The sequence below is a fragment of the Mesorhizobium sp. P2_A8 genome, from assembly GCF_056404935.1.
This window is the reverse complement of the sequence record NZ_JBFUDB010000001.1, coordinates 56186-112511: the sequence shown is the minus strand read 5'-3', so window position 1 is coordinate 112511 and position 56326 is coordinate 56186. Positions and strand designations below refer to the sequence as shown.

The window sequence follows — 56326 nt, the reverse complement described above, 5'->3', positions numbered from 1 at the left end:
GGTGGATCTGGCTCTCGGTCGTGCGCGCACCGATCGCGCCCCAGGCGACGAGGTCGGCAATGTATTGCGGGGTGGTCATGTCGAGGAATTCGGTCGCCGCCGGCAGGCCGAGATTGTTGACGGCGGAGAGCACGTTGCGCGCCATCCGCAGTCCCTTGTCGATGTTGAAGCTGCCGTCGAGGTCGGGATCGTTGATCAGCCCCTTCCATCCCACCGTCGTGCGCGGCTTCTCGAAATAGACCCGCATCACGATCTCGAGCCGGTCGGACAGGGCCTCGCGCAGCGCCGCCAGACGGCTGGCATAGTCCACCGCAGCGACCGGGTCGTGGATCGAACACGGGCCGACGATGACGAGCAGTCGATCGTCGGTACCGTTCAAGATGGCGTGGATCGCATTGCGTGACGCGCTAACGGTGCGCGTCGCCGTCAGCGTGCGCGGGATCTCCCGCATCACCTGGTCCGGCGTACTCAATTCCCTGATTTCCTTGACCCGGAGGTCATCTGTGGTGGTCAACACGGCTTTCTGCTCCTGTTAGGAGACCTGCCGGCTGAAACAAAAAAGCCGCCAGGTCTGGCGGCTGTTCGGATATTGATGCTGCAATCTTCAGATCGAGCGCAATCCTCCCGCCGCCAGCGAGCTCCTAAAGTACCAATACGTGGCGGTCAGGTTGATCATGAGGCTCATATAGTCGAAGCCGATGCGTTTGTCACGTACCTGATGAGACTACTCTGGCGATGAGCCTGCGATGCTCTGATCGTAGTCGACCAGCGACCCAGTCATCACGCCCGACTGCGGGCTGACCATGTAGCTGATCAGCCGGGCGAGTTGCGCCGGCTTCACCAACTGGCCCATCGGCTGCGCGGCCTCGGCCTTAGCCAGCCAGTCGTCAGGCGCATCGTGCCATTTCTTCTGCACGATGTCCTCGCCCTCGGTGTCCATCCAGCCGGGCAGCACGGCGTTGCAGCGGATGCGGTTGCCTCGATGAGCATTGGCGACATTCTTGGTCAGCGTCATCAGCGCGCCCTTGCTGGTCGAATAGGCGGTCAGGAACGACTGGCCGCAATGCGCCGACATCGACAGCACATTGACGATCGAGCCCGGCTTCTTTTTCTCGAGCAGATGCGCCACCACGCCCTGCATCAGGAAAAACGGGCCACGCACATTGGTGTCGAAAATAGTGTCGAAAAGCTCTTCTGAAGTCTCGACCAACGAACCGCGCGCCGACGTCGCGGCGGCGTTGACCAGCGCGTTGATGGTGCCGAAATGCGAGATCGCGGTCGCCACCGTACGCTTGCAGTCGGCCACCTTTGAAACATCGGCGCTGATGAAGATGGCGTCGACGCCGGCTTTCTTGAAATGGGCGACGGCTTTGTCGCCCTTCTCCTGCGAGCGCCCGACCAGAGCCAGGGCCCGGCAGCCCTCGTCTGCCAATGCCTCGGCGACGGCGAAGCCGATGCCTTGCGCGCCGCCGGTGACGATGGCGCGCGTTTCATGATTGCGACCGGCGGATGTGCTCATCGCTTTGCTCCTGTGCCCTTGGGTACGAATTCCAGCTCTTACTTGTCGAGGCGGACGGTCTTGCCTGATGTCGCCGACTTCAGCGCCGCATCGGCCAGCTTCAGCGCCACAAGGCCGTCCGCGCCGCTCGGTGCCGCCTTCTTGCCTGACGTCGCGGCTGTGATGAAGGCGGCGATCTCGTTGGCATAGGCGTCGAGGTAGCGGGTCATGAAGAAGTCGTGCAGCGGCGGGCGCGTATAGCCCTTCTCGTTGGCGAGTTCGATCGACACCGGGCGCTGGTTCTCGGCCGCGATCATGCCTTTCGAGCCATGCACCTCGATGCGCTGGTCGTAGCCATAGGTGGCGCGGCGCGAGTTGGAGATGACGGCCTGCTTGCCGGAGGCGGTCTCGAGGATGACGCTGACGCTGTCGAAATCGCCGGCCGCGCCGATCTTCTTGTCGACCAGCACCGAGGCATGGGCGCTGACCGCCACCGGCTCCTCGCCGAGCAGGAAGCGCGCCATGTCGAAATCATGGATGGTCATATCGCGAAAAATGCCGCCGGAGCGCTTGATGTAATCGATCGGCGGTGCGCCCGGATCGCGCGAGGTGATGGTGACCATTTCAACGGTGCCGATGGCGCCGTCATCGATCGCCTTGCGCACGGCGGCGAAATGCGGATCGAAGCGCCTGTTGAAGCCGACCATCAGCGTTGCCTTGGTCTTCTCGACCACGGCCAGGCACTTCTCGACGCGCTTGACGTTGAGGTCGATTGGCTTCTCGCAGAAGATCGCCTTGCCGGCCTTGGCGAAACGTTCGATCAGGTCGGCATGGGTGTCGGTCGGCGTGCAGATGACGACGGCATCGATATCCTTGGACTTTTCAATGGCTTCGATGCTGCGCACCTCGGCGCCATAGGCCGTCGCCAGCTCGGTCGCCGCTTTCTCGAACGCATCGGCAACGGCAACCAGTTTGGCCTGCGGATTGGAGCCGACGGCGCGGGCGTGAACCTTGCCGATGCGGCCGGCACCGAGGAGGGCGAAGCGGAGAGTCATGGAATGTCCTTTGAGGGTGGTTCGAAGCAGGGCGCCGGTCATGGGCGCGGGTGATTTTCCGGTCAAGACACAAGATCGACAGGGAAGCGGTGACCACCGCCTCCGCGCCCGGCCTAAGCCGCGAGTTCCGCCTCCCCGGTCTTGGCGCCGGTGATGTAGGAGACGATATCGTTGCCGTCGGTGTCCTGCTTGCGCAGGTTGGCGACGATGCGGCCGCGCCGGAAAACGACGATGCGGTCGCAAAGATCGAACACCTGGCGCATGTTGTGGCTGATCAGGACCAGCGGCTCGCCATTGTCCTTCAGCGTGCGGATGATGTTTTCGACCTGTGCGGTCTCCTGCACGCCAAGGGCGGCCGTCGGTTCGTCCATGATGATGAGCTTGGAGGCGAAGGTCGCGGTCCTGGCGATCGCCACGCACTGTCGCTGGCCGCCCGACATGTGGCGGATGGTGTTGGAGAGGTTGGGGATCTTCACCGCCGTGCGGATCAGCGCCGCTTCGGTCGCCTTGCGCATGTATTTGCGGTCGAGGATCGAGAACGGTCCGAGATTGAACAGCACCTTTTCGCGGCCGAGGAACAGGTTCGACGGTACGTCGAGGTCGTCGGCCAGCGCCAGGTTCTGGAACACCGTCTCGATACCCGCCTCGCGGGCCTCGATCGGCCCGGTGAAGTTCACCTCCTTGCCGTCGAACCAGATCTTGCCATCCGTGCGTTGCTCGACAGCGGTGATCTGGCGTACGAAGGTCGACTTGCCAGCGCCGTTGTCGCCCATGATGGCGACATGCTCGCCCTTGCGCAGCTCGAAGTTCGCTCCCTCCAGCGCATGCACGCCGCCATAGCGCTTGGTCAGGTTTTCGGTCTTCAGGACGATGTCTGCCATGATCAAGCCCTCATTGCCCTAAGGCGTTGACGCCACTGGTCGAGAACGACTGCGCCGACGATGATCACGCCCTTGACCATCTCCTGGTAATAGGCGTCGAGGCGCAGGAAGGTGAAGCCGGAGATGATGACGCCGAAGATCAGCGAGCCGATCACCGTACCGACGATCGAGCCGCGGCCGCCCGACAAAGAGACGCCACCGATGACCGCCATGGCGATCGCGTCGAGTTCGTACATCACGCCCATGCCCGATTGCGCGGTGAGGTTTTTCGAACTCAGCACCACGGCGGCCAGTGCTGCGAGCACGCCGGCGATTACGTAGACGAGGATCTTGTGGTTGGCGATCTTGATGCCGGACATGCGCGCGGCGTCCTCGTTGGAGCCGATCGCGTAGCAGTGCTTGCCGTACCGTGTGTAGGTCATGATCAGCTGGAACAGCACCGCCAGCGACAGGAAGATGATGACCGGCATCAGGCCTTTGCCGATTGCCGCGAAACCTTCGGTAGGAAACGAGATAGGCTGCCCCTTTGACCACCATTTGGCGATGCCGCGCGCGGTGACCATCATGCCGAGCGTGGCGATGAATGGCGGAATGCGCGTGTAGGCAATCAAGGCGCCGTTGACCAGGCCGGCGAACAGCCCGCAGCCGATCGCCACCAGCACCGGCACGATGACGGGCAGGTCGGTCCAGCCTTGCGCCAGGAACATCGCCTTGGGGTTGGGGTTGCCGTTGACGGTCGCCACCTGGGCAAAACTCATCGCGATCATCGCGGTCGCGCCGACGATGGAACCCGAGGACAGGTCGATGCCGCCGGTGATGATCACTTGCGTGACGCCGATGGCGATGATGCCCACGATCGACACCTGCAGGATGATGATCTGCAGGCGCGCCTCGTTGAAGATCGCGCTGACGTCGCTGCGGGTGTTGAACAGGAAGCTGTCGCCGAGAAAGATCCGGCCGATCAGTTCGAAGACGACGACGAGGATGACAAGCGCCAGGAAGACGTTGATTTCGGCAGGCCATGCGCGCTTCTTCGCGTCATAGCCGACCCCGCCGACGCCATGAGATGTCTGTGCCAAATCTTCTCTCCTCCGTCAGCCGCGGTCGCCCCTCGCTGCCTTGCCGGCGCTGAGGGAAAGGGGAGCGGCGCTCTTGGCGCCGCTCCGTATGTCCGCCGCTCAGTTCTTCTTCAGGAACTTGTCGATGTTCGCCGGCGTCACCAGCTGGAAGGGCACGTAGACCTTGTGTTCGACCTTCTCGCCCTTGGACAGTTTCAGTGCCGCATCCAGCGCGCCCGCACCCTGGCCGGCCGCGTCCTGGAACACGGTTGCGTCAAGGTCGCCGGCCTGCATCGCGGCAAGCGCGTCCTGCGTGGCGTCGACGCCGCCGACCACGACCGACTTCATGTCGATGTTGGCGGCCTTCATCGCCTGGATGGCGCCGATGGCGCTTTCGTCATTGTTGGCAATGACGCCGTCGAACGGCTTGCCGGTCGACAGCCAGTTGGTCATCAGGTTCTGCGCCTCGTCGCGGTTCCAGTTCGACGTCTGCTTGTCGATGATCTTGATGAAGCTGCAATCCGGCGTGGCGATCACCTCTTCAATATCCTTGGTGCGCTGCACGGCCGCCTGGTTGGAAAGTTCGCCCATGATCACATAGACGTTGGCTTCCTTCTTGCCGGCTTCCTTGAACAGTCGGCAGACTTCCTTGGTTTCGAGCGTGCCGGAATCGGCCTCGTTCGAGGCGACGAAGGCCTGGTTGTCCGGGAGTGTGTCGACATTGACCGGTTCGCGATTGACGTAGACGAGCGGGATCTTGGCGGCCGCCGCGGCGTCCGACATTGCCTGCGTGGCCGAGGTATCGACCGGATTGACGATGATCGCATCGACGCCCGAGGCGGCGAAGTTCTTGATCTGGTCGAGCTGCTTGGCGACGTCGTTCTGCGCGTCCTCGACCTGCAGCTCCACGCCGCTCATGCCTTTGGCCTGCTCGATCATGCCGTTGCGCAGCACGGTCAGGAAGTTGTCGTCGAACTTGGCCATCGACACACCGACCTTGGCGGCCATGGCGGATGAACTCATCAGCGCCGCGAAAGCGACGCCCAAAATCAGTTTCTTCATTGTGTTTCTCCTCCACATATTGGTGTCCGGTTGCACCGATCTATCCGGAATCCCCGATCTCCCCGGGGAATCTCTCCCGATTGTCATTTCTGTTCCGGGTGGCGTGTCCCGTCTGCTGGAACGCCAAACCCTCTGTTTGAAACAGATGTTCCGGAACGAAAGAACCAAAATACACAGTTGGTGAAATATTTATTCCATTTTGCCTCGGGGCGTCAAGGGAGATTCCAAAACCGGATGAGCGATTTTCGGATGATGGGCGCCTGCCGTCTGTCTCAGGCGCTGACGATCAGCCGGGGCCTTCGCGGCATCGGCGAAGGCGCTTCGGCCGACGCGAAGGTCGAGAGCCTAGATGTTCTCGGGCAGATAGATGTCGAACGGCAGGAACGTCTGGCCGGGCGCGTTTGCGGCACCGGTTTCGATGGCATGTGCCATCAGGTCGACCAGTTCGCGGCAAAGTGCTGCCAGCGGCGTCGAGATCACCATCGTCAGGACACCATCCGCCAGGGCCGAGCGCGATACCGCCGTGATCTCGTTGCAGATGACCGCGGGCATTTCGGCCGGCTTTGCTTGCCTGAGCGCCGCGACCGCACCCTCCATGCCGCCCCCGGCGACATAGCAGCCGACGAGATCAGGGTGGTGGCCGAGGAGGTCGAGCAGCGTGTCCTGCGTGATCTGGTTGGCTTCCAGGTTGACCAGTGTCTCCAGCAAGGTGAATTCCGGCGCCTGCTCGCGAAAGAAGGAGCGAAACCCGATCTCGCGCAGCTCATGGCCGTGAAAGCGGTGGCTGCCGACGAACAGCGCGACCTTGCCCGGCCGTCTGGCGGCCTTCGAAATCATCCAGGCCGCGGTGCGGCCGACCTTGCGGTTGTCGAGGCCGACATAGCCTTCGCGAATGCCGGCGGCGAAGTCGGACAGCAGGGAAAACACCGGCAGCCCTTTCGCCTTCATCTCCTCGACGGCGACCGTCAGTGTCGGGTGATCCGGCCCGACCAGGGCGACGGCCCTGCATTTGGCCGCCAGCCTGCCCGCGCGCTCGACGATTTCATCCGGGGCCAGCGAGTCCGCGAAGTCGATGATGGCGACACCGCGGAAGCGCGGTGATCGCGACATGGCGAGCTCAAGCTCGCGGGCGAATTCGCTGTAGAAGACATAGTTGCCCTTGAGCAGCAGGAAACCAAGCCGGTACTCGGGCAATTCGTGGCGCATCCGCTGCTTGATCAGCCCGGCGGCGTGATAGCCGATCTCGGTCGCTGCCTCGTAGACGCGGCGCGCGGTGTCTTCGCGCACCGGCAGGCGGCTGTTGAGGACGCGGTCCACCGTGGCAACACTGACCCCGGAGATGCGCGCCAGGTCGGTGATGGTCGGCCGTTTCGCCATGCTCGCCTCACTGGATTGTTCGGCCTTCTTACATCATTATGATAGGAAATGATAGAAACTATCTTTGTGATGTTGAGTCTATCAGGTGTCGGCGTTATTTTCAGGTTCGAAGCCAAGGGATATCGGGCATTCGCCTGGCGAATGCCTTTGCCAAGGGAGGCAATCATGTCCACAACGCCGTCCCGGCGTGACTACAGCCTGATCGGCCGCGACGCCAAGCTCGCCGTCGAGACCGGCCTGTCGGCGGCCGAGTGGTATCATACCGACATCCCGCGCAAGCAGATGAAGGAGCTGATGCAGCGCTCCGACGCGCCGGCGATCCGCGACACCATCATCTGGCTCGCCGCCCTGATCGTCAGTGGCGCGGGCGGCGCTTGGTTCTGGGGCACATGGTGGTGCGTGCCGTTCTTCTTCGTCTATGGCGTCCTCTACGGCTCATCCACCGATTCACGCTGGCATGAATGCGGCCACGGCACTGCCTTCCGGACGCAATGGATGAATGATGTGATCTATCAGATCGCCTGCTTCATGATCATGCGCAATCCGGTGACCTGGCGCTGGAGCCACACGCGCCATCACACCGACACCATCATTGTTGGCCGCGACCCGGAAATCTCCGTCATGCGGCCGCCGGATCTGCTGCGCGTCGTCCTTGCCTTTGTCGGCGTGCTCGACGCCTGGCATGCGATGAGCGACATGCTGCGCAACGCCGCCGGCAACATCAGCGCGGCGGAAAAGACCTTCATCCCCGAGCAGGAGCAGCCGAAGGCGATCCGCTTTGCCCGCGTCTGGACAGCGATCTATGCCGCAACCATCGCGCTGGCGGTCTATACCGGCTCGTTCCTGCCTTTGATGCTGGTCGGCCTGCCCAGGCTCTATGGCGCTTGGCATCACGTCATGGTCGGGCTGCTGCAACATGGCGGCCTGGCCGACAACGTCACCGATCATCGCCTCAACAGCCGCACCGTCTACATGAACCCGATCAGCCGTTTCATCTATTGGAACATGAACTACCACGTGGAGCATCACATGTTTCCGATGGTGCCCTATCATGCGCTGCCGAGGCTGCATGCGCTGATCAAGCACGACCTGCCGGCGCCGACCGCGTCGATCCTGGCCGGCTATCGCGAAATGATCCCTGCCTTCCTGCGCCAGTTGCGCAACGAGGACTATTTCCTCAAGCGTGAGCTGCCGCCGACCGCCAGGCCATACCGCGACGAATTCCACACCGATGCCGTCGCCGCTGCCGCGGAATGACCGCGCTGGCTATCCGATTTCCAGGGGAGGACTGAATGAGCGACTGGGTCGAGGCGTGTGCCGCCGGCGATATCGATGAAGAGGATGTGATGCGCTTCGACCATGGCGGCCGCACCTTCGCCATCTATCGCAGCCCCGATGATGACTATTTCGCCACCGATGGTCTCTGCACCCACGAAAAGGTGCATCTTGCAGACGGGTTGGTGATGGACGACATCATCGAATGCCCCAAGCACAATGGCCGCTTCAACTACAAGACGGGGGACGCCCGCGGCGCGCCGGTCTGCGTCAACCTCAGGACCTATCCGGTCAAGGTCGACGCCGGCAAAGTCCTGATACAGATCGGATGACGGATATGACGCGAGGGATGGTCATCATCGGGGCCGGCGAATGCGGTGGCCGTGCGGCATTGGCGTTGCGCGATCTCGGCTATGAAGGGCCGGTGACGCTGGTCGGCGACGAACCGCATCTGCCCTATGAACGGCCACCTCTGTCCAAGGAGGCGATGACCAGCGATGCGCCCGAAATCAAGGCGATCGCCAGCGACGAGATGCTGGCCGGGAGCTCGATCCGGCATATCCATTCCGTTCAGGCCGTTGCGATCGATCGCGCGGCGCATACAGTGCGTCTGTCGGACGGTTCGGTCTTGCCCTACGACAAGCTTCTGCTGGCCACCGGCTCGACCCCGCGCAAGCTGCCGATGCCGGGATTGGGTTCGCGCTGCGTCTATCTCCGCACTTTCGCGGATGCGCTGGCCATTCGCGCCCATCTGCGCACCGGCAACCGCATTGCCATTGTCGGCGGCGGTTTCATCGGCCTCGAACTTGCCGCCGCGGCCCGCAAACTTGGTGCTGCGGTCACGGTCATCGAGGCGCTGCCGCGCATTTTGATGCGTGGCGTACCGGCCGAGATCGCCCAAATCATCCATGCTGCGCACATTGCCGAGGGCGTGAATATCCTGTGCGGCGACGGCATTGCGTCCATCGCCGATGACGGCAAGGAGGTGCGCATCGCGCTTGCCGGCGGACAGGAGATATCAGCCGATCTCGCCGTCATCGGCATCGGCGCCGTGCCGGTGACCGGACTGGCGGCCGAAGCCGGGCTGACGATCGACAACGGCATCGCTGTCGATGCCGAGCTGCGCAGCAGCGATCCCGACATCTTCGCCGCCGGCGATTGCTGCTCGTTTCCGCTCGCAGTCTATGATGGCCGCCGCGTGCGGCTGGAGGCCTGGCGCAACGCCCAGGACCAGGGCGCGCTGGCGGCGAAAAACATGCTCGGCGCCTGCGAGGCGCATGCGGCGGTGCCGTGGTTCTGGTCGGATCAATATGGTCTGTCCCTGCAGATCGCTGGGCTTTCCGACGAGGGCCGCAGTGTCGTGCGCCGCGACCTCGGCGACGGCGCTTTCATTCTCTTCCATCTGGCCGAAGACGGCAGGCTGGTGGCGGCCAGCGGCATCGGTCCCGGCAATGCGGTCGCCCGCGACATCCGACTGGCCGAAATGCTGATCGGCAAGCGGGCGAAGCCGGCGCCGGAAGCGCTGGGATCGCAGGCCGTCAAGCTGAAGTCGCTGCTGGCGGCCTGAGCCGTCATGCAGATTGTCGAAGTCGGCGGTGACGAATTCAATATCGGCGCTGCCCGGCTCTCAACGTGCCCTAGAAAAGTGCCTTCAGCTCCGTCAGCTTGTCGTTGACCAGCCAACCGTAATAGTTCTCCTCGGGCAGCTTCTCCGGCTCGCCGGCAGCGCTGCGCCTGTCGTTCTCCGCCTTCAGCGCCTCGGCGCGTTGCTCCGGATTGCCGACATTGTAGAGCGTGGCGGTCAGCCCCGGATTGTCCGAAATGTCGAAGCCGGCAATGTTCTTGTAGGCGTCGATCGATTTCCGGATCGTCGCGGCGACGTAAGGCAGCGTCAGGTCCGGATCCATGATGGTCTTGTAGACCGAATTGGGATCGGCGACGTCGAGCTTCGGCAGGCCCGAAACCTCGTGCACGAGATCGCTCATCTGCAAGGCCGTCAGCGGGTTGAGCTGGCCGAGGCCGAAGGTCTGGCCGGCATAATAGGGCTGGAAGAAGGTGGCGCCGAACCGGTCGTCGGGGAAACTCTCGCCACCGACGCTTTTGCCGCGAAACGAATGGTTCCACACCTGCTCGCGGCACTCCCACAGATCATAGCTGTCCGACACCCCAGCGCATTTCTTGAACTCCGGCCGCTGCACGAAATCGGTGATGTCCTCGCCGTCATAGGCGAAGGACAGCTTGCTGGAGAGATAGGAGATCGCCTTGACGTAGTAGGTCTGCAGCCGGTCATAGGCGTCGACATTGTAGGTGTGCTCGCCGACGATGGCGCCGACGATGTGCAGGGGATCGATGCCGTAGGCGGCGGCCGCCTTCTTGATCTTGCCGCGCAGGTCGGCGTCGTTCTGCAGCAGGGCGTAGACCTTGCGATACTTCGCCTGGAAGGTGGTGTTGGTGGCTTGTGTGCGCCGGCTCGAGGCGCCGGGAATGTCGGGCTGCTCGGCGTTGCGGTTTCCCGGCGGCACCAATGCCGCCGCATCGGCGGCGAACAGCGTCGCCGCCAGCGTCAAGCCGAGAATGACCAGGATCAGTTTTTTCATGCGCCGCCGCCTGCAGATGTTGCCGCGCAAACTAGGTAGTGCTCTTGGTCGAGTCGAGAGCGCCCAATCCGCCGGCAAGACGAAAGGTGGCCGGATGGTGCCATCTGGCCACACATGATTTTGTTTGCCGGACTGTGTTGCAACGCATCGGCCCAAAAATCGGAATCGATTTTTGGAAAGCACGATGCGTCACTCTAAAAGTCTTAGAGCGTCCGTTGCGTGTCCGAGAGGACGCGCAACACTCTAAACCGGCGCCGGAATGACCCGGCGCCGTCGTTTAAAGGATGAATCGCGACAAATCTGTGTTTCGCGAGAGATCACCGACATGCTTTTCCACATAAGCGGCGTCGATGGTGACCGCCGTACCGTTGCGATCCGGCGCGTCGTAGGAGATCTCGTCCAGCACCCGCTCCATCACTGTCTGCAGCCGCCGGGCGCCGATGTTCTCGACGCTGTCGTTGAGGTCGACGGCGATGCCGGCCAGCGAATCGATAGCGTCGTCGGTGAAGGTCAGGTCGACGCCTTCGGTCTTCATCAGCGCGATATACTGCTTGATCAGGCTGGCTTCGGTCTCGGTCAGGATACGGACGAAATCGTCCTTCTCCAGCGCCCGCAGTTCGACACGGATCGGCAGGCGGCCCTGCAATTCCGGCAACAGGTCTGACGGTTTCGAGACATGGAAGGCGCCCGATGCAATGAACAATATATGGTCGGTCTTCACCGGCCCATACTTGGTCGCCACCGTGGTGCCTTCGATCAGCGGCAGCAGGTCGCGCTGCACGCCTTCACGGGAAACGCCGGCGCCCATGCCGCCTTCACGCGACGCGATCTTGTCAATCTCGTCGAGGAAGACGATGCCGTCATTTTCCGTCGCATCGAGCGCCTGGCGCACCACCTCGTCCTGGTCGAGCAGCTTGTCTGACTCGTCGTTGACCAGCAGAGCGTAGGATTCCTTCACCGTCGTCTTGCGCGACTTGGTCTTCTTGCCGCCCATCGCCTTCGACAGCATGTCGTTGATGTTCAGCACGCCGATATTGGCGCCCGGCATGCCGGGAATCTCGAAGCCGGGCATGCCGCCGGTGCCGGTGTCGGCCACTTCGATCTCGATCTCCTTGTCGTCGAGTTCGCCGTCGCGCAGTTTCTTGCGGAAACTGTCGCGCGTCGCCGGGCTCGCCGTCTTGCCGACCAGCGCTTCCAGCACGCGTTCCTCGGCGTTGATGTGGGCGCGCGCCTTGACGTCCTCGCGCAGCTTGTCGCGCACCAGGCCGATGGCGATCTCGACCAGGTCGCGGATGATCTGTTCGACATCGCGGCCGACATAGCCGACTTCGGTGAACTTGGTCGCCTCGACCTTGACGAAAGGCGCGCCGGCAAGGCGCGCCAGGCGGCGCGAGATCTCGGTCTTGCCGACGCCCGTCGGCCCGATCATCAGGATGTTCTTCGGCATCACCTCTTCGCGCATCTGGCCTTGCAGTTGCTGCCGGCGCCAGCGGTTGCGCAAGGCGATGGCCACGGCGCGCTTGGCGTCCTTCTGGCCGATGATGAAGCGGTCGAGTTCCGAAACGATTTCGCGGGGAGAAAATGTGCTCATATCACTAAATTCCACTTTGCCACTGCTTGATGGCCTCGAACGGATGCAGCAGCATGATCACGTTGAGTGTCAGATTGTCCCGGATGAGATAGCCGGTACCCAGTTCGAAGATGATGGCGAGGCTGACGATCACCCATATAGGTAGCCTTCGCGCCATCACAAATCCCAGCACCATGGCCAGTGTGTCGGACACCGAATTGATGATGCTGTCGCCGTAGTAATCGAGCGAGATGGTGCCGGCGCGGTAGCGTTCGATGATGAACGGGCTGTTTTCCAGCAGCTCCCAGCCCCCTTCGATGAGAACGGCGAATGCCAGCCTCAGTCCGATCGGCGAACGCGGGAACAGGAACCTTGCCAGCGCGTAGAACAGGAAACCGTGGATGATGTGTGAGAACGTGTACCAATCGGAGATGTGCTGGGAGTTCTCGGAACTGTTCACCACGCCGTGCCAGAGCTTCACATAACCGCAGGTGCAGATCGGCGTCCGGCCCATGCCGTAAAGGGCTCCCGCCTGGAAGATGAGCAGGGCCAGGACAAGCAGCAGCCCCATCCTCCAGCTGTCTTCATAGGCCGAATAGCTGCTGTCCTTGACCGGTGTCGTCATCAGATCATTCCCCCTCTTCCGCGTCGCCCGCTTCGGCATCGACGGCCATCAGCACGACGTCGCCATATTCCGATTGCCTGCGGTCGATAGGTCTGAATCCAGCTTTTTCATAGGCGCGGATGGCGCGTCCGTTCGCAGGGTCGGGATCGATGATGACGCGCGGAACACCCTCCTCGAACAGTTGTTCGACGAACTGGCGCACGATCGCCGAACCGTGGCCGATACCGACCAGCTCCGGCCGGCCGATCGACAGGTCGATGCCCAGCGTGCCGAACGGCTGGTCGGCATAGGGGTGGCCATCTTCCAGATGCGGGTCGTAGCTCTGCAGATAGGCGATCGGCTTGCCGTCGAGCTCGACGATCAAGGGCTCGACGGAAATGCTGTCGATGTGGCCGCGAATCTCGGCGATTTCCGTCTCGGGGTCGTCCCACCACTCCGCGACATGCGGTTCGGCGAGCCAGCCGGCGATCATCGGCAGGTCTTTCTCGGTCACCGGCCGGAAATCATACAGCACCGCCGGATCAACCGGCATCGAGCGTTTCGATGACGAAGTTGTTGTTGGTGTAGACGCAGATGTCGGACGCGATCTGCATCGCCTTGCGGGCGATCTCCTCGGCATCCTTGTCGGTGTCCATCAGCGCGCGTGCCGCGGCCAGTGCGTAATTGCCGCCGGAACCGATGGCCATCACGCCATGTTCGGGTTCGAGCACGTCGCCGGTGCCTGTCAGCGCCAGCGAGATCGACTTGTCGGCAACCAGCATCATCGCTTCCAGCCGGCGCAGATAGCGGTCGGTGCGCCAGTCCTTGGCGAGTTCTACGCAGGCGCGCGTCAACTGGTCGGGATATTGTTCGAGCTTGGCTTCGAGCCGTTCCAGCAGCGTGAAAGCATCGGCGGTGGCGCCGGCGAAACCGGCAATCACATTGCCGCCCTTGCCGATGCGGCGCACTTTCCTGGCGTTGCCCTTCATGATGGTCTGGCCAAGGCTGACCTGGCCGTCGCCGGCAATGACCACCTTGTTGCCCTTGCGCACCGTCACGATGGTCGTGGCGTGCATGGTCAGTTCATTAGACATTTCCTGGCTCCGATTCGCGCGATCCCTTCAAAAGGCGATTGGCGCGGTACGAGTGACGTGATCGGCCATATGTATGCACAGGCCCGGTGATTGCAAACGGCTCGATACCGATCGGGATGGCAACTGGCAATCGCTGGATCATGCTGCTAGAAGGCTCTCGTTTTCAAGCCGGTGAAGGCTTGGAACGCGTGAAACCCTGGGACAAGGACAAGGTCATGTCGCCCCGTTCCGCCGAAGCAAGCCGCAAGACCAAGGAAACCGATATCGCCGTATCGGTCCATGTCGACGGCTCGGGCAAGTCAGACATTTCGACGGGCGTCGGGTTCTTCGACCATATGCTGGATCAGCTGTCGCGCCATTCTTTGATCGACATGACGGTCAGGGCCAAGGGCGATCTGCACATCGACGACCACCACACCGTCGAGGACACCGGCATCGCGCTCGGCCAGGCGCTGGCCAAGGCACTCGGCGAACGGCGCGGCATCTTGCGCTATGCTTCGATCGACCTCGCCATGGACGAGACGCTGACGCGCGCGGCGATCGACGTATCCGGCCGGCCGTTCCTGGTCTGGAACGTTTCCTTCTCGTCGCCGAAGATCGGCACATTCGACACCGAACTGGTGCGTGAATTCTTCCAGGCGCTGGCACAGAACGCCGGCATCACGCTGCATGTCACCAATCACTATGGCGCCAACAACCACCATATCGCCGAGACCTGTTTCAAGGCGGTGGCGCGTGCGCTGCGCGCGGCGCTCGAACGCGACCCGCGCCAGCCGGACGCGGTTCCCTCCACCAAGGGATCGTTGAAGGGGTAAGTTATGGCCATCTATGTCGTGATGGAGCCACCCGGCCGCGGCGAGAAGGTCGACGCAACGCGCTTTGTCCGCGATGGCTTCGCCTGGCTGGGTTTTCTGGTGCCGCCACTATGGTTCGCCTGGCATCGGCTGTGGATCGAGGCGGGGCTCGCCTTCGTCATTATGGGCCTGCTTTCGATGCTTGGCGAAAAGCTCGGCCTTGGGCTGGCCGGCTCGCTGTTGTCGCTGCTCGTCTCACTTTATGTTGGGTTGGAGGGGCAGGGGTTGCGAATCGCGGCGCTCCGCCGGCGCGGTTGGCATGAATGGGGCGTGGTCGAGGCCGGCAGCCTCGACGAGGCCGACATACGCTATGCGTTGGAAGCCGAGGCGCTTCCCGATCATGCCGCACCGGCGCCGCGGATCGTCCCGGATGCGGCCCTCGCACGGCCCTCGCAGCCGGGCATGGCGCTGGGGCTGACCCACATTCCGGGAAGACCCTGACATGCGGGTTGCGATCATCGATTACGGTTCGGGCAATCTACGCTCGGCCACCAAGGCCTTCGAGCGCGCCGCGCGCGAAGCCGGCATATCCGCTGAAATCGACCTGACCGCCGACGCGGAACGGGTCCGCAGCGCCGACCGCATCGTCCTGCCGGGTGTCGGCGCCTATGCCGACTGCGCGGCCGGCTTGCATGCCGTCGACGGCATGTGGGAAGCGGTGGAAGAAGTCGCCAACGTCAAGGGTCGGCCTTTCCTGGGCATCTGTGTCGGCATGCAACTGATGTCCGAGCGCGGCCTAGAAAAGACCGTTACCGACGGCTTTGGCTGGATCGCCGGCGACGTCAAGGAGATCACGCCCGCAGATCCGGCGCTCAAGATCCCGCAGATCGGCTGGAACACGATAGAACTCAAGCGTGAGCATCCACTGTTTTCCGGCATCCCGACCGGGCCGGACGGGTTGCATGCCTATTTCGTCCACTCCTACCATCTCGATGCGCGCAAGCCCGACGAGGTTCTGGCGGTCGCCGACTATGGCGGCCCGGTGACGGCCACCGTCGCCCGCGACAATCTCGTCGGCACGCAGTTCCATCCCGAAAAGAGCCAGGCGCTGGGCCTGGCGTTGATCACCAATTTCCTGCGCTGGAGGCCTTGAGGCATCATGAGCAAGAAGGGCTACTGGATGGCGATGATCGATGTCCGCGATGCCGATGTGTACAAGCAATACATCGAGGCGAATGCCGTTGCCTTCACGAAGTACGGCGCGAAATTCCCCGTCCGGGCCGGTCGCTACGAGAATCCGGAAGGACCGACCGGAAACCGCCACGTGCTGGTCGAGTTCGAATCCTACGACAAGGCGGTCGAATGCTATCATTCGCCCGAGTATCAGCATGCCTCGAAGTTTCGGCTTGCCGCCTCTACCGTTGAAGGCGCCTGAACGAATGATCCTGTTTCCAGCCATCGATCTCAAGGACGGCCAATGCGTGCGCCTGAAGCACGGCGACATGGCGACCGCGACCATTTACAATGACGACCCGGCCGCCCAGGCAAAAGCCTTCGAGCAACAGGGTTTCGAATGGCTCCATGTCGTCGACCTCAATGGCGCCTTCAAGGGCCAGAGCGTCAACAGCGCGGCGGTTGGCGCCATCCTCAAGGCGACGAAGAACCCGGTTCAGCTTGGCGGCGGTATCCGTACGCTGGAGCAGATCGAAGACTGGCTCGATCGCGGGTTGGCCCGCGTCATCCTCGGCACGGTTGCGGTGCGCGACCCCGATCTGGTCAAGCAGGCCTGCAAGGCGTTCCCGGGCAAAGTGGCCGTCGGCATCGATGCCAAGGGCGGCAAGGTCGCCGTCGAGGGCTGGGCCGAGGCATCAAGCCTCGGTGTCATCGAACTGGCTAAGAAATTCGAGGGCGCCGGCGTCGCCGCCATCATCTACACCGACATCGACCGCGACGGCGTGCTGACAGGCATCAACTGGGACGCCACCATCGACCTCGCCGAGGCCGTGTCCATCCCCGTCATCGCCTCCGGCGGGCTCGCTTCGATCGCCGACATCGTGCGCATGACCATGCCCGATGCGCAAAAGCTCGAAGGCGCGATCTCCGGCCGGGCGCTCTATGACGGCCGCATCGATCCGGCCGAGGCTCTGGCGATCCTGCAAGGCAGGCCGGAGACGCGGCCGTGAAGATCTCCATCATCCTGGCCTCCTATGACAGTGGCCACTACCATGGCGGCATGGGCCAAGGCCCGGACGCGCTGATATCGGGCGGTCTCGTCGATGCCTTGACCATGGCCGGTCACGACGTCGCGGTCGAGGATATCGGCAGGGTCGGAGATGCCCAGGAGCGCGAGATCGCCACCGGCTTTGCCGTCTGCAACGCGGTCGCGGCGGAGGTTCGCCTTGCCCGTGACAGCGGTCGCTTTCCCATCGTTCTCGCCGGAAATTGTCTCACCAGCGCCGGCGCCGTCGCCGGCGAGGGTGCCGATGCGATCATCTGGGCCGACCAGCATGGCGACCTCAACACGCCCGAGACATCCATATATGGCTTTCTCGACGGCATGGCGCTGGCGACTGTGCTCGGCCTTTGCTGGCGTCCGATGGCGGCGGCCATTCCCGGCTTCCACCCGATCGATCCGTCGCGTTGCGTGCTCCTCAACGCACGCGATCTCGATCCGGCGGAAAAACAGCTTCTCAAGACATTGCCGATCGTTCGAACGGAGTGTCCCGGGATGGCCCAGGCGACCGAGAGACTGAAGGCCGCCGGCGCCAAACGCGCGCACATGCATCTCGATCTGGACGTGCATGATCCGGAGGACCTGCAGGCGAACCGCTACATCAGTTCCGGCGGGCCGAGCCCGGAACAGTTGCGCGATGCGGCTTGTGCCATGGCGCTTGCGGTGCCGGTGGTCGGCATAACTGTTTCCGCCTACGATCCGGCTTTCGATGCGCGGGCCGATGTTCCGCCGCTGGTCGGCCTGTTGCTCAACGATCTCATCGCAACGATAGAGGGAAGGTGATGCTGAAAGCCCGTGTCATCCCCTGCCTCGACGTCAAGAACGGCCGTGTCGTCAAGGGCGTCAATTTCGTCGATCTCATCGACGCCGGCGATCCGGTCGAGGCGGCCAAGGCCTATGACGCAGCCGGCGCCGACGAGCTCTGCTTCCTCGACATTACGGCTTCATCGGACAATCGCGAGACCATCTTCGACGTCGTCGCCCGCACCGCCGAACAATGTTTCATGCCGCTGACCGTCGGCGGCGGCGTGCGCCAGGTCGCCGACATCAGGAAGCTGCTGCTGGCCGGTGCCGACAAGGTGTCTATCAACACGGCGGCGGTGAAGAACCCTGATTTCGTCGCCGAGGCGGCCGACAAGTTCGGCAACCAGTGCATCGTCGTCGCCATCGACGCCAAGAAAGTGTCCGGCCCGGGCGAAGCCGATCGCTGGGAGATCTTCACCCATGGCGGGCGCGAGAAGACCGGCATCGACGCGGTCGAATTCGCTCGGCTGATGGTCGATCGCGGTGCCGGCGAGATCCTGCTGACCTCGATGGACCGTGACGGCACCAAGGCCGGTTACGACATTGCGCTGACCCGCGCGATATCGGACGCGGTGCGCGCGCCGGTCATCGCTTCCGGCGGTGTCGGCACGCTCGATCACATGGTCGAAGGCATCCGAGACGGCCATGCCGGCGCGGTGCTGGCGGCTTCCATCTTCCATTTCGGCACCTACACGATAGCGCAGGCCAAGGCGCATATGGCCCAGGCCGGTCTGCCGATGCGGCTGGACTCCGCGAATAATCGGACCTAAAGCATGATCTCGAAAAGTGGGAACCGGTTTTCGGGAAAGATCATGCTTAAACAAGCAGATAGATGACGGCATGACCGAGTTTTCACTCTCCGATCTGGAAAAAATCGTCCGGGAACGCGCCCATTCCGATGATCCGGACTCGTGGACGGCGAAGCTGTTCGCGCGCGGCATCGACAAGGCGGCGCAGAAGCTCGGCGAAGAGGCGGTCGAGACGGTGATTGCCGCCGTCAAGGGCGACAAACAGGCCCTCGTTTCGGAAAGTGCCGATCTTATGTATCATTGGCTCGTCGTTCTCGGCCTTTCAGAGGTCCCGCTGAGCGATGTGTTCAAGGAACTCGAAAGCCGCACCGGGCGTTCGGGCATTGCCGAGAAGGCGTCACGGCCCAAGGGCTGACCGCGAGGAGGGCAGATATCTCGATGGATCAGCTCGCGCCAACCGAGAAATATTCCCCCTTTCGTTTCTTCTCCGCCGAGCAATGGTCGCAGTTCCGCGCCGATACGCCGCTGACGCTGAGCGAGGATGAATTCCGCCGCCTGCGTTCGCTCAACGACCCGGTCGACCTCGAAGAGGTCAAGCGCATCTATCTGTCGCTGTCGCGGCTTTTGTCCGCGCATGTCGAAGCAAGCCAGCTGCTGTTCAGGCAACGCCAGGCCTTCTTCAACGCGGTGGATGTGGTCAAGACGCCGTTCATCATCGGCATTGCCGGCTCGGTCGCGGTCGGCAAGTCGACCACCGCTCGCGTGCTGAAAGAGTTGCTGGCGCGCTGGCCGTCGAGCCCCAAGGTCGATCTCATCACCACCGACGGCTTCCTGCTTCCCAACGAGGTCCTGCGCCGCGAAAAACTGATGGAGCGCAAGGGCTTTCCCGACAGCTATGATGTCGGCGCACTGCTGCGCTTCCTGTCGGGCATCAAGTCGGCGCAGCGCAATGTCCGCGCGCCGGTCTATTCGCACCTGACCTATGACGTCATTCCCGGCGAGTTCGTCACCATCGACCGGCCGGACATCCTGATCTTCGAAGGCATCAATGTCCTGCAGCCGGGCAAGCTGCCGCAGGACGGCAAGATCGTGCCGTTCCTGTCGGACTTCTTCGACTTCGCCATCTATATCGATGCCGACGAGAAGTTGATCCACCAGTGGTACACCGCGCGCTTCATGCGGCTGCGTGAGACCGCCTTCCGCAATCCGGATTCCTTCTTCCACCGCTATTCGCAGCTCTCGGAGGATTCGGCCCGCGCCATCGCCGAAGGCCTGTGGACCAACATCAATCTGAAGAATTTGCGCGAGAACATCCTGCCGACGCGGGCTCGCGCCGACCTCATCCTGCGCAAGGGCGCCGACCACCTGATTGAGGAAGTGGCGCTCAGGAAGCTGTGAGGGAGGTCTATCGGCCTTCTTCCGAGACTTCGTTGGTCGCGGCGGGGATTGGTTTCGTCACCCGCCGCAGCGTCAGATTGATGCGCCCTCCGTTCTTCAGCAGCGCCGAGGTCGAGGGGTAGATGCGGTCGACGCCGTGAAAGCTGAGGCGCCCTTCGCCGCCGAGCACCACGACGTCGCCGCTTTTCAGCCTGAACGACTTCGTGCCGCCCTCACGCGTCGTCTGGCCGACCCTGAACAGGCAGTCGTCGCCCAGCGAAACGGAAACCACCGGTGCCGAAAAATCGGCCTCGTCGCGATCCTGATGCAGGCCCATTTTTGCTTCCGGTGTATAGAAATTGACCAGGCAGGCCTCGGGCGGGTGCGGGTAGCCCGACACCTGCCGCCACAGGTCGAGCAGCCCGTCCGGAATCGGCGGCCATGGCGATCCGGTCACCGGGTGTGTCGGCTGATAGCGGTAGCCGCCTTCCTTGTCGGTGACCCAGCCGAGCGGCCCGCAATTGGTCATGCGCACGCTCATCTCCTTGCCGGTGCGCGGCATGGCCGGTACGAACAGCGGCGCCTGCTGCACGATGCTTCTGACATCCTCGACCAGCGCTTCCTGTACGGTGCGTGACAGGTAGGCCGGCATGTGGCGGACGCCTTTGGGCAGGACGAGCATGGGGTCGGTCGACAATCCGGATTGATGCTTTGATCGCGAAGACTGCCATACAGGAGCGCTGATAACGACCCGAAAACGTTTGGGCGGGCGGCTTCAGTCGTCGCCGACGCGGCCGCGCAGTTTCTTGATCGTGCCACGTCCGGCCTTGCTTTTCAGCCGCCGTTCCACCGCGCCTTTCGACGGCCGCGTCTTCTTGCGCGGCGGCGGTGGCGGCACGGCGGCCTTGGCGACCAGTGCCGTGAGCCTTGCCCGGGCGTCCGCCCGGTTCTGTTCCTGGGTGCGGAAGCGGCCAGCCTCGATGACGATGACGCCGTCCTTGGTGGCACGCTGGCCGGCAAGCTTGATCGTCCGCTCGCGCACGCGCTCCGACAGGCCCGTTGCGTTGGCCGCGTCGAAGCGCAGCTGCACCGCCGTCGCCACCTTGTTGACGTTCTGGCCACCGGGACCGGACGAGCGGATGAAGTCCTCGTGCAGGTCGCCCGGGTGGATCACCGCATCGTCGGCAATGATAATGTTGTCGTCGCTCGCCATGCCGCAGTCATGGCGCGGCGGACTGAAAAAGAAAAGGCCCGATCGAGACCGGGCCCTTCAACGACAGGCTGAGCGCAACGGCGTGATTACTCCGCCGCTTCCTGCATGCGCGGCGCCGCACCCAGCACCACGGCGTCGACATGGCTTTCGAATTTTTCGAAGTTGACGGCGAACATGCCGACCAGCTTCGCTGCCTGCCGATCATAACCGGCCTTGTCGGCCCAGGTCGACCGCGGGTCGAGAATGGCGCTATCGACGCCCGGGACAGCCACCGGCACCTCGAAGCCGAAATTGGCGTCGGTGCGGAACGCGGTTGCGTTCAGCGAGCCGTCGAGTGCAGCGGCAAGCAATGCCCGCGTCGCCTTGATCGGCATCCGCTTGCCGGTGCCGTAGGCGCCGCCGGTCCAGCCGGTGTTGACCAGCCAGCAATCGGCGTCATGGCGGGCGATCAACTCGCGCAGCAAATTGCCGTATTCCGATGGATGGCGCGGCATGAATGGCGCGCCGAAACAGGTCGAAAACGTCGCTTCGGGTTCGGTCACGCCCTTTTCGGTTCCGGCCACCTTGGCGGTGTAGCCGGACAGGAAATGATACATCGCCTGCGCCGGGGTCAGGCGCGCGATCGGCGGCATCACGCCGAAGGCATCCGCGGTCAGCATAATGATGTTGTTCGGATGATTGGCGCGTCCCGTCTTGCTGGCATTGGGGATGAAGTGCAGCGGGTAGGCGCAACGCGTGTTTTCGGTGAGCCTTGCGTCGTTGAAATCCGGCACGCGGTTCGTGTCCAGCACGACATTCTCCAGCACCGTGCCGAAGCGTTGCGTGGTGGCGAAGATTTCCGGTTCGGCTTCAGCCGACAGCTTGATCGTCTTGGCGTAGCAACCGCCTTCGAAATTGAAGATGCCGTGCGGTCCCCAGCCATGCTCGTCGTCGCCGATCAGCGTGCGCGACGGATCGGCCGAAAGTGTCGTCTTGCCGGTTCCCGACAGTCCGAAGAAGACGGCTGCGTCCCCGGTCGGCCCTTCATTGGCCGAGCAATGCATCGGCATGACGCCCTTCGCCGGCAACAGATAGTTGAGCATGGTGAACACCGACTTCTTCATCTCGCCGGCATAGGAGGTGCCGCCGATCAACACGATCTTGCGCGTTAGGTCGACGGCGATCACCGTTTCGGTGCGGCTGCCGTGACGGACGGGATCGGCGCGGAACGACGGCAGGTCGATGATCGTCATCTCGGGCACGAACTGCTCGAGTTCCGCGACGTCCGGGCGGATAAGCAGATTGCGGATGAACAGCGAGTGCCAAGCAAACTCGGTGATCACCCTGGTGGGCAGCTTCAACTCCTCATCGGCGCCGCCAACCAGATCCTGCACGTAAAGATCCTTGTCCGCGGCATGGGCGCGGAAATCGGCTAGCAGCGTATCGAACTGGCCAGGCGAGATCGCCTTGTTGTTGTCCCACCAGACATGCGGCTCGGTGGCGCCGTCGCGGACGACGAATTTGTCCTTGGGCGAGCGGCCGGTGTGTTGGCCGGTCTCGGCGACCAGCGCGCCATGCGCGGTGAGCCGGGCTTCGCCGCGCCGGATCGATTCCTCATAAAGGGAAGCCGCACCGAAATTATAGCGCACCACGCCGGTGGTTTTCAGGCCGATATGATCGATCGCGCAGGCAGAATTGCGTTTGCCGACTTCCGACATCAGGTGTCCCTCTTCGATTTTCCGCATCTTTGCCGGCAGGTTTCCGGCATGCCTACAACGCAGGCTGAGATTGTCAGAACCAGAAAAGGCAAATGATATCAAATCATTAATCGATTTAAATATTTTGAAAGTTGTTTAAATCGTTTATATGTGCAAAAAGTTTCGCGGTTGCCCAAAGGATTGGCGGTGTTCGTTCGTCCAATCCATATCGAGGTAGGATTGTGGCCGCCGGCATGCCGCGCGTGACAGCGGACAAGGCCTATGCCACATTTTGTACCTAATTTGTCCTGCAAAAGCCCCTTCTCTACGAAAGAAGGGACAGCTCATGAGGGAGCCGCTTGAAATGGCAACAATCGCGCTTGTCGATGACGACCGCAACATTCTGACGTCGGTCTCGATCGCCCTCGAATCCGAGGGTTATCGCGTCGAGACCTACACGGATGGTGCGTCTGCGCTGGAAGGGCTGGCGGCACGCCCGCCGAATCTTGCCATCCTCGACATCAAGATGCCGCGCATGGATGGTATGGAGCTGCTGCGCCGCATGCGCCAGAAGTCCGACCTTCCGGTCATCTTCCTGACCTCCAAGGATGACGAGATCGACGAATTGTTCGGCCTCAAGATGGGCGCCGACGATTTCATCCGCAAACCGTTCTCGCAGCGTTTGCTGGTCGAGCGCGTGCGCGCGGTACTGCGCCGGGCCAGTGCCCGCGAGGCCGCGGCCAAGACGCCCAGCCAGCAGGCCCGTTCGCTCGAACGCGGCCAGCTTGTCATGGACCAGGAGCGCCATACCTGCACCTGGAAGGGCGAGCCGGTGACGCTGACTGTCACCGAGTTCCTGATCCTGCATTCGCTGGCGCAGCGTCCCGGTGTCGTAAAAAGCCGTGATGCGCTGATGGATTCGGCCTATGATGAACAGGTCTATGTCGACGACCGCACCATCGACAGCCACATCAAGCGGCTGCGCAAGAAGTTCAAGGCCGTCGACGACGACTTCGAGATGATCGAAACTCTTTACGGAGTCGGATATCGGTTCCGCGAAGCGTAAGCTGGTGCATGTCGCCCAAAAGTGGTCCCGGTTTTGGGACAACGACATGCATCAAGGCAAAGACTAGGCGGGAGCTGCTATTCGATGGCAGTGGAAGCACAGCGAAGCAGACCGGCGGGCGCTGCCAGGCGGCCGTCGCGCATCATGCCGTCATTCGTGTCGAAAATCACGGTGCCGATGCGCCGCTTCCTCGGCCATCATATCTTTTCCAGCCTGACGCGGCGCATCCTCTTCCTCAACCTCGCCGGGTTGGCCGTCCTGGTCACCGGCATCCTCTATCTCAACACCTTCCGCGACGGGCTGATCGACGCCCGTGTCGAAAGCCTGATGACCCAGGGCGAGATCATCGCCGGCGCCATCGCCGCGTCGGCGACGGTCGAGACGGATTCGATCAGCATCGACCCGGAAAAGCTGCTCGAGCTGCAGGCTGGCGAAAGTCTCGGGCCGGGCTCGGACCAGCTCGATAATCTCGACTTCCCGATCAACCCGGAGCGTGTCGCGCCGGTGCTGAGAAGGCTGATCTCGCCGACCCGGACCCGCGCCCGCATCTATGACCGCGACGCCAATCTGCTGCTCGATTCGCGCCATCTCTATTCGCGCGGCCAGATCCTGCGCTACGACCTGCCGCCGGTCGAAGAGGAAGAGCCCGATCTGGTCGAGCGCATCCAGAAGTTCGTCTTCGATTTCTTCCGCAACACCGAGCTGCCGGTCTATCACGAACAGCCGGGCGGCAATGGCGCCGCTTTCCCGGAAGTCGTCAAGGCGCTCACCGGCAGCCCGTCGACCATCGTGCGCGTCTCGGAACAGGGCGAGCAGATCGTTTCGGTGGCGGTGCCGATCCAGCGCTTCCGTGCCGTTCTCGGCGTGCTGATGCTGTCGACGGAAGGTGGCGACATCGACAAGATCGTCGCCGCCGAGCGCAAGGCGATCCTGCGCGTCTTCGGCATCGCGGCCCTCGTCACCGCCATCCTGTCGATGCTGCTCGCGTCCACCATCGCCAATCCGCTGCGCCGGCTGTCGGCGGCGGCGGTGCGGGTGCGGCGCGGCGTCAAGAGCCGCGAGGAAATCCCCGACTTTTCCGACCGCCAGGATGAGATCGGCAATCTGTCGATCGCCATACGCGACATGACCAACGCGCTCTACGCCCGCATCGAGGCGATCGAAAGCTTTGCCGCTGACGTCTCGCACGAATTGAAGAACCCGCTGACGTCGCTGCGCAGCGCGGTGGAAACCTTGCCGCTGGCCAAGAACGACAATTCGCGCGGCCGGCTGATGGACATCATCCAGCACGATGTCAGGCGGCTGGACCGGCTCATCACCGATATTTCCGACGCCTCCCGTCTTGATGCCGAGCTGGCGCGTGAAGATGCCGGCACCGTCGACCTGAAGAAATTCATCACCGATCTCGTCGCCGTTTCGCGTGAAGCCACGCGCAACAAGAAGGCCGTCGAGATCGAATTCAAGGTCGCCAAGCTGCCGCAGGGCGTCAAAGGCTATGTGGTCGTCGGCCATGATCTGCGCATCGGCCAGGTCATCACCAACCTGATCGAGAACGCCCGTTCCTTCGTTCCCGAAGACCATGGCCATATCAGCCTGTCGCTGGCGCGCGCCGGTAAGTTCAACATCGTCACCGTCGACGACAACGGTCCCGGCATCCGCGCCGACAACATCGACCGCATCTTCGAACGCTTCTACACCGATCGGCCGGCCGGCGAGGCGTTCGGCCAGAATTCGGGCCTTGGCCTGTCGATATCCAGGCAGATCGTCGAGGCCCATGGCGGCACCTTGACCGCCGAAAACATCCCCGGCACCAAGCCCGGCGAAATCAAGGGTGCGCGCTTCGTCGTGACACTGCCGGCCGAAGCATGATCCCGAAAAGTGGAAGCCGGTTTTCGGACAGGATCACGCTTCATCCAAAAAGCATGATCGGCAAGCCTGATCCAGTTGCGCAGCCTGAAAACATTCACGGAACCGCGATCCTGATCGGCGAGCGTGGCGTCCTTATCACCGGGTCGTCCGGCGCCGGCAAGACGACGCTGGCACTGACACTCTTGGACCATTGCCGCGCGCGCGGGCTGTTCTCGCGGCTGATCGGTGACGACAGGCTGCTTGCCGCGGCCCGCACCGGGCGGCTGGTCTGTCGCGTGCCGGCGACCATCGCCGGTCTCGCCGAAATACCTGGGTTCATGCCGCGCCCGCTGCCGTTCGAGCCGGGCGGAGTGATCGACCTGCATGTGAGGCTGGTGCCAAAGGCAGACATGGCCCGTTTCCAGGAGGAAATCAGCGACCCGGTCGCAGGCTGCCCGGTGCCGCGTATCGACCTTGCCGAGCGCAACGCCGCCACAGCCTTGCCCGCCGTGATGGCGCGGCTGTCGATCGCGCCTTTTCTATGATCCGCTCGGGATTTTTTGCTGCAATGCGTCAAAATGGCATGGGCCGGCGCAATTTTGGGCTTGTCAACGGGCCGCGCGTCGACAAGATAGCGCTCCCGCCGCCTGGAATGGCTGGCGAGCATAAAATGCGCCTGTGAAGCGGCGATGACGGGAGCCACCAAAGAATGATCGGACTCGTGCTTGTAACGCACGGTCAACTGGCCGCCGAGTTCCGACATGCCGTGGAACATGTCGTCGGGCCACAAGACAATTTCGAAACCGTGGCGATCGGCGCCGATGACGATATGGAGCAGCGTCGCCGTGACATCGTCGACGCCGTTGCCCGTGTCGACACCGGAACGGGCGTCATCGTGCTGACCGACATGTTCGGCGGCACGCCCTCCAATCTTGCGATTTCGGTGATGGAGTCCGGCCGCACCGAGGTGATCGCCGGTATGAACCTGCCGATGCTGATCAAGCTCTCCTCGATCCGCAAGGGCGACAACATGGCGGCCGCGCTTGACGAGGCGCAGGCGGCCGGCCGCAAGTACATCAACGTCGCCAGTCAGCTTTTGAGCAGCAAATGAACGCGCTGTCCCCGGAACAAGACCAGATCGTCCGGGACTTCCCCATCATCAACCAGCGCGGCCTGCATGCGCGCGCCTCGGCGAAATTCGTCCAGCTGGCCAGCGGCTTCGACGCCTCGGTGCATGTCGAGAAGGACGGCGTCAAGGTCGGCGGCACCTCGATCATGGGCCTGATGATGCTGGCGGCAAGCCCCGGCTACTCGATCCGTGTCACCGCCAGCGGGCCGGAGGCACTGCAGGTCATCGACGCGCTGGAGCAGCTGGTGGCATCCCGTTTCGGCGAGGAAAGCTGATCCTCTACATCGCCAAAGCATGTCCGATGGACATGCAGGGATAAAGATTTCTTTATATCCCATTGTCGTCCAAGCGGCGATCTGCTAGTCAGGCCGGCAATTCGCGCCCTTCGACGCGCCGACCGGCGTGGGCGCATCCGCAACCAATTCGCAGCACAACCATTCGCATCGGAGCACTGCCATGACGGGTAGCAAGGACTATGTGGTCGCCGACATCTCGCTTGCCGGCTGGGGCCGCAAGGAAATCGAGATCGCCGAAACCGAAATGCCGGGCCTGATGGCCAGCCGCGAGGAATTCGGCGACAAGAAGCCGCTGAAGGGCGCGCGCATCACCGGCTCGCTGCACATGACCATCCAGACGGCGGTGCTGATCGAGACGCTGAAGGCGCTCGGCGCCGACATCCGCTGGGCTTCCTGCAACATCTTCTCGACCCAGGACCATGCGGCCGCGGCCATCGCCGAGTCCGGTATCCCGGTGTTCGCCGTCAAGGGCGAGTCGCTCGAGGAGTACTGGGACTACACCGACAAGATCTTCCAGTGGGCCGACGGCGGCACCTCCAACATGATCCTCGATGATGGCGGCGACGCCACCATGTACATCCTGATCGGCGCCCGCGCCGAGGCCGGCGAGGACGTGCTGTCCAACCCGCAGAGCGAGGAGGAGGAATACTTCTACGCTCAGGTCAAGAAGCGCCTGAAGGCCTCGCCCGGCTTCTTCACCAAGCAGAAGGCGGCGATCCGCGGTGTCACCGAAGAGACGACCACCGGCGTCAACCGGCTTTACCAGCTGCAGAAGAAGGGCCTGCTGCCCTTCCCCGCCATCAACGTCAACGACTCGGTCACCAAGTCGAAGTTCGACAACAAATATGGCTGCAAGGAATCGCTGGTCGACGGCATCCGTCGTGGCACCGACACCATGATGGCCGGCAAGGTAGCGGTCGTCTGCGGCTATGGCGACGTCGGCAAGGGCTCGTCGGCCTCGCTCAAGGGCGCCGGCGCCCGCGTCAAGGTCACCGAGGTCGATCCGATCTGCGCCCTGCAGGCGGCGATGGACGGTTTTGAAGTCGTCACCCTGGAAGATGCGGCGCCCACCGCCGACATCGTCATCACCACCACCGGCAACAAGGATGTCGTCACCCTCGACCACATGCGCTCGATGAAGGACATGGTGATCGTCGGCAACATCGGTCACTTCGACAACGAGATCCAGGTGGCCTCGCTGCGCAATCTGAAATGGACCAACGTCAAGCCGCAGGTCGACATGATCACCTTCCCGGATGGCAAGCGGATGATCCTCCTGTCGGAAGGCCGGCTGCTCAATCTCGGCAACGCAACCGGCCACCCGAGCTTCGTCATGTCGGCCTCCTTCACCAACCAGGTGCTGGCCCAGATCGAGCTGTACACCAAGCCCGGCCAGTACGAGAACCAAGTCTATGTGCTGCCCAAGCATCTCGATGAAAAGGTCGCGCGCCTGCATCTCGACAAGCTTGGCGCCCGTCTGACCGAACTATCGGGCGAACAGGCCGCTTATATTGGCGTGACCCAGCAGGGGCCCTTCAAGCCGGAACACTACCGCTATTAACCAAAGCTAAAATTACTACCAGATATTGATGCCGGGCGATTGACTTTTCGCCCGGCTTTATTTTTGCGCGCCATCGCCTTCACGGCGATTCGGCGAGGGTTTATTGTCAGGTGATTCGCGGCGCTTCCGGCCCGAGAGGGGATCAGAGAGGCACGCATCAGGGCGGTCTTGCATTCAGGCGGCGGAGAGGACCAAGACATGCCGGGGCAACACCCGCACAGAGCGGGACGGGCCGTTTCCGGCGGCCAAGACGATTCGGGGGTCACTGGCTCCGCCCTGCAAGGCGGAGGCCTGTCATTGCGCGCCCGCGCGGGGCTGTTCCTTGCTACGTCCGCGTTTACCGGTCCCTTGGCCAATGCGGTCGCGCATGCCGAAGCCGCTGGCGTGACCACGGCCGGGTTGTCGATCAGCACGATCGAGGTCATGCAGCTTGCGGTGTTTGTCGGCGTGACCGGCGCCGCACTTCTGTCGGCCATCGTTCTCATCCGTGAAAGAGCCCGCACCTCGGCGGAAAATGTCGAACTCAGGAGCCGCCTCGCCGACATCAACGCGGCCCTGCGCCGCTCGGAGGCGCTGCTCAATCTGCGCGACCAGCGCGTGGTTGTCTGGGCCGCGGAAAACAAGAAGCCCGAACTCATCGGCACATTGCCCGTCGAAAGCGGCGCTCCCGAGGACCGGGCCGCTTTCCTCGCTTTCGGTCGTTGGCTGATGCCGCGTTCGGCTGCGGCGCTCGAACATGCCGTCGCGGGATTGCGCGAAAAGGCAAAACACTTCGACCTCGTCATCGAATCGCAGGCCGGCGCGCCGCTCGAAGTGCACGGCCGCAAGAGCGCGGCACATGTGCTCGTGCGTTTCGTCTCGCTCTCGGAGACGCAGCGCAGCCAGGCAAGGTTGAAGATCGAGAACCAGCGGTTGGCGGCCGACCATGACACGATGATCGGCCTGCTCGACGCGCTGAACATGCCGACATGGCTTCGCAGCGAGGATGGGCGGCTGAAGTGGGTCAACCGGGCCTATGCCGATGCGGTCGAAGCCGAAAATGCCGAAGCCGCGGTTCGGGAGGCAAAGGAGTTCCTCGGCGGCCAGGCACGCGATGCGATTGCCGCCCAGCACAAGACGCATCCGGTCTTCGAGCAGTCGCTTTCCACCGTGATCGAAGGCGACCGCCGTGTGTTCGCGGTCACCGATTTCGCCGGCGCGGATGGCTCGGCCGGCCTTGCCTGCGACACCAGCGCCATCGAGACCGTCCGCGGCGAGTACGAACGAACCGTCAGGAGCCACGCCGACACGCTCGACCAGCTCAATACGGCGGTCGCCATTTTCGACACCGACGAGAAGTTGCGGTTCTTCAACCAGGCTTTCCAGAAACTCTGGGGTCTCGACAGCGGTTTCCTGCACAGCGCTCCCGACAATGCCCTGCTGCTCGACCGGCTGCGCAGCTCGGGCAAGATCGCCGAGCAGCCTGAATGGCGCCGCTGGAAGGAAGGCCTGCTCGGCGCCTACCGCGCCGTCGAATCGCAGGAACATTGGTGGCATCTGCCGGACGGCAAGACCATCCGCGTCGTCGCCAACCCGCAGCCCAAGGGCGGCGTCACCTGGGTGTTCGAGAACCTGACCGAGAAGATGGACCTCGAAAGCCGCTACCAGACAGCGGTGCGGGTGCAGGGCGAGACACTCGACAATCTTGCCGAAGGCGTGGCGGTGTTCGGCCCCGATGGCAGGCTTCGGCTGTCGAACCCTGCTTTTGCCAAGCTCTGGGGCTTGAGCGGCGAAGCGGCCAAGTCCAATGTGCACGTTTCCGCGATCCGCGACCTTTGCGATGGGCAGGCGGCGAACAGTCCCTGGCCGGGCTTCGTGGCCGCCATCACCGGGTTCGACGACGAGCGCCGCGACCGCCACGGCCAGACCGAACTCAACAACGGCAATGTGCTGAGCTACGCCATGATCCCGTTGCCCAACGGGCAGGTGATGATGACCTTCGTCGACGTCACCGACAGCGTCAACGTCGAGCGGGCGCTGAAGGACAAGAACGAGGCGCTGCAAAAATCCGATCAGCTCAAGAACGAATTCGTCCAGCACGTCTCCTACGAATTGCGCTCGCCGCTGACCAACATCATCGGCTTCACCGAACTGCTGTCGCTGCCGGCGACCGGCCCGCTGACGCAGAAGCAGCGCGAGTATGTCGAGCATGTCAGCTCGTCCTCCTCGGTCCTGCTCACCATCGTCAATGACATCCTAGACCTGGCGACAGTGGATGCCGGCATCATGCAGCTCGACATTTCCGAGGTGCAGGTCGGTCGCACCATTGCGGCCGCGGCCGAACTGGTGGCCGACCGGCTGGAAGAGCATTCGATCAGGCTTGAGGTCGACGCCGCCGCGGCGCCGAAGACATTCCATGGCGACGAGATCCGCGTCCGCCAGATCCTCTACAATCTGCTCAGCAACGCCGCCAACTACGCGCCGGAAGCCAGCACCATCCGGCTCACGTGCCGCCGTCTGGCGGACGGGGTGGAATTCTCTGTTCATGACGACGGCCCCGGCATGCCGCCGGACCTGCTCGATTCGGTGTTCCGGCGTTTTGAGCCGCGCGCCAATGGCGGCCGCCGGCGCGGCGCCGGTCTCGGCCTGTCGATCGTCAAGAGCTTTGTCGAGCTCCATGGCGGCAGCGTTCGCATCGAAACCGGCAAGGACAAGGGCACGACCGTTATCTGCACCTTCCCCGACATGCCGGGCATCCGCGCCGCGGCCGAGTAGCGCGCTCGATGACCGGATTGGTGCTGGAGCGTTTACTCGCCGACGAGACACAGACAGCGCGGCTGGGCGAGGATCTGGCGTTGTCGCTGCGTCCAGGCGACGTCCTGGCGCTCAAGGGCGACCTCGGCGCCGGCAAGTCGACCTTGGCGCGGGCGTTGATCCGGGCCTTGGCCGACGATGCCGGTCTCGACGTTCCGAGCCCGACCTTCACGCTGGTGCAAAGTTACGACACCCGCGTCCCGGTCCATCATTTCGATCTCTACCGCCTGTCCTCGGCGACTGAAATCGATGAGCTGGGTTTCGAGGAAGCCCTGGCGCAAGGCGCAGCCCTGGTCGAATGGCCGGAACGGGCGGAAAGCTATCTGCCGAAAACCTCGGTTTTGATCGAACTGGTCCAGCATGGCGAGGGCCGGCTGGCCCGGCTGTCGGGCGAGGGCGCCGTCTTCGATCGCGCGGCGCGCTCGCTGGCGATGCGCGCCTTTCTCGAAAGTGCCGGCTGGGGCGAAGCAAGGCGGCGCCATTTCATCGGCGATGCCTCGGCCCGCTCCTACGAGGTCGTCTCGCTTGAGGGCGCGGAGCCGCGTGTGCTGATGAATTCGCCGCGGCTGGTGCTCGGCCCGCCGGTCCGCGACGGCAGGCCCTATGCCGAGATCGCCCACCTGGCGCAATCCGTTACGGCTTTCGTTGCTATCGACCGCGCCTTGCTGGCTCAAGGTGTCAACGTGCCCGTGATCCACGCCAAGGACCTCGAACAAGGTTTCCTGCTCACCGAGCATCTGGGTTCAGAGAGCTTTCTCGACAGCGATGGCCTGCCGGTGGCCAAACGCTACGCGGCTGCGGCCGAGCTGTTGGCCATGATGCATGGCAAGGCATGGCCGGAGCGGATTGAGGCAGCGCCCGGCGTTTTCCACGACGTGCCACCCTTCGACCGCGATGCCATGATGATCGAGGCCAGTCTTTTGGTCGACTGGTATGTGCCGATGATTACCGGAAAGCCGGCAAGCGAAGCCTTGCGGATTGGCTTTGACAGGGAATGGAACGCGCTCCTCGACCGGCTGAAGGGCCGCGAATACACGCTGATGCTGCGCGATTTCCATTCGCCCAACATCATCTGGCGTGGCGACCGCGCCAGGCATGATCGGCTGGGCATCGTCGATATCCAGGACGCACTGATCGGGCCGTCCGCCTATGATGTCGCCTCGCTCGCCATGGACGCGCGTGTGACGATATCGCCCGAGATCGAGAGAGAGACGCTCGACGCCTATGTCGCGGCGCGCCACGCGGCCGGCACCTTCGACGAAGCAAGTTTTCTGGAATCCTACGCAATCATGGCGGCGCAGAGAAACTCCAAGATCCTCGGTATCTTCGTCCGCCTCGAAAAGCGCGACGGCAAGCCCTATTATCTGAAGCACCTGCCGCGCATTCGCGACTATCTGCGCCGGGCGCTGTCTCATCCAGCGCTGGCCAGCCTGCGGGAGTTCTACAACGCCAACGGTTTGCTGGAGGAGCGAGCACTGTGAAAGCAAGACCGGACACTGCGATCGTGCTCGCCGCCGGGCTTGGCAAGCGCATGCGGCCGATCACCGACACCATTCCCAAGCCGCTGGTCAAGATCGCCGGCAGGACGTTGCTCGACTGGGGCCTCGACAGCCTGGCCGCCGCCGGTGTCGGCAAGGCCGTAGTCAACGTCCATTATTTTCCCGAACAGATCATTGCCCATGTCGCCGCGCGCCACGCGCCACGGATCATCATTTCCGACGAGAGCGAAAAACTGCTCGATTCCGCCGGTGGCATCGTCAAGGCGTTGCCGGAGCTGGGCGGGCGGCCCTTCTACATCCTCAACGCCGACACCTTCTGGATCGACCAGGGTCCTCTCAATCTCGGCCGCCTTGCCCTTGCGTGGGACGCGGCGAAAATGGATATTCTGCTGATGCTGGCGGATCTCCATCAGGCGACCGGACACTGCGGCAGCACCGATTTCCTGGTGGCGCCGGACGGCGCCCTGCGGCGCTCGAAGGGCGATCCGGCGGGCCTGATCTATGCCGGGGCGGCGATCGTCCATCCGCGCCTGTTCGAGAATGCACCGGCCGGGCCGCACTCGATCAATGCCTATTTCGACACGGCCATAGCCGCCGGCCGCCTGTTCGGCATGCCGATGCATGGCCATTGGATCACCGTCGGCACGCCCGATGCCATTCCGCTCGCGGAAGCGGCGGTCGCCGACGCGTTAACCGAGTCGCAATGAGCGGCTCGAGCCGCGTTTTCTCAATTCCCTCCGGAGCGCCGTTTCTGCCGACGCTTGCCGAGGCGCTGCTTGCCGGCCGTCTCGTTCCGGGGTTTCGGTTCGATGGTGACCCGCTCGCTCTGGCCGATGTCACCATCTATGTGCCGACGCGCCGTGCCGCGCGCGCCTTGCGGGGTGTCTTCGTCGACAGCCTCGCGGCACGTGGCGGCGGCGGTTCGGCGATCCTGCCGGTCATCCGGCCACTGGGCGAATTCGACGAGGATGAAGCCGCATTCGAGACCGAGGCGTCGGCGGCAATCGACCTTGCTCCGCCGATCGCGGCAACCGAACGCCTGTTGTTGCTGGCGCCACTGGTGCGCGCCTGGAAGCGCCAGTTGCCGGCGCATGTCGCGGCACTCTTCGCCGAGGAGATCGTCATCCCGGCCTCTACCGCCGACGCGATCTGGCTGGCGCGCGATCTCGCCCGGCTGATGGATGAAATCGAGACCGAAGGCACGGACTGGGCCAAGCTTACCGATTTGGTGACCGGCAACCTCGCCGGATGGTGGCAGGTGACGCTCGAATTCCTCGGCATCGTCACCGGCGCCTGGCCGAAATTCCTTGCGGAGCGCGATCGCTCCAACCCGGCCGCGCATCGCAGCGCCCTGATCCGCGCCGAGGCCGCGCGGCTGCAACGCAGTCCGCCCGCCGGGCCGGTCATTGCTGCCGGGTCCACAGGCTCGATACCGGCCACGGCCGAACTGCTTGCCGCGATCGCCCGCTTGCCCGGCGGCGCCATCGTGCTGCCCGGTCTCGACCGGACGCTGGACGAAGCGTCCTTCCAGGCAATCGCCGCGCCCGGCGCGCGTCCGGCCGTGCTCGGCCACCCGCAATACGGTCTCGCCAGGCTGATCGGCAAGATCGGCGTGTTGCGCGGCGATGTCGAGGAGATCGGCGCGGCCGAGCCTCAACTGGCGCTTCGTGCCGCCCTCGTCGGCGAAGCCCTGCGGCCGGCTGAAACCACAGAGCTATGGGCCGAAACACGCGCCGGATTCTCAGTGCCCGATATCGCCGGAGCCTTCGCCGGCGTGACCCTGCTCGAAGCGGCCAGCGAACGCGATGAAGCCGTGGCCATCGCCGTCGCGCTCAGGCGCGCGATCGAACAGCCGGGCCAGAGGGCGGCTCTCGTCACCGGCGATCGTGCGCTGGCGCGGCGCGTTTCGGTCGAGCTCAAGCGCTTCGGCGTCGTCGCCGACGATTCCGGTGGCACGCCGCTCGCCAACACCCCGGCGGCCAGCCTGATCAGGCTGGCGCTCGAGGCGGTGTTCCGCCCAGGCGATCCGGTTGGCCTGCTGTCGCTGCTCAAGCATCCGCTGCTCGGCCTTGGCCTCGAACGCGCTGATGTGCGCCATGCGGCGGAGCTGGTCGAACTGGTGGCGCTGCGCGGCGGCACCGGCCGCCCCGATATCGTTTCGCTGCCGGAACTGTTCGAAACCCGCCTCACCGGCCTCGGCAGCGACAGCCGGCGGCCCTTCTGGTTTTCCCGGCTGACCGTGCTCTCCATCGAAGGCGCGAGGAATTTGCTCGAACGTCTCGCACAGGCGCTGGCACCGCTCGCGGCGTTTCGCGGCCACGCGGACGCCGACCTTGCCGCGCTGGTCAAGGCAAGCGTTGAAGCGCTCGAAAATCTCGGCCGCGCCGCCGATGGCGGCCTTGGCGCGCTCTATGCGGGTGACGCCGGCGAAAAGCTTGCCGAATTGCTGCGTGGGCTGGTCGCAGCGTCTGCACCGCTGTCCTTCATCGCAGACGAGTGGCCCGACGTGCTGGCGGCGCTGATCGCGCCCGAAACGGTCAAGCCTGCACAAGGCACCGACAGGAACATCGCCATCTGGGGCGCCCTGGAAGCGCGCTTGCAGGATGTCGACACGCTGGTCATCGGCGGGCTCAACGAGGGCGTATGGCCGCGCAAGCCCGAGAGCGACCGCTTCATGTCGCGGCTGATGAAGACCGGCATCGATCTCGAACCGCCCGAACGGCGCATCGGCCTTGCCGCGCACGACTTCCAGATGGCGATCGGCGCGAAGAAGGTGGTGCTGGCCCGCTCGGCGCGTGCCGGCGACGCACCGGCCGTGCCGTCGCGTTGGCTGCAGCGCCTGCTCACCTTCATCGGCAACGACCAGGCGGCGGAACTGCGCCGACGCGGCGACGAGCTGCTCGTCTGGGCACGCGCGATCGATACGGGCCCGAAGCGGGATTTCGCGCCACGGCCGCAGCCGAAGCCGCCTTTGTCGGTGCGCCCAAGCCATTTCTCGGTCACCGAGATCGAGACCCTGCGCCGTGATCCCTACGCCGTCTATGCACGAAAAATCCTCGGCCTGATGCCACTCGATCCCGTCATCCGCGACCCCGGCGCTGCCGAGCGCGGCACGCTGTTTCACGCCATCCTGCACCTGTTCTCGGCGCGCGTCGCCGATCCGCGCGCACCCGACGCGCTCGCCGGCCTCATCGCGGCCGGCCGCGCCTGTTTTGCCGAAGCAGCACTTCCGGCCGATGTCGAGGCCGTGTGGTGGCCGCGTTTCGAAAAACTCGCCGCCAACATCATCGAGTGGGAGCGCACGCGCGCTGACGCAGTGATGCGGCGTCATGCCGAGGAGCGCGCCGGCAAGACCGTCGTCGGCCAGTCCGGGGTGACACTGTCCGGTTACGCCGACCGGGTCGACCTGTTGGCCGGCGGCATGGCCGACATACTCGACTACAAGACAGGCTCTTCGCCGTCCAAGGCGCAGGCGCACACGCTGCTTGCGCCGCAACTGGCGCTGGAAGGCGCGCTGCTCAGGCGCGGCGCCTTCAAGGATCTGGGCGTGCGCGAACCCTCGCAACTGGCCTTCGTGCGGCTGAAGCCGAATGGCGAAGTGTTCGAGGAATCCATCCTCGAACACAACCGCCAGCCGAAGACCGCGACCGATCTTGCCGAAGACGCCTGGGCGAGGCTGGAAAAGCTTCTGATCCACTATGCCGACCCGGCGACCGGCTATCTGTCGCGCGCGCTGCCATTTCGTGAAGGCGAGACCGATGGCGACTACGACCATCTCGCCCGCGTGCTCGAATGGTCGGCCGGCGGCGACGCCGGTGACGAGGGAGGGGAGGCGTGAAGAAAGCCTATCCCATCCCCAGCGACACCGCGAGCAGCCAGGCCCGCGCCGCCGACCCCGGGAATTCCGCATGGGTGTCGGCCAATGCCGGCTCCGGCAAGACCCATGTGCTGGCCCAGCGCGTCATCCGGCTGCTGCTGCGCGGCACCGATCCGTCGAAGATCCTGTGCCTGACCTATACGCGCGCCGCCGCCGCCAACATGTCGAACCGGGTCTTTTCGACACTGTCGGAGTGGACGACGCTGGGTGATACGGATCTGGCGTCGAAGGTCGAGGCGCTGGAAGGGCGTCGGCCCGATCTTGGGACCATGCGCCGGGCGCGGCGCCTGTTCGCCGAGGCGCTGGAAACGCCCGGCGGGCTGAAGATCCAGACCATCCACGCCTTCTGCGAATCGGTGCTCCACCAATTCCCGCTGGAGGCCAACATCCCCGCCCATTTCGAGATGCTCGATCCGCCGATGGAAGCGTCGCTGTTTGCCGCCGCACGCCGCGATATGATTTCCGGCACGGCCGCCGGCGACATGGATCTGGCCGAGGCCTTTGCCACCATTCTCGATCGCGGCGGCGAGGCCGGGCTCGACGCCCTACTGGGCGAGATCGTGCGCAAGCGCGACGGCTTGCGCAATTTCATCGACGCCGTCGGGCGCGACGGCACGCGGTTCCAGGCGCTGTTCGACGAATTCCATTTCCGCCCCGGCCAGACCGCCGAAGGCATAGCGGCATCGGTCTGGCCGCTGCCGGGATTCTTGCCCGACTATTTTGCCGGCTTCGCCCAGGCCGCCGATACCACCGACGCCAGGACGGTGCTGAACAACATCCTGCCCTATGCTCGTCAGGCTTTTGCTGAGGCCGACCCGGTTCGTCGGCTGCAACTGCTTGCGAGGGCCTTCCTCAAGACCGATGGCGATGCCTACGATCCGGCAAAGGCCTTCAAGAAGGCGCTGGTCGACCGGTTGCCGGATCTGGCCGAGCGCTACCTTTCGACTGCCAGGGCCATCGTCGAAACCGTCGACAGGCTGGCCCTGTTCCGTATGCTGGAAGGCACACGCGCCGCGCTGACCATCGCCGACTGGCTGATCGCCCGCTACGAGGTGTTGAAGCGCAGCCGCGGCTTTCTCGACTTCAACGACCTGATCACCCGCACGGTCAATCTTCTGGCGCGGCCCGATGCCGGCCCCTGGGTGCAATACAAGCTCGATCAGGGCATCGACCACATCCTGCTCGATGAGGCGCAGGACACCAGCCCCGATCAATGGGAGGTGGTGAAGCGGCTGGCGGAAGAATTCTTTGCCGGCTTCGGCGCCCGCGACAGGGTCCATCGCACGGTCTTTGCCGTCGGTGACGAGAAGCAGTCGATCTATTCCTTTCAGGGTGCCGCCCCAGACTCCTTCGCCGACAGCCGGCTGTTGTTTGCGGGACGGGTGCGCAACGCCGAGGCATCCTTCGCCGACCTCAAGCTGACCTGGTCGTTTCGCTCGACCGACGACGTTCTGACCGCGGTCGACCGCGTCTTTGCCGATCCCATCGTGCGGCGCGGCATCAGCCATGATCCCGATCCGCTGCGTCACCAGGCGATTCGCACCGACGCGCCGGGCTATGTTGAGGTCTGGCCATCGGTTGGTGCCGACGTCGTCGACGAGCCCGACGACTGGACCCAGGCCATCGACCATGCCCATGCGCCGGCGGTGCGCGTTGCCGAGAATGTCGCGGCCACCATTGCCAGCTGGATCGGCAATGGTGAGATCATCGAGGGCCGCGGCAAGCGGCTGCGGCCGGGCGACGTGCTGGTGCTGGTGCGCAAGCGCGACCGCTTCGTCCACGCGCTGACCCGGGCGCTCAAACGCCGCGACATTCCGGTCGCCGGCGCCGACCGGCTGAGCCTGCCCGGCCACATCGCGGTCAAGGACCTGATCGCACTCGGCCATCTCCTCATCCAGCCGCAGGACGATCTGTCGCTCGCCGCTGTCCTGCGCAGCCCGATCTTCGATCTGCCGGAGGAGACGCTTTTCGCGCTCGCCGCGGACAGGCCGTCCGGCCTTTCATTGATTGCGTCTCTGCGCGCCCGCGCCGGCGAAAGCGAGGATTTGGCGGCGATTGTCGCCCAGCTCGACATCTGGACGAACGAATCCGCCTTCAAGCCGGTGTTCGAGTTCTATGCCGGCCTGCTGGCGCGCGATGGCGTGCGCCGGAAGATGATCGCGCGGCTCGGGCCTGAAGCCGGCGATATTCTCGACGAGTTCCTGAGTTTCTGCCTTGCCGAGGAACGAACCGGCCTGCCAGGGCTGGAAGCCTTCCTGTCGACGCTCGAAAACGCCGGCCCCGAGATCAAGCGCGAGATGGACCAGACCCGCGACGAGGTCCGCGTGATGACCGTGCATGCGGCCAAGGGCCTGGAAGCGCCGGTCGTGTTCCTGGTCGATGGCGGCTCCGCCCCGTTCAGCGACCAGCATCTGCCAAGGCTGATGCCGTTCGACGGTTCGGGCACATACTGGGACGGCAAGGGCTATCTCTGGCGCTCGGCCAGCGATGTCGCCAACGGCTTTTCGAAGGCAGCGGCGGTGCGGGCACGGGAACTCGCCGACGACGAATACCGCCGTCTGCTCTACGTCGGCATGACCCGGGCCGAGGACCGGCTGGTCGTCTGCGGCTATCACGGCAAGCGGGCGCCGAACGCCGGCACCTGGCATTCAATCGTCAGCCGCGCGCTGATTGGCGCTCCCGAGAGCGAGGAGCGGCCGCATCCCGCCGGCGGCGACCCCGTGCATCGTTTTCACGTCACCAAGCTGCCGCCCGTCGCTTCGGTCTCCGGCGAGCAGGCACGGCAGGCGCACACTTTCGGGCCTTTGCCGGCGACCCTGTTCCGGCCCTTGCCGCCTTTCGAGGATTTGCCGCGTCCGCTGTCGCCATCCGGCGCTTCGGCGCTCATCGACGAAGGCAAGGAAGCGGTGGTCGACAAGGCTTCGCCGGTATTGGACGCCGATGCCGAGCCGGGCTTTGCCGTGCTGCGTGGGCTCGCCCTGCACAAACTGCTGCAGATGCTGCCCGGCATTGCCGAGGACGAACGCGAGGGCGCCGCGGAACGGTATCTCGCCCGAACGGGTGCAGACTGGCCCGCGTCAGAGCGTAAAAAGGCCTTTGCGTCGGTCACCCTCATCCTCGCCGATCCGCGCTTCGGTCGGCTGTTCGCGACATCGTCGCGTGCCGAGGTCGCCATCATGGGCAGCCTGGAGGTCAAGGGCAAAAAGCGCTCGATTTCCGGTAAGATCGACCGGTTGGCGGTGACGCCGGACGCGGTTTCGATCGTCGACTACAAGACCAACCGGCCGGCGCCCGGCTCTCTGGCCGAGGTCCCGCCGGCCTATGTCCTGCAACTCGCGCTCTATCGCGCCCTGCTGCAGCCGCTTTATCCCGGGCGCGCGGTCCAGGCGGCCCTGCTGTTCACCGAAGCACCGCGGCTGATCGAACTGCCGGCCAACACCATGGATGACGCCCTTGCTCGACTCACAGGAGCGTGACACAACACCTGCTTGAAGAAGGGCGCGATCACCACCACATTTGGTGCGACGAAAACTTTCGAAAGGATTTTCCGCATGACCACCGTCAAGGTCGACAAGAGCAATTTCCAGGCCGATGTGCTTAACGCCAGCGTACCGGTCGTCGTCGATTTCTGGGCGGAATGGTGCGGTCCCTGCAAGATGATCGCTCCGGCGCTCGAAGACATCGCCACCGAACTCGGCGCCAAGGTGAAGATCGCCAAGCTGAACATTGACGAGAATCCCGAACTTGCCGCGCAGTTCGGCGTGCGCTCGATTCCGACGCTGATGATCTTCAAAGGCGGCGAGGTGGCCGACATGAAGGTCGGCGCAGCACCCAAGACCGCGCTGTCGCACTGGATCAATGGCAGCCTCGCCTGATCCGTCCGAAATTCCTGATATCAAGCCCGGCCTCGCGCCGGGCTTTTTGTTGGCGTCATCGGTGAGCCGCTCTGGCCCTCACATTGGGCCACTCCATGTCTTCTTCTGGCAGCAGAAGCAGGGAGAAACGCTATGACCGGATCCGCCAAGGCCACCGTCTTCATCGACAATGAGCGTGTCATCGTCACCGAATACCGCTTCGCGCCCGGCGACAACACCGGCTGGCACCGCCATGGCCATGACTATGTCGTCGTGCCGCTGATGGACGGCAAGGTGAAGCTTTTGACCAAGGACGGTGAATCCTTTGCCGAGATGAAGAAGGGCGCGCCCTATTTCCGCAAGGAGGGCGTCGAACACGACGTCATCAACGCCAATGAGGGCGAATACGCCTTCATCGAGATCGAGTTGAAGTAACCCGCGAAAGCCATCGGGCGCCAGGTGCGATTACCAGTCGGCGATACGATCGCCTCCGGCGAACTGCGCGCTTTTTCCGGTATACTCGAACAGCTCGATCTTCACGCCGTTGGGGTCGCGAATCCAGGCCTGGTAGGTATCATCGCAGGCCAGTTTCTTTGCCGTGACGTCGACGCCCTTCGACCTGATGTGGGCGATCGCTGCGTCGATGTTCTCCACTTCAAGGCAGAAGTGGTTGATCTGGTTCAAGTCGCTGTAACTTGCCCCGTCCTTCTGGAACACCTCGACGTGGCTGCGACCGCCGCAATCGAGGTAGAACCCGAAAATCTTGCCGTCACGCAGGAAATTGAACTGGGTGTCCATGCCGAGGACGTCGCGGTAGAAGCTTCGCGTCGCCTCCAGATCATTCGCGAAGATGCAGACGTGAGCGATTTGCCTGACCTTGATCATGACTGCTCCTTGCGGTGATCGCCGAAAGCCGACCTCAGGTCGGGGGCGTGCCGTTCTCGGCCAGGACGGCGCCGGCCAGATAAAGCGAACCGCCGATCAGGATGCGCGGCGGCGGGCCATCCCAGGTGTCGCGCAGCAGCATCAGCGCGCTGGCGACGGAACTCACCGGTTCGGCCGTCAGCCCGGCTTCCGTCGCGCGGATCGCCAGTTCATCGTTCGGTACGCCGGCCTCGCTGAGGCTCACCGGCACCGTGTAGACATGCCGGGCGAGGCCCTTGAAAGCGCGGAAATAGCCGCTCTGGTCCTTGGTGTTGATCATGCCCGAGATGAGGAAGAGCGGACGTGGGTTCTTTTCTTCCTGCTCGGCCATCGCCTCGGCAACGACCACGCCGGCACCCGGATTGTGGCCGCCGTCGAGCCAGATGTCGGCTCCCTTCGGCGCAAGTTCGGCCAGCCGGCCCTGCGCCAGCTTCTGCATCCGGCCGGGCCAGGCGACATTGATCATCGCCTTCTCGGCGGCGCGATGGCTGATCTCGAAGCCGGCTGCCTTGACCGCGGCGATCGCCGCCGCCGCGTTGGCGAACTGGTGGCGTCCGGGCAGCCGTGGCGGCGGCAGGTCCATCAGGCCGTCTTCGTCCTGATAGACCATGCGGCCGTTCTCCTCGAAGGCGAGGAAATCCTGGCCGTAGACGAAGGCCGGACACTCAAGCCGCTCGGCAGTCTCGATCAGCACCTGAAGCGCCGTCTCGCTTTCCTGCGCGCCGATGACCACCGGGCAGCCGCGCTTGATGATGCCGGCCTTTTCGGCGGCGATCAGTTCGACTCGGTCGCCGAGATAGGCTTCGTGGTCGAGCGACACCGGCATGATCACCGATACGGCCGGTTCCTTGACGACATTGGTGGCGTCGAAACGGCCGCCAAGCCCGACCTCGATGATGGCCACATCGGCCGGATACTCGGAAAACAGCAGGAAGGTGACGGCGGTGAGGATCTCGAAAACGGTGATCGTCTCGCCTTCATTGGCCCTGGCGACGCGGGCGATGGCATCGGCGAACACCCTGTCGTCGACCAGCCTGCCGCCGCCATCGGCGGCCAGCCGGTAGCGCTCATGCCAGTTGACTAGGTGCGGCGAGGTGTGGACGTGGACGCGGTAGTCCGCCGCTTCGAGCAGTGCGCGCGAAAACGCGGCACACGAGCCCTTGCCGTTGGTGCCTGCGATGTGGATGACCGGCGGCAGCCGGTCCTGCGGGTTATCAAGCCGCTCCAGCAGCCGCGAGATGCGGTCGAGCGAAAGGTCGAAACCCTTCGGGTGAAGCGCCATCAGGGCTTCGATTTCGCGGTCGGCAGCAAGCGTCGTCATAATGGGAATCCTAGCGCATGACCCCGAAAATCGGAATCGATTTTCGGAAAGGATCATGTGCAATCAAGAAGCTACAGCGCGCGACGGATCGCGCGCAATCGCGGTTCGCGGCGAAGAATGTCGCGTCAGGCCTGTGGACGTGCCTCCGCCGGAATTGTTGCCGGCGGCAGGATTTCCGGCTCCAGCGGCTTTTGCTCCTCCGGCATCTTGAGCAGCATCTTCAGCAGCCGCGCGATAGTCTGGCGCATCTCCAGGCGCGACACCACCATGTCGACCATGCCGTGTTCCATCAGGTACTCGGAGCGCTGGAAGCCGTCGGGCAGTTTTTCCCGGATGGTCTGTTCGATGACGCGCGGTCCGGCAAAGCCGATCAGCGCGCCGGGCTCGGCGATGTGCACGTCGCCCAGCATGGCATAGGAAGCGGTGACGCCGCCGGTGGTCGGATTGGTCAAAACGACGATGTAGGGCAGGCCGGCTTCCTTCAGCCGGTCGACGCCGACCGTGGTGCGCGGCAACTGCATCAGCGACAGGATGCCTTCCTGCATGCGGGCACCGCCGGAGGCGGCGAACAGGATCAGCGGCCGCTTGCGCTGCAAAGCGACTTCGAAGCCGTGCACGATGGCATCACCGGCGGCCATGCCGAGCGAGCCGCCCATGAAGGCGAAGTCCTGCACCGTCACCACCACCGGCAGGCCTTCGACGGTTCCGAGCGCATTGATGATCGCGTCTTCGAGGCCGGTCTTGGCCTTGGCGTCCTTCAGCCGGTCGACATAGCGCTTCTCGTCGCGGAACTTCAGCGGATCCTGCATGACCTTGGGGTTGTCCAGGGTCTCGTACTTGCCGTCGTCGAAGAAAAACCTCAGCCGCTCCTTGGCAGAGATCTTCATGTGATGGCCGGAGGAGGGGATGACGAACTGGTTGGATTCCAGATCCTTGTGGAACACCATTTCGCCGGTCTCCGGATCCTTGATCCAGAGATTTTCGGGCATGTCGGTGCGCCGGCCGAGCATCGAATTGATCTTCGGGCGAACGTAATTGGTGATCCAGTTCATCGCTTCGGCTCCTGTCCTGACGAAGAGTCCCGGTTTTGGGATAACGGCATGCACAAAACCAGAGGTAGGAAAACTATTCGGCGGCAGCAAGGCGGGCCGAACGCACGCCTTGGGCAAGGCCGCTAACCAGCGTGGCGACGGCCTCGGCCGGATCGGCGGTCTTTTCGCCCTTCGGTCCCAGCACATTGGCCACCGCATTGACGATCGCGGTGCCGACGACGACGCCGTCGGCATTGGCGCCGATCACCCGCGCCTGCTCGGCGGTCTTGACGCCGAAACCGACGCAAACGGGCAGGTCGGTATGGCCCTTGATGCGCTTGACCGCCGCCGCCACCTTGCCGGTGTCGGCCAGCGCAGAGCCGGTGATGCCAGTCATCGACACATAGTAGACAAACCCCGACGTGTTCTGCAGCACCTTGGGCAGGCGCTTGTCGTCGGTCGTCGGCGTCGCCAGCCGGATGAAGTTGATGCCGGCCTTGAGCGCCGGAATGCACAGCTCCTCGTCCATTTCCGGTGGCAGGTCGACGACGATCAGCCCATCGATGCCGCTGGCGATCGCGTCCTTGAGGAAGCGGTCGACGCCATAGATGTAGATCGGGTTGTAATAACCCATCAGCACGATCGGCGTTTCATTGTCACCGGCGCGGAATTCCGACGCCATCTTCAGCGTCTTGACCAGCGTCTGGCCGCCTTTCAGCGCCCTCAGGCCCGCCGCCTGGATCGCCGGGCCGTCGGCCATCGGATCGGAGAACGGCATGCCGAGTTCGATGATGTCGGCGCCTGCCCCGGGCAGCGCCTTCATGATCGACAGCGATGTGTCGTAGTCGGGGTCGCCGCCCATGAAATAGGTGACGAGTGCCGGGCGGCCCTCGGTCTTCAGCTTCGCCATGCGGCGGTCGATGCGCGTGGTCATGATCAGATCTCCATGCCCAGCATGCTGGCCACCGTGTGCACGTCCTTGTCGCCACGGCCTGACAGGTTGACGATGACGATCTGGTCCTTGTCCATGGCCGGTACGATCTTCACCGCATGCGCGATGGCGTGCGCCGATTCCAGCGCCGGGATGATGCCTTCGACGCGCGTCGTCAGCTTGAAGGCCTCCAGTGCCTCGTCGTCGAGGATGGGGACGTATTCGACGCGGCCGGAATCGCGCAGCCAGGAATGTTCCGGGCCGACGCCGGGGTAGTCCAGCCCGGCCGAGATCGAATGCCCGTCCATGATCTGGCCGTCGGAATTCTGCAAGAGATAGGTGCGGTTGCCGTGCAGCACGCCAGGCGCGCCGGCATTCATCGAGGCGCAATGCTCGATGCCGTCGAGGCCGCGGCCACCCGCCTCGATGCCGATGATGCGCACCTCCTTGTCGTCGAGGAAGGGATGGAACAGGCCAATGGCGTTCGAGCCACCGCCGACACAGGCAATGATGGTGTCCGGCAGCCGGCCTTCCTGTTCGAGGATCTGCGCGCGCGCCTCGGTGCCGATCACCGACTGGAAGTCACGCACCAGTTCCGGATAGGGATGCGGGCCGGCGGCGGTGCCGATCAGGTAATAAGTGTCCTCGACATTGGTCACCCAGTCGCGCAGCGCCTCGTTCATGGCGTCCTTCAGCGTGCCGTGGCCGGCGGTCACCGGCCGCACTTCGGCGCCGAGCAGCTTCATGCGGAAGACGTTGGGGCTTTGGCGGGCGACGTCGGTGGCGCCCATATAGACGACGCAGGGAAAGCCGAAGCGCGCGGCGACCGTGGCTGACGCCACGCCATGCTGGCCGGCGCCAGTCTCGGCGATGATGCGCTTCTTGCCCATGCGCTTGGCCAGCAGGATCTGGCCGAGGCAGTTGTTGATCTTGTGCGAGCCGGTGTGGTTCAAATCCTCGCGCTTGAAATAGACCTTGGCACCGCCGAGATGCCGGGTTAGGCCCTCGGCGAAATAGAGCTTCGACGGCCGCCCGGCATAGTGGGTCGAGAGGTCGGTGAGTTCAGCCCTGAAATCCGGATCCTTTTTGACCTCGTTCCAGTGCCGTTCCAGGTCGAGGATCAGCGGCATCAGCGTTTCGGCAACGAAACGACCGCCGAAGATGCCGAACATGCCCTGTTCGTCGGGTCCGGTGCGGAAGGAATTGGGTGTCGCCGGCTTGTCCATCGCCGATCTCCTGGTCTCGATGTGGGAGCATGTCCTTGTCGGAAAACCGGTTCCCACTTTTCCGGGACATGCTCTGGTTTGAGCCGGTCAGGCGGCGCGGTTATCTCGCGCTGCCCTGACGGCCCGGAAAAATTGTTCGATCAGCGCCGGATCCTTGACGCCCGGCGCGCTTTCCACGCCTGAGGAAATGTCTATTCCGGGCGGGTTGGCAAGCCGAAGGGCATCGCCGATGTTAGCGGCGTTGAGCCCACCGGAAAGCATGTAATCGACGCCTGCGTCAAGGCCGGCGAGGATGTGCCAGTCGAAGGCGACGCCATTGCCGCCCGGCAGCTCAGAGCCCTTTGGTGGCTTGGCATCGAACAGGAAGTGGTCGGCAATGCCGATAAACGGCTTTACCCTCTCCAGGTCGGCAGCCTCGCTGATCGAGACCGCCTTCATGACCGGCAGGTTGTAGCGGGCCTTCAACTCGGCCACCCGGTCAGGCATTTCCGAGCCGTGCAATTGCAACATATCAGGCTGCATCGCCGCCACGATCTCGTCCAGGAACGCATCGCTGGCATCCACGGTGACGGCGACCGCTTTTGCCTTGCCGTGCGCCGCCTCGCGCAGGCGGCCAGCCTCGGCGGGTTCGACATAGCGTGGGCTTTTGGCAAAGAAAATAAAGCCGACATGGCTGGCGCCGCCGGTCAGCGCCGCGGCCAGTGCCCCGTCGGTCTTCAAGCCGCAGATCTTGATGTCGAGCGCCATGGCGCGGGAATTGGCACGAAAAGCGAAAAGAGTCGAGAAAAAGCATGCTGTTTGCCGGCGCGGCCAAAGGCGCTACCTATTGATGGACGGGATACAAGGCGGGAGCAAGATCATGGCCGACAGAACCGTTGCCGAACTCAGGCAAAAGATCGCGCAGGCGCGCGAGGTCATCACCCATCTGATGGACAAGGCCGCCTTCAACGGCGCCGAAGCGCATCGCGCGCTCGACTATTTCGGCGGCGATGAATTCGACAGCAACTTCCTGCCGTGGCCGCATCATGGCGATGAGGGGCTGCGACCAGAGGAGCTCAACGCGGCGAATGACGACTGACCGTCGTCCGAAACTACTCGAACACAATCGCCTGCAGCGCGCCGCCATTACGCTTCAGCCATGCCTTGCAGCGCTCGGTGTCGGGGCAAAGCTGCTCGCACAATTTCCAGAATTTCGGACCGTGGTTCATCTCCTTGAGATGCGCCACCTCATGCGCGACGAGGTAATTGATCACCGGCGACGGCGCCATCATGATGCGCCAGGAAAACGACAGGTTGCCGTCGGAGGTGCAGGAGCCCCAGCGGCTCGACGTGTCCTTGAAGCGGATCGCCTTGGCGCGCTTGCCCAAAGACTGCGTGTGTTTCACCACCAGCTTCTCGATCTCGCGCTTGGCCTCGCGCTTGAGGAAATCGGCGATGCGGCGCGGCAGGTGCACGCGGTCGCCATGCACGATCAAGAGCGGACCGCGCTCGTCGCGCGACACGGTGACGGTGCCGCGTTTCGAGGGCTCATGGACGATGCGATGCGGCACGCCGCGCACCGGAATCTTGATGCCGGGCCGCACCTGCGGCCGGCTGGGCACCTTGGCCAGCCGCTGTTCCAGCCACTCCTGATGGCGGTCGAGGAACTTTTCCACCTCGCCCCGGCGCAGGCCCGGCGGCACGGTGATACGCAGGCCACGCCCACCGGAATCGATGCGCAGCGTCAGCCGCCTTGCGCGGTCGTTCTGGACGATCTTGAGCGGCAATGAGCGGCCGGCAACGACGTGCTCGCGCTCTTCGACAGGCGCGGGCTTGGGCTTTGTAAGATTGCGGAAGAAGCCGAAAGACATGGCCGGACGATACGCGATTCGAGGAAAACGAATAGAACAAAAAAGAAACGGCGCCGCTTGCGCGACGCCGTTTTTTCACGATGTGGCCTGTCGCCGGGCCTCAGTCGTCAAGCAGGTTCGAGCCCTTGCCACGCTTGGTGGTTGTCGACCCGGTGCTCGGATCGGTCTTCGCCGGCGCCGTCGACTTGTTGCGGTTGGCCATGAAGCGGTCGAACTCGTCCTGGTCCTTGGCACGGCGCAATTCGCGAGCGTATTCGTCGAACTGGGTCAGCATCTCGTCGAGCTTGCGGCGCTCTTCATTCAGGCGCTCAAGTTCCTTTTCGCGCCAGTCGTCGAAAGCGACGTTGCCGGTGCGGGCGGAACCATTGCCCCAGCGTGCGGCCTTGTCGGAACCGCGGCGGCAGCCGGCGAAGATGCCGTCGGTCGCGCGGTTGACGTCACGCTTGAAACCATCGAGGCGGTCGCCCCAGATGATGTAGGCAAGCATGGCGAAGCCGAGTGGCCAGAACACCATGAAACCGATCACCATCAACGCGATGGTTGCCGGCGTCCACGCCGGACGGATCAATGCAGATGTGTTCATTTTCTCCCATTCCTTCGGTTGGAGACAGCCAAACCCGGCTGCGTGGAATCGAAATGGGATGGAGAAAACGGCGATTCAAGACAACGTCCGCTGAAACCGGACAAGCGCCTGAAATAATTATCGCTTTTTGAGCGTACCGAGGAAAAGCACGACCAGGCAGGAAGAACAGTGGCAATGCCGCCGGCGGTCCATGGTTTGATGCATCGGCAGGGAAGCCATACCTTCAAAAATCCAGCGGCGCGTTGTCGACGACCTCCTTCATGACGAAGAACGTCCTCGTCTGGCGAACGCCGGGCAATGCGATCAACTGATCCCCGTGGATCCGGTTGAAATCCGCCATGTCACCGACCCGGATCTTCAGAAAATAATCGAAGTCGCCTGCCACCAGGTGGCAATCAAGAATGAATTTCAGTTTCGCGACGGCTTTCTCGAACTCCGCGAAACTCTCCGGCGTCGAGCGGTCGAGGACGACGCCAACCATCACCAGTGCGCCTCTGTCGACTTTCTGCGGCGTCACCACTGCCCTGAAATGGCTGATGTAGCCTTCATCGAACAAGCGTTGCATGCGGCGGTGGCAGGTCGCCGGGCTGACAACAACCGACTGCGCCAGCTCCGCATTGGTCAACCGCCCATTGTCCTGGAGCAGGCGCAACATTTTGAGGTCGATCCGGTCGAGCGACGCCTTCATGAAAGCTTCTTCCGTTATCGAGGCATTTTATCGAAGTAATATAACATTCTGGCGTTAAAAAATCAGATTTCAGGCATTTTCTGCCTAGTCTTAGAGAGCACCTTTCAAGTGAAAAATGATAGTGTTTCCAGCATCAAAATCACAATCAGAGGAGGATCTCTCATGTTGGAGAAGTTCGAACGCTATCCGCTCACATTTGGACCGACCCATATCGAGAAACTGGATCGGCTCAGCGCTCATCTCGGCGGGAAGGTCGATCTCTACGCCAAGCGGGAAGATTGCAATTCCGGCCTCGCCTTCGGCGGCAACAAGCTGCGCAAGCTCGAATACATCGTTCCCGACGCGATCGCCTCAAACGCCGATACGCTGGTTTCGATCGGCGGCGTTCAATCCAACCATACGCGCATGGTGGCAGCCGTCGCAGCGAAGATCGGCATGAAATGCCGCCTCGTGCAGGAAAGCTGGGTGCCCCACGAGGACGCCGTCTATGATCGCGTCGGCAACATCCTTTTGAGCCGGATCATGGGCGCCGATGTCCAGATGGTCGATGAGGGCTTCGACATCGGAATCAGGGAAAGCTGGGAACAGGCGATCGCGGATGTGAAGGCCAAAGGCGGCAAACCTTATCCGATTCCGGCCGGGGCTTCGGTACATAAATATGGCGGCCTGGGCTACGTTGGCTTCGCCGAAGAGGTGCGCGCCCAGGAAAAGGAACTCGGCGTTGCCTTCGACTACATCGTCGTCTGTACCGTCACCGGCTCTACTCATGCCGGCATGGTGGTCGGCTTCGCCAAGGACGGCCGCGAACGCAAGGTGATTGGCATCGACGCATCGGGCACCCCGACGCAGACCAAGGCGCAAGTGCTTGAGATCGTGAGGAACACCGCAGCTTTGGTCCAACTCGACAAGGAACTCAATGCGGACGACGTCGTGCTCATCGAGGACTATGCCTACCCAGCCTATGGTGTCCCTTCGCAGGAGACGAAGGACGCAATCCGCCTCTGCGCGCGCCTTGAAGGCATGATCACCGATCCGGTCTACGAGGGAAAATCCATGCAGGGCATGATCGATCTCGTGAACAAAGGCTATTTTCCTGCCGGATCCAAGGTGCTCTACGCCCACCTCGGCGGCGCTCCGGCCATCAATGGGTATGCTTATGCATTCCGTAACGGCTGAGTGCATTCAGATGCAGCACGGCTGCGCGGAATCAGGTGGGAGGGGAAACGACGATTCAGGACAATGTCCGCCAAATGCGGACAAGCGGCTGAAATGATTGTCGCAGTTTGAACTCTTCGAGGAAGAGCACGACCATGCCGGCGACCAGGCCCCAGAATGCGGCGCCGACGCCGAACAGCGTCAGCCCCGAAGCAGTGACGGCGAAGGTGACCGTGGCGGCCATGCGGTGACCTTCGTCCTTGAGCGCGATCGACAAGGCGTTGGCAAGCGGCGCCATCAGCGCGAGACCCGCCACCAGTACGATCAGGCTCTGCGGCAGGACGGCGAAGATCGCCACCAGCGAAGCACCGAAGATGGCAAAGACAAGATAGGCGAGCGCATAGAACGGGCCGGTCTTCCAGCGCTCGGCGGGGTCGGGGTGGACGTCCGGCCCGGTGCAGATGGCCGCCGAAATCGCCGCCAAATTGGTGGTCGAGCCGCCAAACGGGGCCGACAGCAGCGAAAACAGGCCGGTGACGCCAATCAGCGGACCGGGCTCCGGATGATAGCCGGCGGCGCGCAGCACGGCGAGGCCGGACAGGTTTTGGGAAGCCATGGTGACAAGATAGAGCGGCAGCGCCAGGCCGATGATCGCCGCGGCACTGAACTGTGGTGCGATCAGCGTGAGCGTCGACAGTTCCGGTGTCGGCAAGCCACCGACGCGGCCGGTCAGGAAAGCGGCGAGGCCGCCGCCGACCAGCACCACCAGCACCGACACCGACGGATTGAACAAGCGAATGACGAAGAAGGCCGCGATCAACGGCAGAATCAGCCAGGGATCGGCGGGGATGGCCTTGACCGCGTTGATGGCGAAGCTGACGAGGATGCCGGCCAGCATGCCCGATGCCACCGACGGCGGTATCCTGGCGATCAGCCGCGTCAGCGGTCCGAACAGGCCGGTGGCGATCAACAGGATGCCGGTGACGATGAAGGCGCCGACTGCCTCGCCCATCGAGAAGCCGCTCGACGCGGCGATCAGCGCCAGCCCCGGTGTCGACCAGGCCGTGATGACCGGCATCTTCGTGCGCCAGGACAGCCACAAGCATTCGATCGCCATCGCCAGGCAGATGGCCGTCACCCAGCTCGCCGTCTCGATCTGCGTCGCGCTGACCGCCTTGGCGGCGGCGATGACGATGGCCAGTGTGCCGCCAAAGCCGACGATTGCCGCGACAAAGGCGGATATCGGAATGGAAATGCGCATCAGTTTCGCCTCTGCGCCATGGCGCCGACGGCCCGGACCAGCATGTCGAGATCCTGGGGGCGCGACAGGCGATGGTCGCCGTCGGGGATCAGCGACAAGGTCACGTCGTCGGCCGGCAGCAGGCTGACCAGCTTCAGCGCGTGGCTTGCCGGCACGTCCGCATCGGCCAGTCCCTGCAAGATGTGCACCGGGCAATGCGTGTCGATCGGACCTGTCATCACCCGGTTGTTGCGTCCATCTTCGATCAGCGCACGCGTGTAGATGTAAGGCTCGGTGGAATAGTCGGACGGCTCCGCGAAGAAACCCTTTTCGGCGAGGTCGCGCTTCTGCGCCTCGGTCAACACCGGTTCGACCAGCTCGGCGGTGAAGTCCGGCGCTGGCGCCAGCAGCACAAGGCCGGCGACGTTTGCGTCGCCCGCCTTGCGCAATTCCTGCACCATGCGCAACGCGATCCAGGCGCCCATCGAGGAGCCGACCAGGATCCGTCTGCCCGTGGTGAAATGCCGGAACACGGCAAGGCTCTGCGCAAGCCATGTCGAAATCGTGCCGTCGGCAAAGGCGCCGCCGGATTCGCCATGGCCGGAATAGTCATGGCGCAGGAAGGCGCGGCCTTCTCTAGCGGCCCAGTCCGACAGCGTCTGCGCCTTCGTGCCCAGCATGTCCGACTTGTAGCCGCCGAGCCAGACGATGCCGGGCGCGGCACCTGTCGTATGGCGCACCGCGATGCTCGATCCGTCGACGTCCAGAAAGACAGGGGGCGTGTCAGTCATGGGTTTTTCCTCATGCCGGTCTTTTTGGCACAGGGCGTCTTGTGGCACAGCCAGAGGCGTGGCGAAAAGTGCTGGCGATCTTTCTTTGTTTGGTGCAGGCCAGCGATCAGGGTGATTTCTTGTCAATGCTGTGCTATTGACTTCGCCCGCGCGCTTACCACATTGGCGCGTCCACGCATCAAGACTGACAAACCCCGAACGAAACGGCCAAGGAGACCACGACCATTCGCAGACCTTTCAAAGCAGCGGCGCCGACCAAGGATGGCCCGCGCTCCAACCGTGATATCCGGGTTCCCCGGGTCCAGCTTATCGACGCCGAAGGCCAGAACCGCGGCGATGTTTCCATCAACGACGCATTGCTGCTCGCCGAAGAGGCTGGGCTCGATCTCGTCGAGATATCGCCCAATGCGGTGCCCCCCGTCGTAAAGATCCTCGATCTCGGCAAGTTGAAATACGCCAACCAGAAGAAGGCGGCCGAGGCGCGCAAGAACCAGAAGGTCATCGAGATCAAGGAGATCAAGATGCGCCCGAACATCGACAGCCATGACTACGAGACCAAAATGAAGGCGGTTCGCCGCTTCTTCGAGGAAGGCGACAAGGTCAAGCTGACATTGCGTTTCCGTGGCCGCGAGATGGCGCATATGGAACTCGGCATGCAGCTTCTGAACAAGGTCCGCGAGGAAGTGGCGACCATTGCCAAGGTCGAAGCGGAACCGAAACTCGAAGGCCGCCAGATGATGATGGTGCTGGCGCCGCGCTAGATCACGATGACGTCAGGTCCGTCGTCGCGCTCTAAATCCGCCTGAATTGTGCTACAGGGCGTCCCGGCGATCGGCGGGACGCCTGTTTCTTGGCCAAGCTGCGATCGCCGGCTAAGCTCTTCGACGATCGGATTCCTCCCTTGGACAAAGAACTCAAATACGGGCTGGGTCACTACCAGCGCACGCGCAGGATAGTGCTTGCCGTGCTCGTAGCGGTGCTGTTTGCAGCGCTGCTGTTCGGGCAATCGACCTTCCCGCCCGACACGCCGATGCATGAGTCGATCGAGATGTTCGGCGTGCTGCTGATTTTCCTGGGTATTTGCGGGCGCCTTTGGGCGACGCTCTACATCGGCGGGCGAAAATCTTCCGAGGTGGTGACAGGCGGGCCCTACTCGATTACCCGCAACCCGCTCTATGTCTTCTCGACCGTGGCGGCGGCCGGGGTCGGCGCACAGATCGGCTCGTTCTCCGGCATCCTTCTCTTCGCTGCTCTGTGCGCGGGGGCCTTCCACATCGTCATCCTGCGCGAGGAGAAATTCCTCAAGGAAGCGCTTGGTGCTCCATATCAGGCCTATCTGAAGCGGGTGCCGCGCTTCTTCCCGAAATTGTCGCTCTACCAGGAGGGCGACACAGGCAGCTTCAAGCCGCGCCTGTTGTTGACCACGCTGCTCGACGGCCTCGTGTTCCTCGTCGCGCTACCGGCCTTCGAGCTGATCGACGGCGCCCAGCAGTCGGGTATGTTGCCGGTATTGTTTACGCTCCCCTGATCGGGGACGGAGCCTTCGCATTCCGGGCGCATGCCCCCGAAAATCGCGATCGATTTTCGGAAAGGACCGTGGCGCGCTAGCATTCGCTGTCAAAGGGTGCCTGACAGGCTTCTTGTCGCGGACCGTCTCGCGCCCTTTTCTTGCAGGCACTCCTGGCTTCGCGGCTGTCGTCCCCCTCTCCATCCCGGCTTTGCCGGGGCACCTCTTCCCCGCTTTGCGGGGTGAGGAACCCAGACCCTGCAACCGTTCAGCCCCTTTTGCCGGTCAGCGTCATGTCGAAGTCGACGATGTTGGAATAGATCGGCGTGCCGACATCCATGCCGTAGCGTGACCTGAGCACCTTGCCGGTGACATGGAATTTTATCGTGCCGGCCTTGAGGCCGCCAAGCTCGGCGGTGAACTTTTCCGGAAACGTCTTGCCGCGCGCCGTCAGCCGCCCGCTGACGAGGGCCGTGGTGTCGCTGGTGCGGGTCACACTGGTCGAGCGAAACTGGATTTCAGGGCTGTTGGCGGTGTCGAACACGGCATCGGAGCGCAGGAAGGCATCAATGCGACTCTGGCCGGTGCCGACGCTTTCGGGAAAGATGGTGAAGTTGACCTGCGAGCGGGCGACGTCGCTGTTGTCGATGCGGATCGAGCCCTTGAAGCGGGCGAAGGCGCCATTGAGGCCGCCGCCACCGACCTTGCCGATGGAAAAGCGGATGCTGGAGCTGGCCGGGCTGATCGCGTAGCTGCCGGCGGCATCGCCAAGCGCTATTGCCGCTGAAACCGGCATGGCAAGGCAAACGGCGACCGCCGCAAATCCGAGGATGCGCGTGTACATGGGGGTGTTCCTTGTTGGAGGCAGCGCATTTCCTGCGCGCCCTTCACCTCAATGAACGAATGACCCGGCCGCTCTATTCCATGTCGGGATCTGACGAAGGCGTGATCATGCGCGTGAGCACATCATCCCTGAGCTGGAAATGATGACGCAGCGCTGCCGCGACATGCAACACGACCAGGGCGATACCCGCATAGGCAAGATACCAGTGCGCTGACGCCCAGAAACTTTCGGCCGCATCCGATTCGGCCAGCGGCAGGTTCGGCATGACGAAAAGATTGAACGGCATCGAGGGGATCTCCAGCATCGACACCGACACCAGCGCCCAGCCGGACAAAGGCAGGGCGAGCTGAAACGCGTAGAGCGCAAGGTGGGCGAGCGGCGCGGCCCGGCGCTCCAAGGTTCCGACCGAGCGCGGCAGCGCCGGCGCCGCATTGCCGAGCCGCCAGGCGACGCGCAGGACCACCAGCCCAAGCAGCAGAAAGCCGAAGGACTTGTGCAACTGGATCAGTTCGAAGGCGGTGCGCTGGCTGGTGAGCCGCACCATGATAAAGCCGAGCCCGAACTGGCCGACGAAGATCAGCGCAATCAGCCAGTGAAGAATGATCGAGCCCCAGCCGTAGCGGGTCGTGCTGTTGGTGATTGTTGCCTGCATGTGAGGTGAACGAATGCCAGGTTGGCTTTCTTCCAGCGCACTTTACCCCTCCCACAAGGGGGAGGGTGGTCGCGGCTCATCCGCTCACCTTGAAAAAGTCGACGAAGGCCCTGAGCGCCGGCCGCATCTGGCGGCGGCTGGGATAGTAGACGAAGAACCCGTCGAAGGGCGGGCACCAGTCCTCCAGCACGCGGATCAGTCGGCCGTCGGCGAGCGGCGTGCCGACATATTCCTCGAAGACGAAGGCGAGCCCGGCACCATCGACGGCCGCCCGGGCGATCAGATGGTCCTCGTCGAGGACAAGCGGTCCCTGCACGGCCATCTCGATCGCCTCGCCGCCCTTCTCGAACTCCCACTGGTAGAGGATGCCACTGGAGAAGCGGAAGCGAATGCAGCGATGATCGGCAAGGTCGCGCGGATGATGCGGTCTCGGCATGGCCGCGAAATAGGATGGCGCGCCGACCACCGCGCCGCGAATGTCCGGCCCTATGCGCACGGCGATCATGTCGCGCTGCAGGCTCTCGCCGAGCCGCACACCGGCATCGAAACCGCCCTCGACGACATCGGTGAAGCGGTCCTCGATGACGATCTCCAGCACAATATCGGGATAGGCCGCGGCAAAGGCGCCGAGCCGTGGCGTCAGCACCAGATGTGCTGCCGTGCGCGGCACGCTGAGCCGCAGATTCCCGGCCGGCCGGTCGCGCGACTCGACCGCCGTCTCCAGAGCCAGGTCGATCTCGGAA

The 56326-nt window shown here is 63.4% G+C and carries 58 protein-coding genes (2 of these 58 cut by a window edge); 29 read left to right on the top strand and 29 right to left on the bottom strand.

All coding sequences use genetic code 11. From position 1 onward, the window contains the following. From AC1D10_RS00550 to AC1D10_RS00520, 7 genes are all read right to left on the bottom strand, one after another. Positions 1-517 carry the beginning of a 3-deoxy-7-phosphoheptulonate synthase gene (locus AC1D10_RS00550; protein WP_477268148.1) on the bottom strand. The gene continues 575 nt to the left of window position 1, outside the view, so the window shows 517 of its 1092 coding nt (coding positions 1-517); it begins with the start codon at positions 515-517; its stop codon lies off the left edge, out of view. Between the two features lie 207 nt (positions 518-724). Continuing rightward, entirely contained in the window at positions 725-1519 is a 795-nt protein-coding gene (locus AC1D10_RS00545; protein ID WP_477268146.1) for an SDR family oxidoreductase, read from the bottom strand. A 38-nt stretch (positions 1520-1557) separates the two neighbouring features. Then, positions 1558-2553, bottom strand: a complete 996-nt coding sequence (gene iolG, locus AC1D10_RS00540) for an inositol 2-dehydrogenase (protein WP_477268144.1) — start codon at positions 2551-2553, stop codon at positions 1558-1560. A 113-nt stretch (positions 2554-2666) separates the two neighbouring features. After that, positions 2667-3434, bottom strand: coding sequence for an ATP-binding cassette domain-containing protein (locus AC1D10_RS00535; RefSeq protein WP_477268142.1), 768 nt, complete (start codon positions 3432-3434; stop codon positions 2667-2669). 2 nt (positions 3435-3436) lie between these two features. After that, positions 3437-4513 carry an ABC transporter permease gene (locus AC1D10_RS00530; RefSeq protein ID WP_379104758.1) on the bottom strand — a complete coding sequence of 359 codons (1077 nt, stop codon included), beginning with the start codon at positions 4511-4513 and terminating at the stop codon, positions 3437-3439. A 99-nt stretch (positions 4514-4612) separates the two neighbouring features. Continuing rightward, a complete protein-coding gene (locus AC1D10_RS00525; protein WP_379101028.1) occupies positions 4613-5554 on the bottom strand; it encodes a sugar ABC transporter substrate-binding protein in 942 nt (313 codons plus the stop codon). Positions 5555-5899: 345 nt separating this feature from the next. After that, the gene (locus tag AC1D10_RS00520) at positions 5900-6931 is read right to left on the bottom strand and encodes a LacI family DNA-binding transcriptional regulator (RefSeq protein ID WP_477268139.1); all 1032 of its coding nucleotides are present in this window, start codon (positions 6929-6931) and stop codon (positions 5900-5902) included. Between the two features lie 165 nt (positions 6932-7096). Between AC1D10_RS00520 and AC1D10_RS00515 the strand changes: the two genes are divergently transcribed. The 3 genes from AC1D10_RS00515 to AC1D10_RS00505 are packed head-to-tail and all read left to right on the top strand — an operon-like array spanning position 7097 to position 9773. Further along, a complete protein-coding gene (locus tag AC1D10_RS00515; protein WP_477268137.1) occupies positions 7097-8188 on the top strand; it encodes a fatty acid desaturase family protein in 1092 nt (363 codons plus the stop codon). A 35-nt stretch (positions 8189-8223) separates the two neighbouring features. After that, positions 8224-8538, top strand: a complete 315-nt coding sequence (locus AC1D10_RS00510) for a MocE family 2Fe-2S type ferredoxin (protein WP_095083246.1) — start codon at positions 8224-8226, stop codon at positions 8536-8538. Beyond that, complete coding sequence (locus tag AC1D10_RS00505) at positions 8535-9773, top strand: NAD(P)/FAD-dependent oxidoreductase (protein ID WP_477268135.1); 1239 nt, start codon at positions 8535-8537, stop codon at positions 9771-9773. The genes AC1D10_RS00510 and AC1D10_RS00505 overlap by 4 nt, the downstream gene beginning before the upstream one ends. A gap of 70 nt (positions 9774-9843) precedes the next feature. Here the strand turns inward: AC1D10_RS00505 and AC1D10_RS00500 are convergent, their stop codons facing one another. The 5 genes from AC1D10_RS00500 to hslV form a co-directional block, all read right to left on the bottom strand. Next, positions 9844-10803, bottom strand: a complete 960-nt coding sequence (locus AC1D10_RS00500) for a DUF1402 family protein (protein WP_477268133.1) — start codon at positions 10801-10803, stop codon at positions 9844-9846. 277 nt (positions 10804-11080) lie between these two features. Beyond that, positions 11081-12394: an ATP-dependent protease ATPase subunit HslU gene (hslU, locus tag AC1D10_RS00495; protein WP_477268131.1), complete on the bottom strand. Its 1314-nt coding sequence runs from the start codon at positions 12392-12394 to the stop codon at positions 11081-11083. A gap of 4 nt (positions 12395-12398) precedes the next feature. Further along, the gene (locus tag AC1D10_RS00490; protein WP_477268129.1) at positions 12399-12998 is read right to left on the bottom strand and encodes a DUF2585 domain-containing protein; all 600 of its coding nucleotides are present in this window, start codon (positions 12996-12998) and stop codon (positions 12399-12401) included. A 4-nt stretch (positions 12999-13002) separates the two neighbouring features. After that, on the bottom strand, positions 13003-13530 hold the full coding sequence (locus AC1D10_RS00485) for a GNAT family N-acetyltransferase (protein WP_477268127.1): 528 nt from the start codon (positions 13528-13530) through the stop codon (positions 13003-13005). After that, a complete protein-coding gene (gene hslV / locus AC1D10_RS00480) occupies positions 13520-14071 on the bottom strand; it encodes an ATP-dependent protease subunit HslV (RefSeq protein WP_111545071.1) in 552 nt (183 codons plus the stop codon). Before hslV ends, AC1D10_RS00485 begins: the two co-directional genes overlap by 11 nt. 215 nt (positions 14072-14286) lie before the next feature. Between hslV and hisB the strand changes: the two genes are divergently transcribed. The 9 genes from hisB to coaA all read left to right on the top strand — a co-directional run bounded on the left by hisB (position 14287) and on the right by coaA (position 20049). Then, positions 14287-14886: an imidazoleglycerol-phosphate dehydratase HisB gene (hisB, locus tag AC1D10_RS00475; protein ID WP_477268125.1), complete on the top strand. Its 600-nt coding sequence runs from the start codon at positions 14287-14289 to the stop codon at positions 14884-14886. Positions 14887-14889: 3 nt separating this feature from the next. After that, complete coding sequence (locus AC1D10_RS00470; protein WP_477268123.1) at positions 14890-15366, top strand: DUF2628 domain-containing protein; 477 nt, start codon at positions 14890-14892, stop codon at positions 15364-15366. A 1-nt stretch (position 15367) separates the two neighbouring features. Next, a complete protein-coding gene (gene hisH / locus AC1D10_RS00465; protein ID WP_477268121.1) occupies positions 15368-16018 on the top strand; it encodes an imidazole glycerol phosphate synthase subunit HisH in 651 nt (216 codons plus the stop codon). Positions 16019-16024: 6 nt separating this feature from the next. Continuing rightward, positions 16025-16300 (top strand): DUF1330 domain-containing protein, encoded by a 276-nt coding sequence (locus AC1D10_RS00460; protein WP_477268119.1) that lies wholly within the window; start codon positions 16025-16027, stop codon positions 16298-16300. A 4-nt stretch (positions 16301-16304) separates the two neighbouring features. Then, the gene (gene hisA / locus AC1D10_RS00455; RefSeq protein ID WP_379101068.1) at positions 16305-17048 is read left to right on the top strand and encodes a 1-(5-phosphoribosyl)-5-[(5-phosphoribosylamino)methylideneamino]imidazole-4-carboxamide isomerase; all 744 of its coding nucleotides are present in this window, start codon (positions 16305-16307) and stop codon (positions 17046-17048) included. Then, entirely contained in the window at positions 17045-17881 is an 837-nt protein-coding gene (locus AC1D10_RS00450; RefSeq protein ID WP_477268116.1) for an arginase family protein, read from the top strand. Before hisA ends, AC1D10_RS00450 begins: the two co-directional genes overlap by 4 nt. Then, complete coding sequence (gene hisF / locus AC1D10_RS00445) at positions 17878-18672, top strand: imidazole glycerol phosphate synthase subunit HisF (RefSeq protein ID WP_477268114.1); 795 nt, start codon at positions 17878-17880, stop codon at positions 18670-18672. Before AC1D10_RS00450 ends, hisF begins: the two co-directional genes overlap by 4 nt. A gap of 70 nt (positions 18673-18742) precedes the next feature. Beyond that, on the top strand, positions 18743-19066 hold the full coding sequence (locus AC1D10_RS00440) for a phosphoribosyl-ATP diphosphatase (protein WP_477268112.1): 324 nt from the start codon (positions 18743-18745) through the stop codon (positions 19064-19066). 23 nt (positions 19067-19089) lie between these two features. Then, positions 19090-20049 carry a type I pantothenate kinase gene (coaA, locus tag AC1D10_RS00435; RefSeq protein WP_477268110.1) on the top strand — a complete coding sequence of 320 codons (960 nt, stop codon included), beginning with the start codon at positions 19090-19092 and terminating at the stop codon, positions 20047-20049. A 7-nt stretch (positions 20050-20056) separates the two neighbouring features. On the opposite strand, the gene AC1D10_RS00430 is transcribed toward coaA, so the two are convergent. The 3 genes from AC1D10_RS00430 to AC1D10_RS00420 form a co-directional block, all read right to left on the bottom strand. Beyond that, positions 20057-20710: an alpha-ketoglutarate-dependent dioxygenase AlkB family protein gene (locus AC1D10_RS00430; protein WP_477268108.1), complete on the bottom strand. Its 654-nt coding sequence runs from the start codon at positions 20708-20710 to the stop codon at positions 20057-20059. A gap of 93 nt (positions 20711-20803) precedes the next feature. Beyond that, a complete protein-coding gene (gene arfB / locus AC1D10_RS00425; protein WP_477268106.1) occupies positions 20804-21241 on the bottom strand; it encodes an alternative ribosome rescue aminoacyl-tRNA hydrolase ArfB in 438 nt (145 codons plus the stop codon). An 86-nt stretch (positions 21242-21327) separates the two neighbouring features. Beyond that, positions 21328-22938, bottom strand: a complete 1611-nt coding sequence (locus AC1D10_RS00420) for a phosphoenolpyruvate carboxykinase (RefSeq protein WP_477269780.1) — start codon at positions 22936-22938, stop codon at positions 21328-21330. A gap of 343 nt (positions 22939-23281) precedes the next feature. Here AC1D10_RS00420 and AC1D10_RS00415 point away from each other — a divergent pair, with 343 nt between their 5' ends. From AC1D10_RS00415 to AC1D10_RS00355, 13 genes are all read left to right on the top strand, one after another. Beyond that, positions 23282-23983 carry a response regulator transcription factor gene (locus AC1D10_RS00415; protein WP_013528337.1) on the top strand — a complete coding sequence of 234 codons (702 nt, stop codon included), beginning with the start codon at positions 23282-23284 and terminating at the stop codon, positions 23981-23983. Positions 23984-24067: 84 nt separating this feature from the next. Next, positions 24068-25852, top strand: coding sequence for a stimulus-sensing domain-containing protein (locus AC1D10_RS00410; protein WP_477268103.1), 1785 nt, complete (start codon positions 24068-24070; stop codon positions 25850-25852). Between the two features lie 53 nt (positions 25853-25905). Further along, positions 25906-26376, top strand: coding sequence for an HPr kinase/phosphorylase (locus AC1D10_RS00405; protein ID WP_477268101.1), 471 nt, complete (start codon positions 25906-25908; stop codon positions 26374-26376). Between the two features lie 164 nt (positions 26377-26540). Beyond that, positions 26541-26942 (top strand): PTS sugar transporter subunit IIA, encoded by a 402-nt coding sequence (locus tag AC1D10_RS00400; RefSeq protein WP_056589309.1) that lies wholly within the window; start codon positions 26541-26543, stop codon positions 26940-26942. Further along, complete coding sequence (locus AC1D10_RS00395; RefSeq protein WP_379101088.1) at positions 26939-27235, top strand: HPr family phosphocarrier protein; 297 nt, start codon at positions 26939-26941, stop codon at positions 27233-27235. Before AC1D10_RS00400 ends, AC1D10_RS00395 begins: the two co-directional genes overlap by 4 nt. 181 nt (positions 27236-27416) lie before the next feature. Continuing rightward, the gene (ahcY, locus tag AC1D10_RS00390; protein WP_379101090.1) at positions 27417-28817 is read left to right on the top strand and encodes an adenosylhomocysteinase; all 1401 of its coding nucleotides are present in this window, start codon (positions 27417-27419) and stop codon (positions 28815-28817) included. A gap of 198 nt (positions 28818-29015) precedes the next feature. After that, entirely contained in the window at positions 29016-31571 is a 2556-nt protein-coding gene (locus tag AC1D10_RS00385; RefSeq protein WP_477268097.1) for a sensor histidine kinase, read from the top strand. Positions 31572-31579: 8 nt separating this feature from the next. Further along, the gene (tsaE, locus tag AC1D10_RS00380) at positions 31580-33091 is read left to right on the top strand and encodes a tRNA (adenosine(37)-N6)-threonylcarbamoyltransferase complex ATPase subunit type 1 TsaE (RefSeq protein ID WP_477268095.1); all 1512 of its coding nucleotides are present in this window, start codon (positions 31580-31582) and stop codon (positions 33089-33091) included. Continuing rightward, the gene (locus AC1D10_RS00375; protein WP_477268093.1) at positions 33088-33816 is read left to right on the top strand and encodes a nucleotidyltransferase family protein; all 729 of its coding nucleotides are present in this window, start codon (positions 33088-33090) and stop codon (positions 33814-33816) included. Before tsaE ends, AC1D10_RS00375 begins: the two co-directional genes overlap by 4 nt. After that, complete coding sequence (addB, locus tag AC1D10_RS00370; RefSeq protein ID WP_477268091.1) at positions 33813-36947, top strand: double-strand break repair protein AddB; 3135 nt, start codon at positions 33813-33815, stop codon at positions 36945-36947. The genes AC1D10_RS00375 and addB overlap by 4 nt, the downstream gene beginning before the upstream one ends. Beyond that, complete coding sequence (gene addA, locus AC1D10_RS00365) at positions 36944-40462, top strand: double-strand break repair helicase AddA (RefSeq protein ID WP_477268089.1); 3519 nt, start codon at positions 36944-36946, stop codon at positions 40460-40462. Before addB ends, addA begins: the two co-directional genes overlap by 4 nt. Positions 40463-40537: 75 nt before the next feature. After that, positions 40538-40861, top strand: coding sequence for a thioredoxin (gene trxA, locus AC1D10_RS00360; RefSeq protein WP_111545430.1), 324 nt, complete (start codon positions 40538-40540; stop codon positions 40859-40861). Positions 40862-40993: 132 nt separating this feature from the next. After that, the gene (locus AC1D10_RS00355) at positions 40994-41275 is read left to right on the top strand and encodes a cupin domain-containing protein (RefSeq protein ID WP_095083181.1); all 282 of its coding nucleotides are present in this window, start codon (positions 40994-40996) and stop codon (positions 41273-41275) included. Positions 41276-41305: 30 nt separating this feature from the next. On the opposite strand, the gene AC1D10_RS00350 is transcribed toward AC1D10_RS00355, so the two are convergent. The 6 genes from AC1D10_RS00350 to AC1D10_RS00325 all read right to left on the bottom strand — a co-directional run bounded on the left by AC1D10_RS00350 (position 41306) and on the right by AC1D10_RS00325 (position 47020). Continuing rightward, positions 41306-41725, bottom strand: a complete 420-nt coding sequence (locus tag AC1D10_RS00350; RefSeq protein ID WP_477268086.1) for a VOC family protein — start codon at positions 41723-41725, stop codon at positions 41306-41308. Positions 41726-41759: 34 nt separating this feature from the next. Continuing rightward, positions 41760-43085, bottom strand: a complete 1326-nt coding sequence (locus AC1D10_RS00345; protein ID WP_477268084.1) for a bifunctional folylpolyglutamate synthase/dihydrofolate synthase — start codon at positions 43083-43085, stop codon at positions 41760-41762. A gap of 125 nt (positions 43086-43210) precedes the next feature. Next, positions 43211-44137: an acetyl-CoA carboxylase, carboxyltransferase subunit beta gene (gene accD / locus AC1D10_RS00340; RefSeq protein ID WP_477268082.1), complete on the bottom strand. Its 927-nt coding sequence runs from the start codon at positions 44135-44137 to the stop codon at positions 43211-43213. A 73-nt stretch (positions 44138-44210) separates the two neighbouring features. Continuing rightward, a complete protein-coding gene (trpA, locus tag AC1D10_RS00335; RefSeq protein WP_477268080.1) occupies positions 44211-45050 on the bottom strand; it encodes a tryptophan synthase subunit alpha in 840 nt (279 codons plus the stop codon). A 2-nt stretch (positions 45051-45052) separates the two neighbouring features. Then, on the bottom strand, positions 45053-46273 hold the full coding sequence (gene trpB, locus AC1D10_RS00330) for a tryptophan synthase subunit beta (RefSeq protein WP_477268078.1): 1221 nt from the start codon (positions 46271-46273) through the stop codon (positions 45053-45055). A gap of 87 nt (positions 46274-46360) precedes the next feature. Continuing rightward, positions 46361-47020, bottom strand: coding sequence for a phosphoribosylanthranilate isomerase (locus AC1D10_RS00325; protein WP_477268076.1), 660 nt, complete (start codon positions 47018-47020; stop codon positions 46361-46363). A gap of 112 nt (positions 47021-47132) precedes the next feature. On the opposite strand from AC1D10_RS00325, the gene AC1D10_RS00320 reads away from it, so the two are divergent. Beyond that, positions 47133-47351 (top strand): hypothetical protein, encoded by a 219-nt coding sequence (locus tag AC1D10_RS00320; RefSeq protein WP_477268074.1) that lies wholly within the window; start codon positions 47133-47135, stop codon positions 47349-47351. Between the two features lie 13 nt (positions 47352-47364). Here the strand turns inward: AC1D10_RS00320 and AC1D10_RS00315 are convergent, their stop codons facing one another. The 3 genes from AC1D10_RS00315 to AC1D10_RS00305 form a co-directional block, all read right to left on the bottom strand. Then, positions 47365-48123 carry a M48 family metallopeptidase gene (locus AC1D10_RS00315; protein WP_477268072.1) on the bottom strand — a complete coding sequence of 253 codons (759 nt, stop codon included), beginning with the start codon at positions 48121-48123 and terminating at the stop codon, positions 47365-47367. Between the two features lie 100 nt (positions 48124-48223). Further along, positions 48224-48706, bottom strand: coding sequence for a DUF2852 domain-containing protein (locus AC1D10_RS00310; RefSeq protein WP_477268070.1), 483 nt, complete (start codon positions 48704-48706; stop codon positions 48224-48226). 223 nt (positions 48707-48929) lie between these two features. Beyond that, complete coding sequence (locus tag AC1D10_RS00305; RefSeq protein WP_477268068.1) at positions 48930-49394, bottom strand: Lrp/AsnC family transcriptional regulator; 465 nt, start codon at positions 49392-49394, stop codon at positions 48930-48932. A 162-nt stretch (positions 49395-49556) separates the two neighbouring features. Here AC1D10_RS00305 and AC1D10_RS00300 point away from each other — a divergent pair, with 162 nt between their 5' ends. Beyond that, positions 49557-50570: a 1-aminocyclopropane-1-carboxylate deaminase gene (locus AC1D10_RS00300; RefSeq protein ID WP_477268066.1), complete on the top strand. Its 1014-nt coding sequence runs from the start codon at positions 49557-49559 to the stop codon at positions 50568-50570. A gap of 55 nt (positions 50571-50625) precedes the next feature. Here the strand turns inward: AC1D10_RS00300 and AC1D10_RS00295 are convergent, their stop codons facing one another. Next, positions 50626-51810: a benzoate/H(+) symporter BenE family transporter gene (locus AC1D10_RS00295; RefSeq protein WP_477268064.1), complete on the bottom strand. Its 1185-nt coding sequence runs from the start codon at positions 51808-51810 to the stop codon at positions 50626-50628. Beyond that, positions 51810-52580, bottom strand: a complete 771-nt coding sequence (locus AC1D10_RS00290) for an alpha/beta hydrolase (protein WP_477268062.1) — start codon at positions 52578-52580, stop codon at positions 51810-51812. The genes AC1D10_RS00295 and AC1D10_RS00290 overlap by 1 nt, the downstream gene beginning before the upstream one ends. A gap of 224 nt (positions 52581-52804) precedes the next feature. On the opposite strand from AC1D10_RS00290, the gene infC reads away from it, so the two are divergent. Both infC and AC1D10_RS00280 read left to right on the top strand, forming a co-directional pair. Then, positions 52805-53341, top strand: a complete 537-nt coding sequence (gene infC / locus AC1D10_RS00285) for a translation initiation factor IF-3 (RefSeq protein ID WP_010912915.1) — start codon at positions 52805-52807, stop codon at positions 53339-53341. 140 nt (positions 53342-53481) lie between these two features. Continuing rightward, the gene (locus AC1D10_RS00280; protein WP_477268060.1) at positions 53482-54108 is read left to right on the top strand and encodes a methyltransferase family protein; all 627 of its coding nucleotides are present in this window, start codon (positions 53482-53484) and stop codon (positions 54106-54108) included. A gap of 247 nt (positions 54109-54355) precedes the next feature. Here AC1D10_RS00280 and AC1D10_RS00275 read toward each other — a convergent pair whose 3' ends face one another. The 3 genes from AC1D10_RS00275 to AC1D10_RS00265 all read right to left on the bottom strand — a co-directional run. Next, the gene (locus AC1D10_RS00275) at positions 54356-54931 is read right to left on the bottom strand and encodes a YceI family protein (RefSeq protein WP_477268058.1); all 576 of its coding nucleotides are present in this window, start codon (positions 54929-54931) and stop codon (positions 54356-54358) included. A 73-nt stretch (positions 54932-55004) separates the two neighbouring features. Then, positions 55005-55583, bottom strand: a complete 579-nt coding sequence (locus tag AC1D10_RS00270; protein ID WP_477268056.1) for a cytochrome b — start codon at positions 55581-55583, stop codon at positions 55005-55007. Between the two features lie 76 nt (positions 55584-55659). Next, positions 55660-56326, bottom strand: the 3' portion of a protein-coding gene (locus AC1D10_RS00265; protein ID WP_477268054.1) for a LysR family transcriptional regulator. Its footprint extends 224 nt past the window's final position; 667 of the gene's 891 nt are visible here — the last part of the coding sequence; its start codon lies beyond the right edge, outside the window; it ends in the stop codon at positions 55660-55662.

Bases quoted from the DNA above. Each gene is read 5' to 3' on its own strand.
- trxA (WP_111545430.1), top strand. From the start codon at position 40,538: ATGACCACCGTCAAGGTCGACAAGAGCAATTTCCAGGCCGATGTGCTT.
- hslV (WP_111545071.1), bottom strand. From the start codon at position 14,071: ATGTCTAATGAACTGACCATGCACGCCACGACCATCGTGACGGTGCGC.
- AC1D10_RS00520 (WP_477268139.1), bottom strand. From the start codon at position 6,931: ATGGCGAAACGGCCGACCATCACCGACCTGGCGCGCATCTCCGGGGTC.
- AC1D10_RS00415 (WP_013528337.1), top strand. From the start codon at position 23,282: ATGGCAACAATCGCGCTTGTCGATGACGACCGCAACATTCTGACGTCG.
- AC1D10_RS00470 (WP_477268123.1), top strand. From the start codon at position 14,890: ATGGCCATCTATGTCGTGATGGAGCCACCCGGCCGCGGCGAGAAGGTC.
- coaA (WP_477268110.1), top strand. From the start codon at position 19,090: ATGGATCAGCTCGCGCCAACCGAGAAATATTCCCCCTTTCGTTTCTTC.
- AC1D10_RS00505 (WP_477268135.1), top strand. From the start codon at position 8,535: ATGACGGATATGACGCGAGGGATGGTCATCATCGGGGCCGGCGAATGC.
- hslU (WP_477268131.1), bottom strand. From the start codon at position 12,394: ATGAGCACATTTTCTCCCCGCGAAATCGTTTCGGAACTCGACCGCTTC.
- accD (WP_477268082.1), bottom strand. From the start codon at position 44,137: ATGAACTGGATCACCAATTACGTTCGCCCGAAGATCAATTCGATGCTC.
- AC1D10_RS00315 (WP_477268072.1), bottom strand. From the start codon at position 48,123: ATGTCTTTCGGCTTCTTCCGCAATCTTACAAAGCCCAAGCCCGCGCCT.
- AC1D10_RS00545 (WP_477268146.1), bottom strand. From the start codon at position 1,519: ATGAGCACATCCGCCGGTCGCAATCATGAAACGCGCGCCATCGTCACC.
- AC1D10_RS00275 (WP_477268058.1), bottom strand. From the start codon at position 54,931: ATGTACACGCGCATCCTCGGATTTGCGGCGGTCGCCGTTTGCCTTGCC.
- iolG (WP_477268144.1), bottom strand. From the start codon at position 2,553: ATGACTCTCCGCTTCGCCCTCCTCGGTGCCGGCCGCATCGGCAAGGTT.
- AC1D10_RS00350 (WP_477268086.1), bottom strand. From the start codon at position 41,725: ATGATCAAGGTCAGGCAAATCGCTCACGTCTGCATCTTCGCGAATGAT.
- AC1D10_RS00525 (WP_379101028.1), bottom strand. From the start codon at position 5,554: ATGAAGAAACTGATTTTGGGCGTCGCTTTCGCGGCGCTGATGAGTTCA.
- AC1D10_RS00305 (WP_477268068.1), bottom strand. From the start codon at position 49,394: ATGAAGGCGTCGCTCGACCGGATCGACCTCAAAATGTTGCGCCTGCTC.
- AC1D10_RS00500 (WP_477268133.1), bottom strand. From the start codon at position 10,803: ATGAAAAAACTGATCCTGGTCATTCTCGGCTTGACGCTGGCGGCGACG.
- AC1D10_RS00430 (WP_477268108.1), bottom strand. From the start codon at position 20,710: ATGCTCGTCCTGCCCAAAGGCGTCCGCCACATGCCGGCCTACCTGTCA.
- AC1D10_RS00325 (WP_477268076.1), bottom strand. From the start codon at position 47,020: ATGGCGCTCGACATCAAGATCTGCGGCTTGAAGACCGACGGGGCACTG.
- AC1D10_RS00420 (WP_477269780.1), bottom strand. From the start codon at position 22,938: ATGTCGGAAGTCGGCAAACGCAATTCTGCCTGCGCGATCGATCATATC.
- AC1D10_RS00440 (WP_477268112.1), top strand. From the start codon at position 18,743: ATGACCGAGTTTTCACTCTCCGATCTGGAAAAAATCGTCCGGGAACGC.
- AC1D10_RS00405 (WP_477268101.1), top strand. From the start codon at position 25,906: ATGATCGGCAAGCCTGATCCAGTTGCGCAGCCTGAAAACATTCACGGA.
- AC1D10_RS00310 (WP_477268070.1), bottom strand. From the start codon at position 48,706: ATGAACACATCTGCATTGATCCGTCCGGCGTGGACGCCGGCAACCATC.
- AC1D10_RS00385 (WP_477268097.1), top strand. From the start codon at position 29,016: ATGCCGGGGCAACACCCGCACAGAGCGGGACGGGCCGTTTCCGGCGGC.
- AC1D10_RS00410 (WP_477268103.1), top strand. From the start codon at position 24,068: ATGGCAGTGGAAGCACAGCGAAGCAGACCGGCGGGCGCTGCCAGGCGG.
- AC1D10_RS00490 (WP_477268129.1), bottom strand. From the start codon at position 12,998: ATGACGACACCGGTCAAGGACAGCAGCTATTCGGCCTATGAAGACAGC.
- AC1D10_RS00300 (WP_477268066.1), top strand. From the start codon at position 49,557: ATGTTGGAGAAGTTCGAACGCTATCCGCTCACATTTGGACCGACCCAT.
- AC1D10_RS00535 (WP_477268142.1), bottom strand. From the start codon at position 3,434: ATGGCAGACATCGTCCTGAAGACCGAAAACCTGACCAAGCGCTATGGC.
- AC1D10_RS00515 (WP_477268137.1), top strand. From the start codon at position 7,097: ATGTCCACAACGCCGTCCCGGCGTGACTACAGCCTGATCGGCCGCGAC.
- addB (WP_477268091.1), top strand. From the start codon at position 33,813: ATGAGCGGCTCGAGCCGCGTTTTCTCAATTCCCTCCGGAGCGCCGTTT.
- AC1D10_RS00400 (WP_056589309.1), top strand. From the start codon at position 26,541: ATGATCGGACTCGTGCTTGTAACGCACGGTCAACTGGCCGCCGAGTTC.
- ahcY (WP_379101090.1), top strand. From the start codon at position 27,417: ATGACGGGTAGCAAGGACTATGTGGTCGCCGACATCTCGCTTGCCGGC.
- AC1D10_RS00295 (WP_477268064.1), bottom strand. From the start codon at position 51,810: ATGCGCATTTCCATTCCGATATCCGCCTTTGTCGCGGCAATCGTCGGC.
- tsaE (WP_477268095.1), top strand. From the start codon at position 31,580: ATGACCGGATTGGTGCTGGAGCGTTTACTCGCCGACGAGACACAGACA.
- hisB (WP_477268125.1), top strand. From the start codon at position 14,287: ATGTCGCCCCGTTCCGCCGAAGCAAGCCGCAAGACCAAGGAAACCGAT.
- AC1D10_RS00460 (WP_477268119.1), top strand. From the start codon at position 16,025: ATGAGCAAGAAGGGCTACTGGATGGCGATGATCGATGTCCGCGATGCC.
- AC1D10_RS00395 (WP_379101088.1), top strand. From the start codon at position 26,939: ATGAACGCGCTGTCCCCGGAACAAGACCAGATCGTCCGGGACTTCCCC.
- AC1D10_RS00510 (WP_095083246.1), top strand. From the start codon at position 8,224: ATGAGCGACTGGGTCGAGGCGTGTGCCGCCGGCGATATCGATGAAGAG.
- AC1D10_RS00355 (WP_095083181.1), top strand. From the start codon at position 40,994: ATGACCGGATCCGCCAAGGCCACCGTCTTCATCGACAATGAGCGTGTC.
- AC1D10_RS00345 (WP_477268084.1), bottom strand. From the start codon at position 43,085: ATGACGACGCTTGCTGCCGACCGCGAAATCGAAGCCCTGATGGCGCTT.
- AC1D10_RS00290 (WP_477268062.1), bottom strand. From the start codon at position 52,580: ATGACTGACACGCCCCCTGTCTTTCTGGACGTCGACGGATCGAGCATC.
- trpB (WP_477268078.1), bottom strand. From the start codon at position 46,273: ATGGACAAGCCGGCGACACCCAATTCCTTCCGCACCGGACCCGACGAA.
- AC1D10_RS00485 (WP_477268127.1), bottom strand. From the start codon at position 13,530: ATGCCGGTTGATCCGGCGGTGCTGTATGATTTCCGGCCGGTGACCGAG.
- arfB (WP_477268106.1), bottom strand. From the start codon at position 21,241: ATGGCGAGCGACGACAACATTATCATTGCCGACGATGCGGTGATCCAC.
- AC1D10_RS00270 (WP_477268056.1), bottom strand. From the start codon at position 55,583: ATGCAGGCAACAATCACCAACAGCACGACCCGCTACGGCTGGGGCTCG.
- hisH (WP_477268121.1), top strand. From the start codon at position 15,368: ATGCGGGTTGCGATCATCGATTACGGTTCGGGCAATCTACGCTCGGCC.
- AC1D10_RS00320 (WP_477268074.1), top strand. From the start codon at position 47,133: ATGGCCGACAGAACCGTTGCCGAACTCAGGCAAAAGATCGCGCAGGCG.
- hisA (WP_379101068.1), top strand. From the start codon at position 16,305: ATGATCCTGTTTCCAGCCATCGATCTCAAGGACGGCCAATGCGTGCGC.
- trpA (WP_477268080.1), bottom strand. From the start codon at position 45,050: ATGACCACGCGCATCGACCGCCGCATGGCGAAGCTGAAGACCGAGGGC.